The 53,563-nt window shown below is 62.5% G+C and carries 61 protein-coding genes and 1 pseudogene (2 of these 62 cut by a window edge); 24 read left to right on the top strand and 38 right to left on the bottom strand.

Going from position 1 to position 53,563, the window contains the following annotated elements; translation table 11 throughout:
- The 11 genes from Q9451_RS19720 to purU form a co-directional block, all read right to left on the bottom strand.
- Positions 1–395: the 5' portion of a cyclopropane-fatty-acyl-phospholipid synthase family protein gene (locus Q9451_RS19720; protein ID WP_012271748.1), read on the bottom strand. The gene continues 868 nt to the left of window position 1, outside the view; 395 of the gene's 1,263 nt are visible here — the first part of the coding sequence; it begins with the start codon at positions 393–395; its stop codon lies beyond the left edge, outside the window.
- A complete protein-coding gene (locus Q9451_RS19715; protein ID WP_012271749.1) occupies positions 370–1,182 on the bottom strand; it encodes a DUF1365 domain-containing protein in 813 nt (270 codons plus the stop codon). The genes Q9451_RS19720 and Q9451_RS19715 overlap by 26 nt, the downstream gene beginning before the upstream one ends.
- A complete protein-coding gene (locus tag Q9451_RS19710) occupies positions 1,179–2,426 on the bottom strand; it encodes an FAD-dependent oxidoreductase (RefSeq protein WP_012271750.1) in 1,248 nt (415 codons plus the stop codon). Before Q9451_RS19710 ends, Q9451_RS19715 begins: the two co-directional genes overlap by 4 nt.
- A 3-nt stretch (positions 2,427–2,429) precedes the next feature.
- Entirely contained in the window at positions 2,430–3,215 is a 786-nt protein-coding gene (locus Q9451_RS19705) for an SDR family NAD(P)-dependent oxidoreductase (protein WP_345960713.1), read from the bottom strand.
- Positions 3,212–3,634, bottom strand: a complete 423-nt coding sequence (locus Q9451_RS19700; RefSeq protein WP_012271752.1) for a nuclear transport factor 2 family protein — start codon at positions 3,632–3,634, stop codon at positions 3,212–3,214. Before Q9451_RS19700 ends, Q9451_RS19705 begins: the two co-directional genes overlap by 4 nt.
- A 143-nt stretch (positions 3,635–3,777) precedes the next feature.
- Positions 3,778–4,362 (bottom strand): sarcosine oxidase, encoded by a 585-nt coding sequence (locus Q9451_RS19695; protein WP_012271753.1) that lies wholly within the window; start codon positions 4,360–4,362, stop codon positions 3,778–3,780.
- Positions 4,363–4,365: 3 nt separating this feature from the next.
- A complete protein-coding gene (locus Q9451_RS19690; protein ID WP_012271754.1) occupies positions 4,366–7,269 on the bottom strand; it encodes a 2Fe-2S iron-sulfur cluster-binding protein in 2,904 nt (967 codons plus the stop codon).
- Complete coding sequence (locus tag Q9451_RS19685) at positions 7,266–7,571, bottom strand: sarcosine oxidase subunit delta (protein WP_012271755.1); 306 nt, start codon at positions 7,569–7,571, stop codon at positions 7,266–7,268. Before Q9451_RS19685 ends, Q9451_RS19690 begins: the two co-directional genes overlap by 4 nt.
- 12 nt (positions 7,572–7,583) lie before the next feature.
- Positions 7,584–8,825 (bottom strand): FAD-dependent oxidoreductase, encoded by a 1,242-nt coding sequence (locus Q9451_RS19680; RefSeq protein ID WP_012271756.1) that lies wholly within the window; start codon positions 8,823–8,825, stop codon positions 7,584–7,586.
- Positions 8,807–9,718 carry a bifunctional methylenetetrahydrofolate dehydrogenase/methenyltetrahydrofolate cyclohydrolase FolD gene (gene folD / locus Q9451_RS19675; RefSeq protein ID WP_012271757.1) on the bottom strand — a complete coding sequence of 304 codons (912 nt, stop codon included), beginning with the start codon at positions 9,716–9,718 and terminating at the stop codon, positions 8,807–8,809. The genes Q9451_RS19680 and folD overlap by 19 nt, the downstream gene beginning before the upstream one ends.
- Entirely contained in the window at positions 9,715–10,581 is an 867-nt protein-coding gene (purU, locus tag Q9451_RS19670; protein WP_012271758.1) for a formyltetrahydrofolate deformylase, read from the bottom strand. The genes folD and purU overlap by 4 nt, the downstream gene beginning before the upstream one ends.
- Positions 10,582–10,791: 210 nt before the next feature.
- Here purU and Q9451_RS19665 point away from each other — a divergent pair, with 210 nt between their 5' ends.
- From Q9451_RS19665 to Q9451_RS19645, 5 genes are all read left to right on the top strand, one after another.
- Positions 10,792–11,193 (top strand): hypothetical protein, encoded by a 402-nt coding sequence (locus Q9451_RS19665; RefSeq protein ID WP_012271759.1) that lies wholly within the window; start codon positions 10,792–10,794, stop codon positions 11,191–11,193.
- 133 nt (positions 11,194–11,326) lie between these two features.
- Positions 11,327–11,548 (top strand): MbtH family protein, encoded by a 222-nt coding sequence (locus Q9451_RS19660; protein WP_003256222.1) that lies wholly within the window; start codon positions 11,327–11,329, stop codon positions 11,546–11,548.
- Positions 11,545–12,264 (top strand): alpha/beta fold hydrolase, encoded by a 720-nt coding sequence (locus Q9451_RS19655; RefSeq protein ID WP_012271760.1) that lies wholly within the window; start codon positions 11,545–11,547, stop codon positions 12,262–12,264. Before Q9451_RS19660 ends, Q9451_RS19655 begins: the two co-directional genes overlap by 4 nt.
- 57 nt (positions 12,265–12,321) lie before the next feature.
- Positions 12,322–12,873, top strand: a complete 552-nt coding sequence (locus tag Q9451_RS19650) for a hydrolase (protein ID WP_012271761.1) — start codon at positions 12,322–12,324, stop codon at positions 12,871–12,873.
- 26 nt (positions 12,874–12,899) lie between these two features.
- Positions 12,900–13,952 (top strand): DUF1615 domain-containing protein, encoded by a 1,053-nt coding sequence (locus tag Q9451_RS19645; protein ID WP_012271762.1) that lies wholly within the window; start codon positions 12,900–12,902, stop codon positions 13,950–13,952.
- Between the two features lie 29 nt (positions 13,953–13,981).
- Here the strand turns inward: Q9451_RS19645 and Q9451_RS19640 are convergent, their stop codons facing one another.
- The 9 genes from Q9451_RS19640 to Q9451_RS19600 form a co-directional block, all read right to left on the bottom strand.
- Positions 13,982–14,845 carry a zinc ABC transporter substrate-binding protein gene (locus tag Q9451_RS19640; protein WP_012271763.1) on the bottom strand — a complete coding sequence of 288 codons (864 nt, stop codon included), beginning with the start codon at positions 14,843–14,845 and terminating at the stop codon, positions 13,982–13,984.
- Positions 14,842–15,741: a metal ABC transporter permease gene (locus Q9451_RS19635; protein WP_012271764.1), complete on the bottom strand. Its 900-nt coding sequence runs from the start codon at positions 15,739–15,741 to the stop codon at positions 14,842–14,844. The genes Q9451_RS19640 and Q9451_RS19635 overlap by 4 nt, the downstream gene beginning before the upstream one ends.
- Positions 15,741–16,487, bottom strand: a complete 747-nt coding sequence (locus tag Q9451_RS19630; protein ID WP_012271765.1) for a metal ABC transporter ATP-binding protein — start codon at positions 16,485–16,487, stop codon at positions 15,741–15,743. Before Q9451_RS19630 ends, Q9451_RS19635 begins: the two co-directional genes overlap by 1 nt.
- Entirely contained in the window at positions 16,484–17,386 is a 903-nt protein-coding gene (locus tag Q9451_RS19625; protein ID WP_012271766.1) for a metal ABC transporter substrate-binding protein, read from the bottom strand. The genes Q9451_RS19630 and Q9451_RS19625 overlap by 4 nt, the downstream gene beginning before the upstream one ends.
- Before the next feature lie 16 nt (positions 17,387–17,402).
- Entirely contained in the window at positions 17,403–17,972 is a 570-nt protein-coding gene (locus Q9451_RS19620) for a DUF6162 family protein (RefSeq protein WP_012271767.1), read from the bottom strand.
- Positions 17,969–18,289, bottom strand: a complete 321-nt coding sequence (locus tag Q9451_RS19615) for a hypothetical protein (protein WP_012271768.1) — start codon at positions 18,287–18,289, stop codon at positions 17,969–17,971. The genes Q9451_RS19620 and Q9451_RS19615 overlap by 4 nt, the downstream gene beginning before the upstream one ends.
- Positions 18,286–18,825: a hypothetical protein gene (locus Q9451_RS19610; RefSeq protein WP_012271769.1), complete on the bottom strand. Its 540-nt coding sequence runs from the start codon at positions 18,823–18,825 to the stop codon at positions 18,286–18,288. The genes Q9451_RS19615 and Q9451_RS19610 overlap by 4 nt, the downstream gene beginning before the upstream one ends.
- Positions 18,822–20,015 carry a PepSY domain-containing protein gene (locus Q9451_RS19605; RefSeq protein ID WP_012271770.1) on the bottom strand — a complete coding sequence of 398 codons (1,194 nt, stop codon included), beginning with the start codon at positions 20,013–20,015 and terminating at the stop codon, positions 18,822–18,824. Before Q9451_RS19605 ends, Q9451_RS19610 begins: the two co-directional genes overlap by 4 nt.
- A gap of 176 nt (positions 20,016–20,191) precedes the next feature.
- On the bottom strand, positions 20,192–21,526 hold the full coding sequence (locus Q9451_RS19600; RefSeq protein ID WP_012271771.1) for a SidA/IucD/PvdA family monooxygenase: 1,335 nt from the start codon (positions 21,524–21,526) through the stop codon (positions 20,192–20,194).
- A 174-nt stretch (positions 21,527–21,700) separates the two neighbouring features.
- On the opposite strand from Q9451_RS19600, the gene Q9451_RS19595 reads away from it, so the two are divergent.
- Positions 21,701–22,147: a hypothetical protein gene (locus Q9451_RS19595; RefSeq protein WP_012271772.1), complete on the top strand. Its 447-nt coding sequence runs from the start codon at positions 21,701–21,703 to the stop codon at positions 22,145–22,147.
- 90 nt (positions 22,148–22,237) lie between these two features.
- Here Q9451_RS19595 and pbpG read toward each other — a convergent pair whose 3' ends face one another.
- Positions 22,238–23,164: a D-alanyl-D-alanine endopeptidase gene (gene pbpG / locus Q9451_RS19590; RefSeq protein WP_012271773.1), complete on the bottom strand. Its 927-nt coding sequence runs from the start codon at positions 23,162–23,164 to the stop codon at positions 22,238–22,240.
- A 524-nt stretch (positions 23,165–23,688) separates the two neighbouring features.
- On the opposite strand from pbpG, the pseudogene Q9451_RS19585 reads away from it, so the two are divergent.
- The 5 genes and pseudogenes from Q9451_RS19585 to Q9451_RS19565 form a co-directional block, all read left to right on the top strand.
- Positions 23,689–23,904, top strand: a pseudogene (locus Q9451_RS19585) (transcriptional regulator CynR); the annotation flags it as partial.
- 242 nt (positions 23,905–24,146) lie between these two features.
- A complete protein-coding gene (locus tag Q9451_RS19580; RefSeq protein ID WP_012271775.1) occupies positions 24,147–24,851 on the top strand; it encodes an SDR family oxidoreductase in 705 nt (234 codons plus the stop codon).
- Positions 24,852–24,904: 53 nt separating this feature from the next.
- On the top strand, positions 24,905–25,459 hold the full coding sequence (locus Q9451_RS19575) for a pyridoxamine 5'-phosphate oxidase family protein (protein WP_012271776.1): 555 nt from the start codon (positions 24,905–24,907) through the stop codon (positions 25,457–25,459).
- Positions 25,460–25,475: 16 nt separating this feature from the next.
- Entirely contained in the window at positions 25,476–25,868 is a 393-nt protein-coding gene (locus tag Q9451_RS19570; protein ID WP_012271777.1) for a Rid family detoxifying hydrolase, read from the top strand.
- A 99-nt stretch (positions 25,869–25,967) separates the two neighbouring features.
- Positions 25,968–27,611 (top strand): acetolactate synthase large subunit, encoded by a 1,644-nt coding sequence (locus Q9451_RS19565; protein WP_012271778.1) that lies wholly within the window; start codon positions 25,968–25,970, stop codon positions 27,609–27,611.
- A gap of 389 nt (positions 27,612–28,000) precedes the next feature.
- Here the strand turns inward: Q9451_RS19565 and Q9451_RS19560 are convergent, their stop codons facing one another.
- Positions 28,001–28,237 carry a hypothetical protein gene (locus tag Q9451_RS19560; protein WP_012271779.1) on the bottom strand — a complete coding sequence of 79 codons (237 nt, stop codon included), beginning with the start codon at positions 28,235–28,237 and terminating at the stop codon, positions 28,001–28,003.
- Between the two features lie 190 nt (positions 28,238–28,427).
- Complete coding sequence (locus Q9451_RS19555; RefSeq protein ID WP_012271780.1) at positions 28,428–29,102, bottom strand: polysaccharide lyase family 7 protein; 675 nt, start codon at positions 29,100–29,102, stop codon at positions 28,428–28,430.
- 245 nt (positions 29,103–29,347) lie between these two features.
- On the opposite strand from Q9451_RS19555, the gene Q9451_RS19550 reads away from it, so the two are divergent.
- On the top strand, positions 29,348–29,671 hold the full coding sequence (locus Q9451_RS19550; RefSeq protein ID WP_012271781.1) for a DUF1654 domain-containing protein: 324 nt from the start codon (positions 29,348–29,350) through the stop codon (positions 29,669–29,671).
- A 38-nt stretch (positions 29,672–29,709) separates the two neighbouring features.
- On the opposite strand, the gene Q9451_RS19545 is transcribed toward Q9451_RS19550, so the two are convergent.
- Positions 29,710–30,534, bottom strand: a complete 825-nt coding sequence (locus tag Q9451_RS19545) for a S24 family peptidase (protein ID WP_041166465.1) — start codon at positions 30,532–30,534, stop codon at positions 29,710–29,712.
- A gap of 164 nt (positions 30,535–30,698) precedes the next feature.
- On the opposite strand from Q9451_RS19545, the gene Q9451_RS19540 reads away from it, so the two are divergent.
- Positions 30,699–31,013, top strand: coding sequence for a hypothetical protein (locus Q9451_RS19540; protein ID WP_012271783.1), 315 nt, complete (start codon positions 30,699–30,701; stop codon positions 31,011–31,013).
- 76 nt (positions 31,014–31,089) lie between these two features.
- On the opposite strand, the gene Q9451_RS19535 is transcribed toward Q9451_RS19540, so the two are convergent.
- Positions 31,090–31,272 (bottom strand): hypothetical protein, encoded by a 183-nt coding sequence (locus Q9451_RS19535; protein WP_012271784.1) that lies wholly within the window; start codon positions 31,270–31,272, stop codon positions 31,090–31,092.
- A 94-nt stretch (positions 31,273–31,366) separates the two neighbouring features.
- Entirely contained in the window at positions 31,367–31,717 is a 351-nt protein-coding gene (locus Q9451_RS19530; RefSeq protein WP_012271785.1) for a hypothetical protein, read from the bottom strand.
- A 161-nt stretch (positions 31,718–31,878) separates the two neighbouring features.
- Here Q9451_RS19530 and Q9451_RS19525 point away from each other — a divergent pair, with 161 nt between their 5' ends.
- A complete protein-coding gene (locus Q9451_RS19525; protein WP_012271786.1) occupies positions 31,879–32,700 on the top strand; it encodes a shikimate 5-dehydrogenase in 822 nt (273 codons plus the stop codon).
- Positions 32,701–32,764: 64 nt separating this feature from the next.
- Here the strand turns inward: Q9451_RS19525 and Q9451_RS19520 are convergent, their stop codons facing one another.
- The 3 genes from Q9451_RS19520 to Q9451_RS19510 all read right to left on the bottom strand — a co-directional run bounded on the left by Q9451_RS19520 (position 32,765) and on the right by Q9451_RS19510 (position 34,217).
- Positions 32,765–33,007 carry a hypothetical protein gene (locus tag Q9451_RS19520; protein ID WP_012271787.1) on the bottom strand — a complete coding sequence of 81 codons (243 nt, stop codon included), beginning with the start codon at positions 33,005–33,007 and terminating at the stop codon, positions 32,765–32,767.
- Positions 33,008–33,104: 97 nt separating this feature from the next.
- Positions 33,105–33,632 (bottom strand): lactoylglutathione lyase, encoded by a 528-nt coding sequence (gloA, locus tag Q9451_RS19515; protein ID WP_012271788.1) that lies wholly within the window; start codon positions 33,630–33,632, stop codon positions 33,105–33,107.
- Positions 33,633–33,857: 225 nt separating this feature from the next.
- Positions 33,858–34,217: a histone-like nucleoid-structuring protein, MvaT/MvaU family gene (locus Q9451_RS19510; RefSeq protein WP_012271789.1), complete on the bottom strand. Its 360-nt coding sequence runs from the start codon at positions 34,215–34,217 to the stop codon at positions 33,858–33,860.
- Positions 34,218–34,575: 358 nt separating this feature from the next.
- On the opposite strand from Q9451_RS19510, the gene Q9451_RS19505 reads away from it, so the two are divergent.
- On the top strand, positions 34,576–35,865 hold the full coding sequence (locus Q9451_RS19505) for an OprD family porin (RefSeq protein ID WP_041166466.1): 1,290 nt from the start codon (positions 34,576–34,578) through the stop codon (positions 35,863–35,865).
- A 67-nt stretch (positions 35,866–35,932) separates the two neighbouring features.
- Positions 35,933–36,682: a precorrin-6A synthase (deacetylating) gene (cobF, locus tag Q9451_RS19500; protein WP_345960712.1), complete on the top strand. Its 750-nt coding sequence runs from the start codon at positions 35,933–35,935 to the stop codon at positions 36,680–36,682.
- 15 nt (positions 36,683–36,697) lie between these two features.
- Here the strand turns inward: cobF and Q9451_RS19495 are convergent, their stop codons facing one another.
- Entirely contained in the window at positions 36,698–37,048 is a 351-nt protein-coding gene (locus tag Q9451_RS19495) for a response regulator (RefSeq protein WP_012271792.1), read from the bottom strand.
- Positions 37,049–37,296: 248 nt separating this feature from the next.
- Here Q9451_RS19495 and Q9451_RS19490 point away from each other — a divergent pair, with 248 nt between their 5' ends.
- Genes Q9451_RS19490 through Q9451_RS19470 form a run of 5 tightly spaced genes read left to right on the top strand, consistent with a single transcriptional unit; the run spans position 37,297 to position 43,796 of the window.
- Positions 37,297–40,764: a response regulator gene (locus tag Q9451_RS19490; protein WP_041166467.1), complete on the top strand. Its 3,468-nt coding sequence runs from the start codon at positions 37,297–37,299 to the stop codon at positions 40,762–40,764.
- Positions 40,761–41,582 (top strand): protein-glutamate O-methyltransferase CheR, encoded by an 822-nt coding sequence (locus Q9451_RS19485; protein ID WP_012271794.1) that lies wholly within the window; start codon positions 40,761–40,763, stop codon positions 41,580–41,582. Before Q9451_RS19490 ends, Q9451_RS19485 begins: the two co-directional genes overlap by 4 nt.
- Entirely contained in the window at positions 41,579–42,154 is a 576-nt protein-coding gene (locus Q9451_RS19480; protein ID WP_012271795.1) for a chemotaxis protein CheB, read from the top strand. Before Q9451_RS19485 ends, Q9451_RS19480 begins: the two co-directional genes overlap by 4 nt.
- Positions 42,148–43,374 (top strand): hybrid sensor histidine kinase/response regulator, encoded by a 1,227-nt coding sequence (locus tag Q9451_RS19475; RefSeq protein WP_012271796.1) that lies wholly within the window; start codon positions 42,148–42,150, stop codon positions 43,372–43,374. The genes Q9451_RS19480 and Q9451_RS19475 overlap by 7 nt, the downstream gene beginning before the upstream one ends.
- Positions 43,375–43,418: 44 nt before the next feature.
- On the top strand, positions 43,419–43,796 hold the full coding sequence (locus tag Q9451_RS19470; RefSeq protein WP_009686481.1) for a response regulator: 378 nt from the start codon (positions 43,419–43,421) through the stop codon (positions 43,794–43,796).
- A gap of 150 nt (positions 43,797–43,946) precedes the next feature.
- On the opposite strand, the gene Q9451_RS19465 is transcribed toward Q9451_RS19470, so the two are convergent.
- From Q9451_RS19465 to Q9451_RS19455, 3 genes are read right to left on the bottom strand one after another with little or no spacing between them, the layout of a single operon-like run.
- Entirely contained in the window at positions 43,947–44,528 is a 582-nt protein-coding gene (locus Q9451_RS19465; protein ID WP_012271797.1) for a TetR/AcrR family transcriptional regulator, read from the bottom strand.
- 12 nt (positions 44,529–44,540) lie between these two features.
- Positions 44,541–45,389 (bottom strand): 3-hydroxybutyryl-CoA dehydrogenase, encoded by an 849-nt coding sequence (locus tag Q9451_RS19460; protein WP_012271798.1) that lies wholly within the window; start codon positions 45,387–45,389, stop codon positions 44,541–44,543.
- A gap of 13 nt (positions 45,390–45,402) precedes the next feature.
- Positions 45,403–46,587: an acetyl-CoA C-acyltransferase family protein gene (locus tag Q9451_RS19455; protein WP_012271799.1), complete on the bottom strand. Its 1,185-nt coding sequence runs from the start codon at positions 46,585–46,587 to the stop codon at positions 45,403–45,405.
- A gap of 170 nt (positions 46,588–46,757) precedes the next feature.
- Here Q9451_RS19455 and Q9451_RS19450 point away from each other — a divergent pair, with 170 nt between their 5' ends.
- Positions 46,758–47,777, top strand: a complete 1,020-nt coding sequence (locus Q9451_RS19450) for an AraC family transcriptional regulator (RefSeq protein ID WP_012271800.1) — start codon at positions 46,758–46,760, stop codon at positions 47,775–47,777.
- 4 nt (positions 47,778–47,781) lie between these two features.
- On the opposite strand, the gene Q9451_RS19445 is transcribed toward Q9451_RS19450, so the two are convergent.
- Positions 47,782–48,219, bottom strand: coding sequence for a carboxymuconolactone decarboxylase family protein (locus Q9451_RS19445; RefSeq protein WP_012271801.1), 438 nt, complete (start codon positions 48,217–48,219; stop codon positions 47,782–47,784).
- Between the two features lie 200 nt (positions 48,220–48,419).
- Between Q9451_RS19445 and Q9451_RS19440 the strand changes: the two genes are divergently transcribed.
- Complete coding sequence (locus tag Q9451_RS19440) at positions 48,420–49,616, top strand: CynX/NimT family MFS transporter (protein WP_012271802.1); 1,197 nt, start codon at positions 48,420–48,422, stop codon at positions 49,614–49,616.
- On the opposite strand, the gene Q9451_RS19435 is transcribed toward Q9451_RS19440, so the two are convergent.
- Together Q9451_RS19435 and Q9451_RS19430 are read right to left on the bottom strand one after the other, a co-directional pair.
- Complete coding sequence (locus Q9451_RS19435) at positions 49,609–51,042, bottom strand: PLP-dependent aminotransferase family protein (protein WP_041166468.1); 1,434 nt, start codon at positions 51,040–51,042, stop codon at positions 49,609–49,611. The two genes, Q9451_RS19440 and Q9451_RS19435, sit on opposite strands and share 8 nt — an antisense overlap.
- An 83-nt stretch (positions 51,043–51,125) precedes the next feature.
- Entirely contained in the window at positions 51,126–51,464 is a 339-nt protein-coding gene (locus tag Q9451_RS19430) for a hypothetical protein (protein WP_012271804.1), read from the bottom strand.
- A 196-nt stretch (positions 51,465–51,660) separates the two neighbouring features.
- Between Q9451_RS19430 and Q9451_RS19425 the strand changes: the two genes are divergently transcribed.
- On the top strand, positions 51,661–52,239 hold the full coding sequence (locus Q9451_RS19425) for a flavin reductase family protein (protein WP_012271805.1): 579 nt from the start codon (positions 51,661–51,663) through the stop codon (positions 52,237–52,239).
- An 85-nt stretch (positions 52,240–52,324) separates the two neighbouring features.
- On the opposite strand, the gene Q9451_RS19420 is transcribed toward Q9451_RS19425, so the two are convergent.
- Positions 52,325–52,723 carry a heme-binding protein gene (locus tag Q9451_RS19420; RefSeq protein ID WP_012271806.1) on the bottom strand — a complete coding sequence of 133 codons (399 nt, stop codon included), beginning with the start codon at positions 52,721–52,723 and terminating at the stop codon, positions 52,325–52,327.
- Positions 52,716–53,563 carry the 3' portion of a glycolate oxidase subunit GlcF gene (gene glcF, locus Q9451_RS19415; protein ID WP_012271807.1) on the bottom strand. It continues 388 nt past the right edge of the window, so the window shows 848 of its 1,236 coding nt (coding positions 389–1,236); its start codon lies beyond the right edge, outside the window; its stop codon occupies positions 52,716–52,718. Before glcF ends, Q9451_RS19420 begins: the two co-directional genes overlap by 8 nt.

Here is a 53,563-nt window from a genome sequence, read left to right as displayed (position 1 = left end):
CTGTTGCGGTTGAGGCGGTGCAGCAGGCGCAGGGCCGGGCGCGCCAGGCGTGCCAGGCCGCCCTCCATGGCATCGAGAACATCCAGGTTGGCAACGAACAACCGGGTGACAGCTGCCAGGTCCGAGCTGCGCCAGTAGCCGTGAATATAGCCTTCTCCGGCACCAATCGAACCATTGCCGGCGACCAGGCCCCAGGCGGCGTCATCAATCACTTCCACTTCCGCGTAAAGCGGGCTGGCAACGTCGCCGAACGTCCATTGCTGGCCTTGGCAGATCAGGCGCAGGTTGCCGTGGCGCAGTTGGCGCAACTGCGCGAGCACTGCGCGCCTGGCCAGGCCGCCGAGCAGCGGGGCAATGCTTGCCGATTTGCTAACGCTCAGGGTCGGTTCGGGCATGGTCGGGCTCCTCGCGGGCAGGTTGGCCGAATGCCAGGTCGTGCTGGCTGGCGATATGGTCATGTAGAGGGGTACGTTTCAGCAGCAGGCGCAGGGCCTGCCAGTAAATGCCGGAGAGGGTGCGCAGGCTCATCCACGGAAAGCTCAGGATGTGCCGCTGCAAGGCCGCGCGGTCCAGCGGCTGACGTTGCAGCGCCAGGTCGGCTTCGAACACCTTGTGCCCGGCGCGCCAGTTCTGCATGTGGATGCGCACCCGCTGTGCATCGAGGGCGAACTGCAGGTGGTAGTCCATGTCCAGTGGCATGAACGGCGAGACATGGAAGGCTTTGGCCAGGGTAAATGTCTGGCTCAGGCCATCGTTCACGGGCAGTACATAGTGGAAACGTTCACGCCAGGGGGTGTTGCGCACTTCCAGCAAAATAGCCGCGAGCTGGCCTTGCCGGTCATGGCAGAAATAGACACTCACTGGGTTGAACGACAGCCCCCAGCAGCGCGGTTGGGTCAGCAGGTGCACGGCGCCTTCGGGTGCTTGGCCGATAGCCTGACCGACCATCAGCCGTGCGGCCTCGGCCAGTGGTCTGCCCTGGCGGGTCAGCGCCGGCAGATAGTCGGTTTCACGCCAGCACAGGGGGGCCAGCCGGGAGCTCCCAAGCCAGCGGGACAGGCGCAGGAGCTGGGGTTGTTCGTTGAGATCCAGGTAAAACATGCCAACCCGGTAACGAAACGCATGGTAGTGTGGGCTCAGCCGCCGGTGGCTCAGCCAGCCCTGGCACAGGTTGCTGTTCACAACTGTTCTCCAAAGTGCTGGGCGACGTTCAGCGCGCTTAGCACCCCGTCTTCGTGAAAACCATTGCCCCAGTAGGCGCCGCAGTAATAACTGTGCAAACGCCCCTGCAGTTCGCCCTGCCGAGCCTGTGCCGTCAGGGCGTCAAGGCTGTACTGCGGGTGGGCATACTCGAAGCGGGCAAGTATCTGTGCAGGGTCCACCTGCGCGGTCTGGTTGAGGCTTACGCAGAACGTGGCCGGCGCCTTGATGCCCTGAAGGATGTTCATGTTGTAGGTGAGTGCGGCAGGCGCCTGCGCGTTGCCGCCCAGGCGGTAGTTCCAGCTGGCCCAGGCCCTGCGCCGTTGTGGCAGCAGGCGCGTGTCGGTGTGCAGCACCACGTCGTTGCTGGCGTAGTGGATGGCACCCAGGATGGCGCGCTCATGTTCGCTTGGCGGTGCCAGCAGGGCCAGTGCCTGGTCGCTGTGACAGGCAAATACCACCTTGTCGAATCGCTCATTACCGCTGGCCCAGGTAACCGTCACGCCGAGGTCGTCACGTTTTACCTGATGCACCGGGCAGCTCAGCCGGATGCGATCGGCAAAGGGCTGGCACAGAGGCCTGAGGTACGCGCGTGAGCCTGCGTCGACAACCTGCCATTGCGGGCGATGGTTGACCGACAGCAAGCCGTGGTTGTTACAGAACCGCACGAAAAACTGCAACGGGAAGCCCAGCATATCGGCCGGCGACATCGACCAGATCGCTGAGCCCATCGGCACGATGTAATGGTCGATGAAGCGCCGCCCATAGCCTTGGGCATGCAGATAACTGCCCAGCGTGGTGGCGCTCTCGATCCGTTGCTGGTTCAGGTCGGCGGTGGCCTCGCGGTTGAAGCGCAGCACATCGCGCAGCATTCCCCAGAATGGCGGGGACAGCAGGTTGCGCCGCTGGGCAAACAGCGTGACCAGGTCGTGGCCGTTGTACTCGAACCCCGTGCGCGGGTCATGCACCGAAAAGCTCATCTCGGTGGGGCGCGAGGCGACACCCAGATGCTTGAGCAGGCGGATGAAGTGCGGGTAGGTCCAGTCGTTGAAGACGATGAAACCGGTGTCTATCGAGTAGCCTTGGCCCTGCCACTGCACATCGACGGTATGGGTATGCCCGCCGACCCGGTTCGCGGCCTCGAACACCGTGACCTCGTTACGACGTGACAGCAGGTGGGCACAGGAGAGGCCGGCGATACCGCTACCGATGATGGCGATACGCATGGGTCAGCCCTGTGGTTGGCGCGCCAGGCGGCGGCCCAGCTTCAGGCGCCAGCGCGCCAGGCGGCGGCCCAGCTTCAGGCGCCAGCGCGCCGGCAGTGCGCCTAGCAGGCGCAGCACCAGGGTGAAGGTGGCGGGGAAGGCTATTTCCAGCGGGCGGTGTGGCAGGCGCGCGATGATATGGGCGGCGGCGCGCTCGGCGCTCCACAGCTGGGGCATGGGGAAGTCGTTGCGGCGGGTCAGTGGCGTGTCGACGAAGCCGGGGCAGACCAAGGTGACATCGATGCCTTCGCCGACCAGGTCGATGCGCAGGGACTCGACCAGGTACCGCAATGCCGCTTTGGAGGCACCATAGGCACCCGCACGCGGCAATGCCAGCCAGCTCACCGAGCTGCCCATGACCACCAGGTGTGGCCGCTGGCCGTGGCGCAGCAAGGGTAGGGCGGCGGCAAGGCATAAGCTGGTGCCGGTCAGGTTGGTGCGTATCACTCGGTCGATCAGGGCAGGGTCGAAGTGCCCAGGCTCCAGGTACTCGCAAGTGCCCGCATTGAGAATCACTTGGTCCAGTGCGCCCCAGGCGTGCTCGATCTGCTCGGCGATTCGCGCCACTTGCCCAGGTTGATCGATATCGCCGACTGCCAGCAGTACCTGGTCCGGAAACCGTTCGGCCAGTGCTGTCAGCTTGTCTGCCCGGCGTGCGCCCAACGCTACCTGGTGGCCTTGTTCCAGCAGGTGCAACGCCAGCGCGGCACCCATGCCACTGCTGGCACCGGTCAGCCAGCAACGGCTCATGCCAGCCTGCCTTTGAGCCAGCGAATCGCGCTGCCCATGATCGGCAGATGTTCGTACAGCAGGGCACCGGCGTCGAAGTAGTCCTGGTGAAAATACACCCGCTCATGCCAGCGCAGGTGGCTGCAGCCTTGCAGGCTGATCAGTTGCCCGCTGGCCAGTTGCGGGTGGCGATAGTGCAACGTCCAGCGAATGTAGCCATGGCCCGGCTGTAGTTCGTCGGTGCCCTCGAAGCGGTAGTGGCAGTCGGAAACCTTGGCGTACAGCTGGGCGAAATAAGCCCGCAGCGCGGGAAGGCCGGTGAACTGGTGCAAGGGGTCGCGGAAGGCGACGTCCTCGCTGTACAGGTCACCCAACAGGTCGAGGTTGTGCGTATCCAGCGTGGCAAAGCGTTCGGCGAAGGATTGCAGGTAGGTGGACATGCACAATACCTGTACAAAATTAATTTGTTGTACAAGGTATAGTGCAGGTCTCTGGATAAATCTATACAGAAGAAAATTTTTGTACAGTTTTCGCGCGGCGCTCGATCTCCCAGGCGCCAAAAATCATGCGGCGAGCACCCCCGCTAGACCATCCCCCCACCAAACTCACCCATGGCATCCAGCACCGCCTCGCACACATACGCCAGCGAAGCCCGATCAAACAGCAGCTGCAACGCCGGCCGCTCATCACTGCCTACATTCAGCACAATCATATTGATCCGCGCCACCGAGGTCTGCGCCACCGTCCCAACCGGAAACGCCCCGGCACGCAGATCCACCCCGCACAACTTGGCCATCACCGCGCTGCCATGCACCCCCGACAGTTGTAGCCAGGCATGGCTGTCCTGGCGCGGCAGCAGGTAATTGCGCTGGGCATCCTGCACCCACTCGGCCTCTACATCCGCCACCCGTGCGCCATCGTCGGCCAGGCTGCCCAGCAGCAGGTACTCGGCCTGCGACAATCGCGCCACCCAGCTTCCATCATGCTGACGCACGGCCTGGTTCGGCTGCGTGGGCAAACGGTATCCACGTTGCTGAAGGTAGGCGGCGCTGTCTGCGCCGCGAAATCCAACCCGCGCCAACGCAGTCAAGTCAGTCAACGCACAGGTGTGCAGCAGTTCGGCTCGCGGGTTGCGAGGGATAAACGCTTCGGCTTGCAAACGGGTCATGGCTCAGAGCTCCTGGCGCAGGTTGTCGGGGTCGTGGAACGGCAGCGCTACCACCTTGGCATTGACCATCACGCCACCGTCGGTGCGAATCGGGATGAGCATGCCGGGGCTGGCCTGGTGGGCGCCGGCATAGGCCAGGCCGATGATCTGCCCCAGGGTTTGCGAGTACTCGCAGGAGGTGACGTTACCGCTGATGTCCCGGCCGTCCAGCACCAGGTGCCCCTCCAGTGGTCGCGGGCTGCCTTTGGGCAGCGTGAAACCGACCAGCTTGCGCTTGAGCGGCTGTGCTTCGAGGATTTCGATCGAGCGCTTGCCAACGAAGAACGGCTTCTTGCGACCGATGGCCCACTGCATGTCGATTTCCGCCGGGTGCGTCATGCCGTCGGTGTCCTGGCCGATGATCACGTGGCCTTTTTCCAGGCGCAGCAGGCGTTGGGTCTCGACGCCGAAGGGGCGAATGCCCAACCCGGCACCCGCCTGCATCAAGGTATCCCACAGCCGCTCGGCATGGCGCGCTGGTACGTGCACTTCATAGCCCAGCTCACCGACAAAGCCGACTCGCAGGATACGTGCAGCAATGCCTGCCACCTTGCCCTGGCGTACGCCCAGGTAAGGGAAGGCTCCGGCGGCCAGGTCTACGTCATCGCACACCTTGGCCAGCACCTGGCGTGACAGTGGCCCGGCCAGGTTGACGGCGGCCAGGGCAGCGGTGACGTTGGTGATGTCCACGTCCAGGCGCCACTGCGCGTTCCACTTCAGCATCTGTTGGTAGATGCGGTCGACGCCGCTGGTGGTGGCGGTTACGTAGAAGTGCTGCTCGCCCAAGCGTGCGCAGACACCATCGTCGATGACCACGCCGTGCTCGTTGGTCATCAACGCATAGCGAGTGCGGCCAACAGGCAGTTTGGCGAAGCCGAAGGTGTAGAGGCGTTCCAGCAGTTCGGCCGCATCCGGGCCACGCACGTCCAGGCCGCCGAGCGTGGAGACGTCGATCAGGCCGACTTTTTCACGTACATGCCGGGCTTCTTCCTGCATGCAGCGATCGCGTTCCTCCGGCTTGCCATAGTAGGCCGGGCGCTGCCAGATGCCGGCGGGCATCATGTTCGCCCCGGCTTGCAGGTGGCGGCGGTGCATTGGCGTTTGCCGGTACGGGTCGAAGGCGCGGCCGGCAATGTGTGCCAGCTTTTCTGCCTGGAACGGTGGGCGGGCAGTGGTCACGCCGGTCTCGCTGATGCTGCGGCCGGTGGCATGGGCCACCAGGCGCGCGGTGGGCAGTGCCGAGTGGCGGCCCTGGGATGGGCCCATGCCGACCGTGGAGAAGCGTTTGACCAGTTGCACATCGCGGTAGCCGCTGCGGGTGGCGTTGACGATGTCGCGCACCTGCAGGTCTTCGTCGAAATCGACGAAATCCTTGCCCTTGGGGTGCGGGAAGATCGGCCAGGGGAAGTTGACCTTGGCCTCGGCGTTGAACAGCGGCTGCACCGGCGCTTGCAGGCCCAGCGCGGCCACGGCTTCGGCCGCCCCACGGGTGGCGTCGGCCAGCACGTTGCCTAGCGCATGGCGGCCGTTCACCGAACCGGCGATATCCAGCCCGGCTGGCAGGTGGCTGATGGCGAACTCGTCGCGGTCGATGTCATAGGCCAGCTTGCCACCGGCCTGGCACAGCAACTGGTACACCGGCATGTAGCCCGCCGACATGCACAACAGGTCGCAGGCCAGGCGCAGGCCATGCGGGCCAACCTTGCCCTGGCCGGTGATTGGGCGAATGTCCACGCCATTGACATGGCGCATGCCCGCTTCGTGCAGCGCTTCGTACACGGTGCTGCCCAGGTGCACAGGGATATCGCGGCGCTTGAGCTCGGCGGCCAGCGTGGCATCGGCCGGTGCGGCGCGCATGTCGATCACAGCAGCCACAGCCACGCCTTGTTCCTGCAGGTCGAGCGCGGCAAGGTAGCCGTCATCATGGCCGGTCAGGATCACTGCGCGCTGGCCCGGTTTGACCGCGTACAGCTTCATCAGCCGCTGTGCGGCGCTGGTCAGCATCACACCGGGCAGGTCGTTGTTGCGGAACACCACCGGCTGGTCGAACGAACCGGCCGCCACCAGGCAACGGCCGGCACGCACCTTGTACAGGCGCTTGTGCTGGATCACTGGCAGGTAGTGGTCGGTGAACCAGCCGTTGCAGGTGGCGTCCAGCAGCACCTGGATATTCGGGTGACCCTCTACGGCTGCCAGCAATTCCTGACGCAGGCTGGCGGCACGCGTGCCGGCGATGTCAAAGCGGGCGTAGGTGAGCGAGCCGCCAAGCACGGGCTGTTGCTCGATCAGCAACACCTTGGCCCCGGCATTGGCTGCGTCCAGCGCCGCGCGCAGGCCGGCAGGGCCTGCGCCGATGACGGCGACATCGACAAACAGGTAGGCCTTGTCGTAGTACTGTGGCTTGAAGCCTTGGTCGAGCACGCCCAGGCCGGCCTTTTTGCGAATCAGCGGCTCCCACACCTTCCACATGCCTTTGGGCTTGTAGAACGAGCGGTAATAGAAACCCACCGGCATGAAGCGCGAGCACTTGCCCAGGTAGGCGTCGCGGTCGTGCTCCAGGCTGCCGTTGAAGTTCTGCCCTTCGACCACCTGCCCGTCGCGGGCGGCTTCCAGGTCGGCCAGCACGTTGGGTTCCTCAGGCAGTTGCACCAGGGTGTTGGCATCTTGCCCGGCCATGCTCAGCGGGCCGCGTGGGCGGTGGTATTTGAATGAACGCGACAGCAACCAGCGGCCGCTGCCAAGCAGGGCGCTGGCAATGCTGTCACCGGCAAAGCCCGAACAGGCCTGGCCGTCGAACTGGAAACGCAAGGGGCGTTCGCGGTCGATCAGCAGGCCCATGGGCGCGGGGAGGCGAGTGTGGCTGTTCATCCGGCGATCTCCGGGGTGGCGGCGGGGGTGAAGTCGACGCGGCGGTCGAACAGTGCTTTCGGGTCGAAGGTGCGCAGCACCTGGTCGCTTACCGTGTGGCGCTCGGCCAGAAACCAGTAGCTGGAAGCGTTGTGCAGCCACCACTCGAGCACCACCCCGGCCAGGTTGTCGCTATTGAACACATAGTCGGCCCACTCGGTATCGCTGCAGTTGGCCGGGTCGGGCATGTGCTTGCACTCGCCGCCGTAGGTGAATTCGCTGATGTTGCGCGGGCCGTTCAAGGGGCAGGTCAGGATTTTCATCGTCATGTGCTCCTAGTGGCTGGCCGCAGTGGCGCCCATTTCGTTGACTTGCTGGAAGCGGCTGAAGCGCTCGAGGGCGAAGGGGGCAATCAGCTCGGGCACCTTGCCGCCGCTGGCGACCAGCTCGGCCATGGCCTTGCCGCAGATCGGCGTGGCTTTGAACCCCCAGGTGCCCCAGCCAGCATCCAGGTAGTAGTTCTGCACCGGTGACAGGCCCATGATCGGGCTGTAGTCCGGGGTCATATCGGTCATCCCGGCCCACTGGCGCATCAGCTTGGCGTTGGCCATGAACGGGAACATTTCGATGGCGTGGGCCAGCAGGCTTTCCTTGAGGTCGAGGGTGGAGCGGGTGTTGTACAGCGGGTAAGGGTCGGAGCCGCCGCCAAAGACGATTTCGCCTCGGCTGGTCTGCTGCACGTAGCAGTGCAGCGCCGACGAACTTACCAGCGGGTCGAGAAACGGCTTGAAGGGCTGGGTGACCATGGCTTGCAGCGGGTAGGTGTGGATCGGCGCGCGGATGCCGGCCTTTGCCATCAACAGCGAACTGGCACCCGCCACGGCCTGGACCACGCAGCCGCATTGCACCGTGCCGCGGTTGGTCTTCACCGCCTCGATGCGGCCATTGCGGATCAGCAAGTCCTGCACTTCGGTCAGTTGGTGGATTTGCACGCCGCGCCTGGCTGCCTGTTTGGCGTAGCCCCAGGCCACCGCGTCGTGGCGCGCGGTGGCGCCGTCGATGTGCCACAGGCCCGCCAGCACCGGCAGGTGGCCGGGGTCCAGGTTCAGGCTGGGCACCAGCTCGCGGATCTGTTGGCGATCGATCATTTCGCTACGCCCGCCGAAGTGCTTGTTCACTTCGGCGCGCTGGCGGAAGGCGCGCACGGTGGCGTCGGTGTGCGCCAGGGTAAGCTGGCCGCGCTCGGAATACATGATGTTGAAGTCGAACTCGTTCGACAGGTTCTGGAACATGCGCACCGATTCTGCGTAGAAGCGCACACCTTCGCTGGTGAGGTAGTTGGAGCGGATCACGGCGGTGTTGCGCGCGGTGTTGCCGCCCCCCAGGTAGGCTTTTTCCAGCACGGCGACGTTGGTCACACCGTGGTACTTGGCCAGGTAGTAGGCGATGGCCAGGCCGTGGCCGCCGCCGCCGATGATCACCACGTCATAGCGTGGCTTGAGTTCGCACGGTGGCGGCAGGTCGACCTCCACCGGGTAGTCGGCGCTCAGGCCGTATTTCAGCAGGGCGAAAGGCATGCGGTGCGCTCCTGGTGGGCGGCCTGTTGTTGCAGGTCGAGGGCGAGCAGGGTGTTTTTCATCAAGTAGGCGATGGTCATCGGGCCGACGCCGCCGGGGACCGGGGTAATGCCGGCGACCTGGGGCAGGGCAGCGGCGAAATCGACATCACCGACCAGGTGGTTTTGGCCGTCTTCATTGATGCGGTTGATGCCGACGTCGATCACCACCGCACCGGGTTTGAGGCAATCGGCACCGATCAGCCGTGGCTTGCCCACTGCGGCAACCAGGATGTCGGCCTGGCGGCACAACGCGGGCAGGTCGCGGCTGCGTGAATGCACCACAGTCACCGTGCAGTCGGCCTGCAACAGCAGGGCAGCCATGGGCTTGCCGACGATGTTCGAGCGGCCGACCACTACCGCATGTTTGCCACGCAGCTCGCCACAGGCGTCGCGCAGCAGGCGCATGCAGCCGCTGGGGGTGCACGGGGTCAGCACATCGCGGCCCTGGGCCAGGCCACCGACGTTCTCGCTGTGGAAGCCGTCCACGTCCTTGAGCGGGTTGATGGCCTGCAATACGCAATGCTCGTCGATGTGCGCGGGCAACGGCAGTTGCACGAGGATGCCGTTCACCTCGGGGTCGCGGTTCAGGCGGTCGATCAAGGTCAGCAGGTGGGCCTGGGTGGTGTCGGCGGGCAGGCGATGTTCCTGCGAGCGGATGCCCACCTCTTCGGCGCGCAGCACTTTATTGCGCACGTACACCTGGCTGGCGGCATCGGCACCCACCAGCACCACGACCAGGCCCGGTTGCACGCCGCCCTGGCGCAGTTCCTGCACCTGCTCGCGTACCTCGGCCAGCACACGCGCGGCGGTGGCCTTGCCGTCGATCAGCTTGAGGCTGGTAAGTGCGTTCATTTGAAGATCACCGTGCGGTCGTGGTTAAGGAATACCCGGTGTTCAAGGTGGTATTTCACCGCGCGGGACAGGGCGATGGTCTCGGTGTCGCGGCCGATGGCCACCAGAGCGTCCGGGGCATAGGCGTGGTCCACGCGTTGCACTTCCTGCTCGATGATCGGCCCTTCGTCCAGGTCGCGGGTCACGTAGTGGGCGGTGGCGCCGATCAGTTTTACCCCGCGCTGATAGGCCTGGTGGTAGGGCTTGGCGCCTTTGAAACCGGGCAGGAACGAGTGATGGATGTTGATCGCCCGGCCCGACAGCTGGCGGCACAGGTCATCGGAGAGGATTTGCATGTAGCGCGCCAGCACCACCAGTTCGGTGCCGGTGTCCTCGACGATACGCAGCAGTGCGGCTTCCTGTTCGGCCTTGGTGTCCTTGGTGACCGGCAGGTAAACGAAGCGAATGCCCTGGCGCTCGGCCATGGGGCGCAGGTCCAGGTGATTGGAGACCACGGCGGTGATCTGCATGTCCAGTTCGCCCTTGGCATGCCGGTACAACAGGTCGGACAGGCAGTGGTCGAACTTGCTCACCATCAGCAGCACACGCATCGGCCGGGCGCTGCTGTGCAGGCTCCATTGCATGTCGAAGCGCTGGGCCACGTCGGTAAAGCCAGCCTCCAGCTGTGGTGTGTCGCCGCTGACACCGGTGTTGAAGCGGAACACCGCGCGCATGAAGAAGCGCCCATTGTCCTCGTCGTCGAACTGCGCCATCTCGCTGATGTAGCAACCGTGCTCGGCCAGGTAAGTGGTCACCGCAGCGACGATGCCGGACACGGCCGGGCAACTGACGCGCAGGATGAAGTGATCGGGAGCGGGATGCATGTCGGATAGGCCTCGTGATGGAGTGGGGCAGGTCGGGCACAAGGGCAAAAGAAGATTCGCGACGGTGCGAAGGGTGTTTCTTGGTAGGAATATAAATTTCCTTTTGGGGATTTATAGGCGATATGAGGGGTGATGGTCTAGATGTTTGTGAAATTTTTTATCCTGGCAGGAAAGTTTTTTTAGAGGTCTTTGCCGGGCTATGCTTGCTCCATGACCACACCACCGCCTCTACGCCAACCTTGCCCCCCTGGCGCCTGCGACTGCGGCCGGGAACACTTGGTCGAACACCCGCAGGCCGCCCAACGCATCCTCCTGCTGACCCGCCAGGAAGAAAAGCGCCTGCTCGAACGCCTGGAAAACCTCAAGGACCTCGAAGACCTGCAGCGCCTGCAGCAGCGTCTGTACGACAACCTCGGCATCCGCGTACACATCGCCCCCGGCTTCAACGAAGTGCGCACCATGCGCGGCATCGTCATCGAACTGGATGATCAGCCGGGGCTATGCCGCAAAACCAGGCAGTCGATCCCGGCGGCCATTCGGCGTGGGCTGGAGCGCAACCCGCAGGTCGCCTACCGCCTGCTCGATACCTACGACCTGCTGCGTGACGGTTGAGAGAGGAGTGAGTCATGCACATGGCGGCGCAAACAAACCATAGCGCCTTAATTTTTCCGAAGCCTCCCACGTCTACTTGAAAGCCCCCCTGCGCGAAGCCCGCAGCGGTACTCATCATTCAAGGAGACAGGCAATGACTTCCGTTTTCGACCGCGACGATATCCAGTTCCAGGTAGTGGTCAACCACGAAGAGCAATACTCGATCTGGCCCGACTACAAGGCCATCCCCAACGGCTGGCGTGCGGTGGGCAAGAGCGGCTTGAAGAAGGACTGCCTGGCCTACATCGATGAGGTCTGGACCGATATGCGCCCGCTGAGCTTGCGCCAGAAAATGGCCGAAGCCGCCGCCCAGTGACCACGCTGAACCTGCTGTGCCTGCCGTACTCCGGCGCCAGCGCCATGGTCTACAGCCGCTGGCGGCGCAAGCTGCCAGCGTGGTTGCAAGTGCGCCCGGTAGAGCTGCCTGGGCGAGGCGCGCGCATGGCCGAGGCGCTGCACACCGACATGCAAGCCCTGGCCCGGCAACTGGCCCGCGAACAGCGCCTGGCGGCCAGCGCCCCCTATGCGCTGCTTGGGCACAGCCTGGGCGCGCTGCTGGCCTTCGAGCTGGCCCATGAACTGCAAGCGTTGGGCTGCCCGCCACCCTTGGCGCTGTTCGCTTGCGGCACGGCGGCACCCACGCGGCGTGAGGACTACGACGGCAAGAACTGGCGCGAGCCCAAGAGTGACGCCGAGCTTATCAGCGAGTTGCGCGAGCTTCAGGGTACGCCCGAGGAAGTGCTGGCGAACGCCGAGTTGATGAGCCTGACCTTGCCGACCTTGCGTGCCGACTTTCTGTTGTGCGGCACCTACGCCTACCGCCAGCGGCCGGCGTTGCAGTGCCCACTGCATGTGCTGGGTGGCGTGGATGACCGGGCCAGCGACGAGCAACTGCAGGCCTGGCGCAAGGAAACCCACGGCAAGTTCTCGCTGCAGATGTTCCCAGGTGGGCACTTCTTCATCCATGAGCATGAAGACCGCGTGCTCGACGCGCTGACCGCGTCGTTGCAGCCGCTTCGGCTGTCCGCCTGATTGACGTCACCGCTTGCCTGGGGGAGGCTAGGGCTTTTCCCAGGCAAGGGGCAGACAATGCTGATCGATCCACTCAAGGCCACGCTGCTGGTCGTCGACATCCAGGAAAAACTCATCGGCGCCATGAGCGACCCCGAAGGCACTCGGGCGCGGGCCCGCTGGTTGCTGGCCGCGACTGCCGAGCTGGAACTGCCGACGGTGATTTCCGAGCAGTACCCCAAGGGCCTGGGCCATACCCTGGCGCAATTGCTGGCCGCAGCACCGGCCGCCGAGGTGGTGGAGAAAAGCCACTTTTCCTGCGTGGCCGCGCAGTGTCTGCCAGCCAGCCTGATGGCGCGTGAGCAGGTGATCGTCTGTGGCATGGAAACTCACGTCTGCGTGCTGCAGACCGTGCTCGGCCTGCTGGGGCTGGGCAAGCAGGTGTTCGTGGTCGAAGATGCCTGCGACAGCCGAACCTCGGCCAGCAAGGCGGCAGGCCTGGCGCGCATGCGTGCCGCCGGGGCGCAAGTGGTGACCCGTGAGATGGTGCTGTTCGAACTGCTGGGCAGCGCCAGCCATCCGCTGTTCCGCCACATCAGCAAAACCTACCTGGTCGGTGAACAGCCCTGAACGGTCGGGCACTGGCTGTGGGGGTGATGGCCCTGGCGCTGCTGCAAGGCTGCGCCGGGCGTCGTGAAGAAGCGCCAGAAGCGGACCCGGCCAAGGTCCGCGCACAGCTGCTGCGATTGCTGCCTGCCCAGGCCAAGGATCGCGAGGGTTGGGCCCAGGATATTCAAGTGGCCTTTGCAGCGCAGCGCATAGCCCCCAGCAAAAGCAACCTGTGCGCAGTGCTGGCGGTAACCGAGCAGGAATCGACCTTCACGGCCGATCCGCAGGTGCCCAACCTGGGGCGTATCGCCCGCGAGGAAATCGACCGCCGCGCTGCACGCCTGCACATTCCCAAACTGTTGGTCGACGGTGCGCTGAAGGCGCCTTCGGGTAACGGCCAGAGCTACCAGCAGCGTTTGCAGGCAGTGCGCAGCGAGAAGCAGTTGAGCGAACTGTACGACGAGGTCATTGCCCGCGTGCCGTTGGGCAAAAACTTGTTGGGCGGGCTGAACCCGGTGCACACCGGCGGGCCGATGCAGGTCAGCATCGACTTTGCCGAAAAGCATGCAACGGATTATCCCTACAGCCATGGCGGTACGATTCGCCAGGAGGTGTTCACTCGGCGCGGCGGCATGTACTTCGGTATTGCCCACCTGTTGGGCTACCCGGCCAACTACGAGCGCCAGCTTTATCGCTTTGCCGATTTCAACGCGGGCTGGTACGCCAGCCGCAATGCGGCGTTCCAGGCGGCGTTGAGCAGGGTGACGAGTGCGCCGCTGGCGCTGGACGGTGACTTGATCGCGCCGGGTTCGATCATGCCAGGCACCACTGAGCTCGCGGCGCGCAAGCTCGGGGTGAAGTTGGGCTTGCGCAACCCGCAGATTCGCAGCCAGCTGGAAGAGGGCGACAGCCAGGCATTTGAGGACAGCAAGCTATACAGCGGGGTATTTGCCCTGGCGGATGCCAAAGCCGGCAAACCGGTGCCGCGGGCGGTGCTGCCTGGCATCGAACTGAAGAGCCCTAAGATCACCCGCAAGCTGACCACGGCGTGGTTTGCCGGGCGGGTGGATGAGCGCTATCAGCGGTGCATGAAGCATTGAACTATCCATTATGGGAGCGGCCTGAGCGATCAGCTTTCGCTCAATGCCCCAACCACCTTGTCGACGGTGGCCTTCAACCCTGCAAACGCATCGTCAGGGTCACTCTCCACCACCACCAGCTTCGCCCCCGTCGCCTTGATCACTTCGGCTACTGCCGCATCCGGCTGGCGATGGTCCAGCACCAACGCCACATCCTGCGCCTTCAGGTTCTCGCCCAGCGCCTTGAGCGCGGCAGCATCCCACTCGGCCGGCAACGGCTGCTCCACCACATCCAGGTTAAGCCCGCTGGCCAGGTAACCCAACCGCTCCGACAGACTTATCACCGTCAGGTTGTCGACCTTGGCCAGCTGTGTCTGGCTACTGGCTGAAAGCTCCAGCAACTGGCGTTTGAGCCCGGCCAGGTTGCCCTGGATCTTTGCCTTGTCGTCCGGCACCAGGCGTTCCAGGTCATTGGCCACCACGTCGGCCATGCGCCCGAGATTAGTCGGGTTGAGCCAGGGGTAAGCGCCATAGGCATCGTCACCGGTCACTGCAATACCCGGTAGCGCACCATCCACCGGGCGCGCCGCATCGATCTCGACAATGCGGATGTTGCTGCGCCGCGCCATTGGGTACAGCGGGTCGTCTCGCCAGATCGAGCGTACGCCAATTACTGCGTCGGCCTTCTGCGCGGCCTTGTCCAGGCTGGCGCCACCGCGGCCGCTGAAATACGACGGTTGGCGGCTGGCCGGCAGGTTGGCCGGGGCTGCACGCGTGAGCTGCACTGCAGTGCCGTCAAGCAGGGCGCTGGCCAGGCTGTGGGTAACAGGCAGGGTGGTCAGTACTTGTGTGGCGAACGACAGCGACGGCAGGCCGGCCAGGGCGAGTGCCAGGGTCAGGTGTTTGAAGTTCATGCCGGGTTTCCTTGCAGGCGGGGAACGAGGGCGCGGGCCAGGGCGGCCAGGGCGAAACAGAGACCGGCGACCAGAATGATCGCGGCACCTGACGGCACCGGCAGGTCGAACACGATCGGCAACAGGATGCCGAACAGGGTGCTGATGGTGGCAATCAGCACCGACAGGAAGAAAAAGCCCTTGAGCGACTGGCTGACCAGGCGAGCGGCGGCGGCAGGAATCACCAACAGCGCACCGACCAGGATGGCACCGATCACTTTCACTGCGGCCACGGTTACCAAGGTCACCAGCACCACGAACAGATAGTCCAGGGTTTTCACCGCCACCCCACGCACCGCTGCCAGTTGTGGGTTGAAACTGGCCAGCATGATGCGGTTGTAGAGTGGCAAGGCCAAGGCCAGTACCAGCACTGCGACGATGCCCAGTACCACCAGGTCCTGGCCGCTGACGGTCAGCACCGAGCCGAACAGCACGTTTTCGAGGATATGCACGTTGATCTTGCCTGCCAGCATCAACAGCAGGCTGGCGCCCAGCGCCAGCGACACCGAGAGAAACACGCCAATCAACGTGTCTGGCGACAGCCCGGTGCGGTTGCGCAGGAAGTTGAGCAGGATGCCGAACAGCAGGCAGTAGCCGAACAGGCTTCCGTAAGGGCCGGTGTAGGGCTCGCCCAGCAGGATACCGATGGCCACGCCGGTCAGCGCGGCATGGCCGACCGCTTCGGAGAAGAAGGCAAAGCGCTTGACCACCACCAGGGTGCCCAGGCCGCCCAGCACCGGGCCTATCATCAGGCCGGCCAGCAGGGCGTTGACCACGAAACCGTAGGCCAGCGCCTCGGGCAGGTAGCCGGCAGTGGCCCAGTCCTGGACCGTTTGGCGAAAGAATTCAAAACTCATCAGGCAAGGCTCTCGCTACGCGGGTGAACGGAGAACAGGCCGAGCAGGCGCTCCGGGGTCAGGGCCTGGGCGGGTGGGGCGTCGAACAGTACCTGGCGGTTCAGGCCCGTCACTCGGTCGGCCAGGCGCAGCACAGCTTCCAGGTCATGCTCGATCCACAGCACGGTTGTGCCAACCTGGCGCCAGCCAAGCAGCAATTGTTCGAACACCTGGATACCCGCTTCATCGAGCGCTGACATGGGTTCGTCCAGCACCAGCAACTGCGGCTCGGGGATCAGGCCCTGGGCCAGCAGCACGCGCTGGCGCTCGCCGCCTGACAACGCCCCCATACGCCGCTTGCGTTTGTCGAGCATGCCGACCCGCGCCAGGGCCGCGTCGATAGCCGGCTGCACGCGCCGCGACAGGCCGAGGAAGGCCGGGCGACGCTGACACATGGCGGCCATGAAGTCGTCGACGGTCATTGGCAGGCCACGGTCGAACTCCAGTGCCTGCGGCACATAGCCAATCACTTCGCGCTCGTTCGGCCAATGCAGGGTCAGCTGCCCCTGATGCGGCATCTGCCCCAGCAGGGTCTTGATCAGCGAGCTCTTGCCGCCGCCATTAGGGCCGACGATGGCGTGCACGCTGCCAGCGGCAACGCTGAAACTGACCTGTTCGAGGATGCGGGTGCGGCCTAGCGTCAGGTCGATACCGGCGAACTCGATGCGTGGCCCGCAGGCTGCCAGCAGGTTGGCGGCTACGGTCATGCGCGGTTCTCCTGAATGGCACGGACCACGGTGTCGAGGTTGCGCTTCATTTCCACCTCGTATTTGTCCTTGGTGTATTCGCCATAGGAGATATGGGTCAACGGATACAGGCGCACGCCGGACTCACGCTGAATGGTTTCGACATAGGCCGACGGGAAGTCCATTTCCGAGAAGATCACCCGCACGTCCAGTGCCTTGAGCTGGTCGATGGTCTTTTTCAGCTGCGCCGGGCTGGGCTCGATGCCATGGGCCGGTTCGACCACTGCGGTCACTTCCAGGCCGAAATCACGCACGAGGTAGTCGTAGGCAGCATGGATGGTCGCCACGCGGAACGTGGCGCTGGGGGCTTCGGTGACCTTGGCCAGGGCCTCGGCCCGCAGGGCGCGCAGGCGCTTGGCATAGGCGCGGGCGTTTTGCGTGTACAGCTTGGCGTTGTCCGGGTCGAGCTTGCCCAGTTCGCGGGCGATGTTGTTGACTTGGGCGATGGTGGTGCTGATGGACAGGAAGGTGTGCGGGTTGACCACCTTGCCGGCGCCGCGTGCGGCAATGCCGGTGGCCGCCAGCAACGGTACGTTCTGGTTGGCTTCGATGGTCGTGATGCCGGGCTTTTCACTGGCGGCGATCATGCGGTCGGCGAAGTCGTCGTGGCCCACGCCATTGAGCACCACCACGTCCAGCGTACCGATGCGTTTGATGTCCTCGGCCCGTGGCTCGTAGGCGTGGGGGTTGAAGCCTGCTGGAATCAACGGCACCACTTCGGCTTTGTCGCCGACGATGTTGCTCACGTAGCTGTAGTAGGGGTGCAGGGTGATGCCGATGCGCAGCGGCTTGCCGTTATCGGCCAGGGCCAGTGACGGCAGGGCAAAGGCCAGGAGCAGGGCGAGGGCGGAGCGGAGCATGGGGGAGTCCTTGGGTTCAGTGACGGTGTTCGCGGGTAACCCCGGCGTCGTAATGGCTGACGACCTGCTGCCAACCGGCGGCGATCAGGGTGGCCTGGCCGAGGTCGTCCGGGATCACGGCGGCGCTGTCGCGGCGCAGCCAGACATCGGCCTGGCCGGTGCTGTCGGCGGGCAGGATCAGCAGCAGGCTGCCGGCGACCTCGGGGGCCTGGCTGCGGCCCAGGTAGGCGCCGGGCTCCAGCCACGACCATTGGTGGCCGCCGCGGCTCTGGCTGCCGGCATCGACCACGAACGGTGGCAGGCCTTCCTCGGCCAGGGCCTGCACGCTGGGTACGACGCCATTTTCTTCACGCAGCAGCTGGATTTCGTCGAAGGCCACGCGCAAGTCGGTGTACAGGCCTTGCTCGGCGGCGGTGAGGTCGCGGCGGGCATCGATTTGGTGGCTGGCGATGGTCTGTTCGTCCTCGCGCTCACCGCGTAGCAGCACCACGCTGGCGGCGAGCACCACGATCAACAGGCTGGCCAGCAGCACGTACAGGGTTTCGTGCCCGGCGCCGGCCGGGCGAATCACTTGGGCGCGGCTCATGGCTGGGCGATGTCGGCGTAGTCGACTTCCACCACGTGCCCGGGGCCTGCGTCGAATAGCACATAGAACTCACCGTCCGGGCGCTTGAAGGTCAGCGTCGAATCGTCACCAAGCTTGCCGCCGACCAGCACCTGTTCGTCATAGCCGATCACATCCAGGGTCACCCCAGGGGCACCGCTGCCGTCCGAGAAGCCGCCGGTGCACTTGACCTGGCCGCTGGCCAGGGCTTCGCATTCGCACATCGGGTTGTGCGCCAGGGCGGGGCCGGCGGCCAGTACCATGAAGGGCAGTGCGAGGGTGCGCATCAGGTTTTTCATTTCTTGCCTCCTTGTTTCTCGAGCCAGGCCACGGTGGCTGGCGATGCCTTGGCCAGGGGGACTGACGCCTGGTGCATGCTGCCGTCCCAGCCTTCGAGGGTGATCCAGATCTGCGCGTCGGGTTTGGTGCGTGGTGGAATCGGCAGCGAGGTGCCCATGTTGTACGGTGCACCGAAGAAGATGGTGCCGGCGGCGCGCAGGCTGCGAGGCTTGCCGATACGCAGGTAGGCCGCTTTGACGTCCTTGATGCAGGCCTTGCACAGCGATGCGTTGAACGACTTGAAGAAGCCGGCCGGGCCATCGGCGCGAGGCGCTTCGTCACGCAGTTCGGCCAGGTCGAGGCTGTAGGGGCCGACCTGGATGTTGCTGATCACATTGGCGCCCAGGCCGGCGTCACCGCGAAACAGCTTGGCGTCGGCGAAGTACTTGGGCATGAAACCCAGCGGAATCAGGATCAGCAGAATATTCAGGTGAAAACGCCACTTCAGCCAAAGCTGCTTCAGCGGGCTGGCGGGCAGGGCTTGGGCCTGGCTCATGAATGGATCTCCACGGTGGTTTCACTGCGCGCCGCACGGGGTGCTCGCTCGCTGCGTTTGAGGGCGGCGGCGGTGGCCTGGGCGGTACGTTTGGTCCAGATCAGCAGGCCGCTGAATACCATCAAGGTGAGGACCAGGCCGAAGAAGAACCAGATCAGCTTGATTGGCAGGCCGCCGAAATCGCCGGTGTGCAGCGGGCGCATGGATTCGGTGACGAACTCCAGGGCCGAGCGGTCGCTGATTTCGAACTGGCTGTCGACATTGCTTGTATACGGGTTCACCGACGCACTCTGGAACATCAACGGGTACCAGCCTGGCCCAGACAGGGTGACGTGGCTGTAGGCGGTGGCGGGCAGCGAGACGGAGTTGATCTCCAGCCCTGGGATCGCCAGGCCGGCAATGCGCGCAGCTTCATCCAGGTTGATGCGCGGGGCAGGGCTGCCATCCGGCGTTTGCGGCACGTCCTCACGGGCGATCACCGGCACGATGGGCCGGCTGGAAATGGTGATGTGGTTGTCGAACAGTATCGCCTGGATCAGGAACCAGGTGCCGGTGATGGAAATCACCGCAATGAACCAGATCGACCACACCCCGGCCAGGCGGTGCAAGTCACCCCAAAAAATCCGCGAGCCATGGCCGGTGCGCACGGGTTTGAAAAAGCCCTTCCAAAACTTTTTGTACACAACCAGGCCAGTGACCAGCGAGGCCAGCATCGGCAGGCCGAGCAGCGACACCAGGTACCAGCCCCAGCTGAAACCATTGGTGAACGGCACCAGCCACCAGCCGTGCAGGGCCCGGGTGAAGGCTTCGAAGTTGAAGTCAGGGGTCTTGCCCTGGATGGCGCCGGTGTAGGGGTTTACGTACAGCGTCGGGCTGGTGCCGTCTGGCAGGGTGACATTGGCCTTTACCGCGAAGTGCGAGCCATCGGGTTGGCTGAGCCGGTCCACGACCATATCCGGCTCGGCCTTGTGCAAGGCTTCCAGCACCTGCTGGAAGCTCATGCGTTGCACGTCCGCGTCTGGCTTGTTGGCGCGCACGGCCGAGTCGGCCAGCCAGACGATTTCCTGGCTGACCACGGCAAGCATGCCGGTGAAGCAGACGATCAGGACAAAGAACCAGATCGGCAAGGCAAGCCAGCTGTGGACCAGGAACCACAGCCTGGATTTGGATTTTTTCGGTGATTTGGCCATCAGACGGTCTTCTGCAATGGGTGGTCGAGCGTGTGCCCAACCAAAGAGGGCTGTACTGATAAGGACGAATGAGAATTGAAAACCTGCCTTTTAAAATGAAAGCAAATGTTTCAAAAGACGAAGGCCGGACGGCGCACGCGGCGTCAGTCCGGCCTTGAAGGCTTGTTGCAGAGGGTTCAGGCGCGGGTCAGGGCTACCGCCGCTTGCGGCTTGCCGTGCAGCTGCGCCAGGTCCTGGTACAGCGCCCGGCCAATTTCCGCAGCGCGGGCCGGCAGCACTGAAAGCAGCGTGTCACTCAGGCCGTGGCTGTTTTCGCAGAAGCCCTGCAAGTAAACAGAGGCCTGCAGGTCGGGGCTGGCCAGTACACGGTAGTTGCGGTCGACGCTGAAGTCCTCCAGATATCCGGCCAGTGGCGCCAGCAGGTCACGGTGCGAGCGGCGCTCGTAACCGGTGGCGAGGATCACGGCATCGTAGCGGTGGGTTTGCTGCTGGCCGGTGGCAAGGTCGCGCAAGGTCAGCTCCAGGCCTTCGCGTGTGGCTACCACTGCTTCTACCTGACGTCGGCACAGTACATTGTGGCGGTACTGGTGGGCGACCTTCTGACGGTAGAGGATGCCGTAGATGCGCTCGATCAGGTTGAGGTCGACCACCGAGTAGTTGGTGTTGTGGTATTCGCCCAGCAATTTGCTGCGCTGGTCGGCCGGTTCGTTGTAGACCAGGTCGGTGTAGTCCGGTGAGAAGATCTCGTTGACGAACGGGCTGTCGTCGGCGGGTTTGAGGGCCGACCCGCGCAGGATCATGTCGACCTTGACCGACGGGTAGCTGTCATTGAGATCGATGAACGCCTCAGCGGCGCTCTGGCCTGAGCCGATCACGGCGATGCGCATGGGTTTACCGTCGGTGCACGGCAGCTTGTTCAGGCTGCTCAGGTACTGGGAGTGGTGGAACACCCGTGGGTCGTCCTTGAAGGCGCCGAACTTTTCCGGGATTTTCGGCGTGCCGCCGCTGCCGACCACCACCGAGCGGGTGCGGCGGCTGTATTCGCGGCCTTGCGCGTCACGTGAAACCAGGCGCAGGTGCTCGACCCGGCCGGCATTCAATTCCGGTTCGATGCGCAACACTTCCTGGCCATACACCGCCTGGGTAGCGAAATGCTCGGCGGCCCAGCGCAGGTAGTCGTTGTACTCCAGGCGGCAGGGGTAGAAGGTGCCGAGGTTGATGAAGTCGGCCAGGCGCTGCTTCTGGTGCAGGTAGTTGACGAAGCTGTAGGGGCTGGTGGGGTTGCGCAGTGACACCAGGTCTTTCAGGAACGAGATCTGCAGCTCGCTCTGGGTGGCCAGGGTTTCGCCGTGCCAGCGGTAGTCTTGTTGCTTGTCGATGAACAGTGCGTCGAGGGCATGGCCCTGAGACTCGGCGAGTTCTTCCAGGGCGATGGCCAAGGCCAGGTTGGAAGGGCCGAAGCCCACGCCGATCAGATCTTTGATGGTTTCCTGCTGTGAGGGCTGGCTCATGGCTGCGATTCCCTGAATGGTCGAATATGGACGCCCGCCGGGGCTCCGGCTCCTGCGCAAGTACATGAGTTGGAACGAGCCAGGCGGGGGGGAATTTAAGCGGGCTCAAGAACTGCATGAGGCGGCCGATAGGGTGGTTACGGCAAGGACCGATCTTTTTGGCAAGGAATCGACATGAGCGGAATTACGGCAAGCAACCTGATGATCAACGGCGTTTCAGCGCAGACGCTGAGCGCCAACGCAGCGACTGAACGCGAACAGGCAAAACAGGCCGGTGAGGCACTGGGGCCACTGAGCATCAGCAGTGACAGCATGAAAGTTTCAGCGGGTAGCCAGGCGCAATCCACCGACACTGAAGACAGTGGCGAGTCGCAGGCCGTGACCGAGCTGCGTCAGCTGATCAAGGATCTGCAGAAACAACTGGCTGAAGAGCAGAAGCAATTGGCTGCGCTGCAGAACAGCAAGATGGACGAGGCCGCCAAGGCGGCTGCGGTGGGCGCCAAGCAGGCGAGCATTGCCACCATCAATGGGCAGATCATGGCAGCCACGGCGCAATTGCTGGAGCTGTTGCAGCAAGAGGGTGGCAGCAGTGCCGGCGGGATGGTCAGCGCCACGGCCTGATCATCCCGCCGGCATGCGCAGTCCCAGTAGGAGCGGCCATGTGTCGCGATGGGCCGCGCCGTCAGACACGCGCGTAGTAGCAGGTAGTGGTTATTCGGTCACCAAGCGGCCCTTGCTCTGCCGGTCCGCCTTGTACTGCATGGCCACTGCTGGCGCCGGCTTGGCGGCACCGGTTTCCAGCCACTGACGCATGCGGCTGGCATCGGCGAAGTGGGTGTACTTGCCGAAGGCATCGAGAATGACCATGGCCACCGGGCGATTGTCCATGCGGGTCAGCAACACCAGGCAATGCCCGGCCTCGTTGGTGAAGCCGGTCTTGGTCAGCTTGATGTCCCAGTTGCTCTTGTTCACCAGGTGGTCGGTGTTACGGAAGCCCAGGGTGTAGTTGGGCTTGCGGAAGGCCACGGTCTTTTCGCGGGTGGTCGACAGCTCGCTCAGCATCGGGTACTTGCGCGAGGCCATCAGCAGCTTGGCCAGGTCGCGTGCGGTGGATACGTTCTGCGTCGACAGGCCAGTCGGCTCAACATAGCGGGTGTGTGCCATACCCAGGCTGCGGGCCTTGGCATTCATGGCCTTGATGAACGCCGGGTAGCCGCCGGGGTAGGCGTTGGCCAGGCTGTTGGCCGCACGGTTTTCCGACGACATCAGGGTAATCAGCAAGGTTTCGCGGCGGTCGAGCTGGCTGCCCAGGCGCACGCGCGAATACACGCCTTTCATTTCCGGGTTGTTGGCGATGGTCATGGTGAGCATTTCATCCATGGGCAGCTTGGCATCCAGCACCACCATCGCTGTCATCAGCTTGGTTACCGAGGCGATCGGCACCACGCGGTCGGCGTGGCTCGAATACAATTCCTGGTTGCTGTTCAGGTCGATCAGCAGGGCACTGCCTGAAGCCAGGTGCAGCTTGGACGGGTCTCGTTGAGCCTGGACCGGGGGTTGTGCAGCAGCAGTCGACGGAAGGGTCGCGGTACCTGTGAGCAACAGCAGCAGGCTGAGGATGGACAGGGATGTTTTCACGTTGAGGCTCACTAAAAGTTGGTATGTCGTTGGCTGTGCAAGGGTTTTCCCCCTAAAACCGATGCATTCTGGAGTATGGCTGAATTGCTGTCGAATGCCTTATGACTAAAGGGCGCAAAGTGAACGATATTTAATCCAGTACCAATTTTTAACCAATCACGTACTTTTCTAGATTCGCAATTCGGCCCAGTCGTCAGCGGAATTGTTTCGTGGTGGTATGCTCGCCGCTTACCAAACAGGGAGAGTGGTAATGAGGTTGCGGGAGAGACATAAGGCTTTGCAAGAGTGGCTCACGCCAAGGCGCCGTCGGCGCACCGGGATAGCGCTGATCGTAGCCTGGATCGCTGCGACGGTAGTGTGGCCAAGCAGCAACTGGGCTTGGGTAGGTGGCCCAGGTATGTACCTGCTTTTCAGTGCTTGGCCGGCTGATTTGCACGACAAGCGTTGATGCGCTGGCGGCGCGGATCCAAGTAGCGGCGCTGTAGTGCTACGGTCGCTATCACGCCGCCCTCGATCCAAACGGCCGGACCACGCTCTCGACCTTGTTGCCGGCTACCATCGCCCTGGCTCACGAGCAGTTGGTCGCTATCGAGCCGGACCAGCAGCGCTTGCAACGCACTGCTGTTCTGATGCAACGAAAAGGGGCTTACCAAACGGCTGCAGCGAGGGCCTTTGTCGAACTGGCGATAAAAGTGGCCAAGCACCTTGAGGCGCCAGGCTGCTCCACTCAGATGGCGTAGCAGCCCGTCATTTGAATTTTCGGGTAGCCGCCGACGAGCTAGGACAATGCCTATTGTCTGGCCTGGCCACGAAACGCTCACCCGCAGGCGGCCCTCGATATCGTTCGAATCTGGCTGCTTGAACAAACAAGACTATAGATTATCTACTGGCATGAAGAAGGGTTGCTGTCTCTCTGAGCGGTGCTGAGCGGTGCTAGTCTCATTTCACCAACAACCCGTCCACGCCTCACTCAGGAGGATGTATGTCAGTAGAAAAAGTAGCAATAGTCACTGCCGGTGGTAGCGGCATGGGAGCGGCGGCAGCACGTAGATTGGCTGCCGATGGCTTCAAGGTCGGTATTCTCTCTTCATCTGGCAAGGGCGAGGCCCTGGCGCAGGAATTAGGCGGCATTGGCGTAACCGGCAGTAACCAGTCAAATGAAGATCTGCAGCGCCTCGTCGACGCAGTCATTCATAAATGGGGCCGTATCGATGTGTTGGTCAACAGCGCCGGCCATGGTCCGCGGGCACCGATCCTTGAGATCAGCGACGAAGACTGGCACCAGGGTATGGAGACATACCTGCTCAACGTAATTCGTCCTGTGAGGCTGGTGACCCCGTACATGCAGCGCCAGAACGGTGGTGCAATCATCAACATTTCCACTGCATGGGTGTTCGAGCCAAGCGAACTCTTCCCTACCTCGGCAGTTTTCCGTGCCGGTTTGGCGTCGTTCAGCAAAATCTATGCTGACAAGTACGCCGCTGACAACATTCGCATTAATAACGTGCTGCCTGGTTGGATCGACAGCCTCCCAGCTACCGAACAGCGTCGAGAAGGTGTGCCGCTCAAGCGCTATGGCACCAGTGAGGAAATTGCCGCCACTATCGCCTTCCTCGCAAGCGAAGGGGCAGCCTACATTACCGGCCAGAACATCAAGGTCGACGGCGGCGTTACCCGCAGCGTCTGAATGCCTCCGGGCCGCACGCAGTACGCGGCCCTTTTTCATTTTGGGCGATTGTCATGCTTGATCTGATATTGGCTAAGGTATGGTCAGATTTATCCATACCTGTTGGCGGTATTCCAAATCCATTTCGTTTGATGCAACTGGCTACCGTCAACACTGAAGGGCAACCTAAGGTAAGCACTGTTGTCTTGCGACATGCAGATGCGTCTACAAAGTCGATCATCTTTTATGTGGACAAGCGCTCGGCGAAACTTGCAGAGATACTGGCCGAACCTAGAGTCGGCATTACCTCCGTCGACCCGTCTGGCAAGCGTCAACTTCGGGTTGAAGGCCTAGGTGAACTGTTGTCGGATGTGTCGCTCCTTGCCAGGCACTGGGAGCAGGCACGAGGACGAACTCAAGCGCTCTTTCGCCATGGACGCATACCCGGTGAGGCTATTTCTTCACCTTCAACAGCTTATGAAACGCACATGGATGGTTTCAAGAATTTCGCTTTACTGGCTGTCCACCTACGACAAATAGAGTGGCTCGATCTTACCCAGGATATCCACCAACGGGCACGCTTCATTTTGCAAGGCGACCATTGGCAGGCGGGTTGGATCGCTCCCTAAGGCAGGATCATTTTTAATGAGCAGAATCGCTATCCACAGTGACCAGGCGCCGAAAGCTATTGGCCCGTATTCGCAAGCAGTCCACATGGGTGAGTTGGTGTTCTTGACAGGGCAAATCGCGCTTCACCCTGAAAAGATGGAATTGGCCCAAGGCATTGAAGCCCAAACCATTCAGGTATTCGAGAACCTCCAGTCAGTAGCACAAGCCGCAGGCGGTAGTTTTTCTGACGTAGGAAAGCTCACTATTTACCTCACGGAACTCTCGCACTTTGGTGTCGTGAACGAAATAATGGGCCGTTACTTTGAAGCGCCTTACCCAGCACGAGCTACCGTGGGTGTATCGGCGCTCGCGTTGAATGCTTTGGTTGCTATTGACGCCACCTTAGTGCTTCCTCGAAAAACAGCATAATCCGCAAGTTTCCTCTTTATCATAAAACTCATTCAGCACCGGGCAGATGTTTCGTCATCTGCTCGCGTGGCTCACTCTCGATAGTGGCAGGGCAAATAGATGGCCAAGGCAGCTGATCTCGTTGTGCAATGTTTGGAAAGTGAAGGTGTTGAGTACGTGTTCGGCATTCCCGGCGAGGAAAACCTCGACCTGCTCGAATCCCTGCGCAAGTCGAAGATCAAGCTGGTACTGACCCGTCACGAGCAGTCTGCAGGTTTCATGGCTGCCACCTACGGCCGCCTGACCGGCAAGACCGGCGTCAGCCTGTCGACCCTCGGCCCTGGCGCCACCAACCTGGTCACCGCCAGCGCCTATGCCTACCTGGGCGGCATGCCGATGATGATGATCACCGGGCAGAAGCCGATCAAGAAGTCCAAGCAGGGCCGCTTCCAGATCATTGACGTGTGCGGCATGATGGACCCCATCACCAAGTACACCCACCAGTTCGCCTCGGCCGACAACATCCCGTCGCGCATGCGCGAGGCCTTCCGCCTGGCCGAAGAAGAAAAGCCGGGGGCGGTACACCTGGAACTGCCGGAAGACATCGCCGCCGAGCAGACTGATGCGTTACCGATCCCTCAGAGCCTCCACCGTCGACCGTTAGCCGAGCACAAGGCAATCGAAGCGGCGGTTGAGAAGCTGCACAGAGCCCGCAACCCTATCTTGGTGATCGGTGCCGGTGCGAACCGCAAGATGACTGCCAAAGTCCTCAAGCAACTGATCGACGAGACTCGAATCCCGTTCATCACAACCCAATTGGGCAAAGGTGTGGTCGACGAGCGCCATCCCTGCTTCCTCGGTAATGCTGCGCTTTCGGCCGGTGATTTTGTACACCGTGCAATCGAAGCCGCCGACCTGATCATCAACATCGGCCACGACGTGATCGAGAAGCCGCCGTTCTTCATGGTTCGCGGCGGCACCGAGGTCATCCACATCAACTTCCGTGCCGCCGAAGTCGATGCCGTGTACTTCCCGCAGGTTGAAGTGATCGGCGACATTGCCAACGCCGTGTGGCAGATCAGCGAAGCGCTGAACGACACGTCGCACTGGGACTTCACCCGCCTGATGGCCATTCGTGAAGCCAACGAAGCACAGATCGCCGAAGGCGCCGACGATAACCGCTTCCCGGTCTACCCGCAGCGCCTGGTGGCCGACATCCGTCGTGTACTGCCGTCCGAAGGCATCGTTGCCCTGGACAACGGCATCTACAAGATCTGGTTCGCCCGTAACTACAAGGCGCACAAGCCCAACACCGTGCTGCTGGACAACGCCCTGGCGACCATGGGCGCCGGCTTGCCATCGGCGATGGCCGCGCACCTGGTGCACCCGGACCGCCCGGTGATTTCGGTGTGCGGTGACGGTGGCTTCATGATGAACAGCCAGGAGCTGGAAACTGCGGTACGTCTGGGCATGCACATCACCGTGGTGATCCTGCGTGACGACGGCTATGGCATGATCCGCTGGAAGCAGGCCAACATGGGCTTCACCGATTTCGGCCTGGACTACGGCAACCCGGACTTCGTCAAATACGCCGAAGCTTATGGCGCCAATGGGTATCGCGTAGAAAGTGCCGACTCGTTGATTCCGCTGCTTGACCACTGTGTCTCCAACTCAGGGGTGCACGTGATTGATTGTCCGGTCGACTACAGCGATAACGACCGTATATTGAACATTGATCTGCGCGAGCGCAGCGCGGCGGTGTGAAGCCGTCTTGTTCTGGCTGATCGCCGATTCAGTGTGGTGGCGAAGCGTCTGGCTGACAAACAAAGGCAAGGTTATGCTTCGCCACCCACAGATAAGGAGAGCGAGAATGGGCAGAGGGCTGGAAAGGATTCGAGCGTGGCTTACACCACGGAGGCGGTTCTGGTCAGGCATGGCCCTGTTCACAGTGACTGTTATCGTGCCGGTTGTCAGCCCAGGAACGAGCGTCAGTTGGCTCATCGGACCTGCTGCCGTACTCATCGTTGGTAGCTTGATGACGGTGCCGAACGGCAAACAATGAAGTACTGGGCCCGCAGAGGCGCGTGGGGCTGTTTTGCGAGCCCCTGACTGAATGGCCGACCGGCGCGGCCATGTTCCAGGCTGCAGGCGTATCAATCTGTACGCAGTATCGGGAACAGTTCTAGCGGATTGCGTGATTCGCTGTTCATCAGGTCGCACGCAGCCGCAGCTTGTGACTTGTTTATAAAGCCGTGCTTGAGCCGTTGTTTTTCCTGGTTGTCGTAGAGGTCGAAGCCGCCCGAAGTGGTCGCGGCGTAGAACCGGTTGCCGATGCGGAAGGACTCGCCTTCCACTGGCACAGCAGGAACGATAACGAATCTTGGTTGCATGTCACGCGCCTCCCCAGGCAGATATCTAATTATTAGTCTGAGAGCGGGAAGGCAACAATATGACTCATCGAGACTAATCAATGGCGTGGCGTGTCACGGCTATCCGCCATGAACTGAGGGATGGCTGGCATCCCGATGCAACCCGTGTGATGGGGGAGGCGCATCGGAATGTCTTGCCGGCGCTCGGCGCTCAGCGATGGATGAGCGAGAGCTCGCTGATGATGCAGATCGAGCCTTCGTCGGCGGGCGTTGCAGCGGTGTAGTCGACCTGGTTGTAGACCCCACCGTGGAACTCGAACAGGCGTGAAGCCCAGGTACTGTCGAGCTGCAAATCGCCCGATGTGCCGGATACCCCATTGCATTTGGCTGTCACATTGACCACGCCGTCAGCCGTGGTGTGGATGCTGATGTTGAACTTCTCCCCTAGCGGCACCCCCTTCAAAACCGTTGAGTTCACAGGGTCTGTCTGGTTGTAGGTGCGTCGAAAGCCCAGGGTGATGTTGCCCTTGTTCCAGAACACTTTCACCGGCGGGCTGTCATCCCCACGCACGTGCATCTGGGCGATGACCACCTTCTGCGCCGCGTTTACCTTGGTCAGCGTCATTGTCTGGCGATTCCAGTGATCCTGGGCGCTGGCCAGCGTCCAGTCTTCCGTTTCTGTCCACTCGCAGCGGGTCCTGTGAGTGCTTTTGCTCGAAGCCCCTTTGGTGGGGGCTGAAAACTGGATCGAACCATCGCTGAGCACCTTCACGATGCTCGGGAAGCGGGCAATTGCTTCGGCGCCGTTGACTTCCAGGGCAACCGGATTGGTTGAGGAAACCGCTATCGGGGTGGCAATGGTGAGCTTGCTGATGTCTACGGCCATGGGGCTGCTCCTTAGAAAAAGCTGGGGTTGAATGGTGGAGTGATCTGGCGACCGGGAAGTGGTTGCCGACGCCAAAGTTAGCCATAAGCTAAATATCAGTCAATAGCTTTTGGCTAAATAAATTTCGCTTGAAGAATAATTACCCGCGGGCGAAATTTTTCCGCAATGGGGCTTTACGCTGGATTTGGCATTGAGATAAGCTTTCCTTTAATACTGTACAAACATACAGCCTTCAGGATGGGAATATGTCCAAGCACATGAAGTCAGAGCCCCAGCTGCGCCAGGAGATGACCGGAATAGAGCGGCTTAGCCTGCGGGTGTCGTCAATGATCAACCACCCGCTTGCGCAGACTCAGCGCTGGGTTGTGGTGCATCGCCTGGATACTGACGGTGACAGGGAGTGGGAGGAGGTAATGGGCCTGCTGTCGGAAACACCCGAACTGGACCTGACCTTCAACGATGACGAGAGTGTGACAGTGCGCTGGGAGCGCAGCAGCGTGGAAGAGCGTGACGATTTCTTGGTTGAGCAGGACAGCGAGCAGCAGGTCGAGGAGGCGGCACCTTTCTGAGCATCAGAAAAAGCCCGCCGTGGAGGGCGGGCTTCGCTTTACACAAGGTGGGCATTCCACACCAGTAGCACCCTGGCCTGTATGTAAGTCTCTTCCTGGCGAATCATGCGGTCTTTGTGTCGCGAGTTGTCGGAGATCATCTCGAAATGCTCCTCATCCGCGATTTGCAGCCGCTTGATGTAGATGTGGTCGCCCCAGGAGAAGAAATAGATGCCATCGCCAACGAACTCGCGGATGCTGACATCGACGATCAGCGGGTCGCGGTGCTTGATGGTTGGCTCCATCGACTGGCCCCAGCCCGTTACCATTTTCAGATGGTGGTGCTCACTGAACGCTACGCCCAGTTCGCGCAGGTGGCTGGGGCTAACGCGAATGTCCTTGAACATCTCGGGGTAATCGTGGGGGATCTGGCCGCCACCCATGGCTGCCCGCACGTCGTAATGGGCAATCCACACTTCATCACCGACCAGGCCAGGGCGAACCCGCTCAGCCTTCACCAGTGGGGTATCTGCTGGCTCTTGCGCAGCGGCCAGCAACCGTTGCCGGGTTTCTTCGGGGATACCTTTACCGCTTCTTGCCAGCATCTGCTTGACCAGGTCGGCTGCAGAAAGCTTGCTGTCAGCCACCTCGACGCCAACTTGCGTGTGCTCGCCTGGCGTCACCGCATCGAACCAACCCCGTGGCAAACCTTCGATGCCCTCGATGCGACGGGCCACGTCATCACCCAGGTTCTTCGCGGTCTTGTCGGAAAGGATCTGGCTCAGGTGGGCAGGCGCCATCCCCCAGCGCTCTGCGCAGGATCCTTTCCTCTGGCTACCGATCAGCTTGATCAGGTTGAGCTTGCGAATTTCGTAAATATCCATGGGGTGAAGCATGCCAGTGTTTAGCTGACTGCTAAATATGCGCATGGCTAAATTGGCTCTTGTGGCGATGTTAGCTGTAGGCTAAATTAAATGGGCAAACAAGGAAAGCCACCGAGGCAATTTTCTCCAAGGCTTATCACATCATCATCTGTAATGAGGTGCACATGGATCCGACCGACCTCGGCCCGGGCACAGTCACTTGGCTGAGCGGTACGGGTACTGTTTTGCTGGGTGCATTTCTGTGGCTGCGCAAGTGGTTGTCCAGGGATGCGGTCGACCGCGCGATGGACAGTGCGGATATTGCGGTCATCCACCGCCTGACAGAACTGCTGGACATCGAACGGGACGCCCGAAGAGAGGCAGAGGCTAAAGCTGATCAGCTCGCCAAGGAGCGAAACGAACTGGTGATGACCGTGGGGCGGCTGCAAGGCAAGGTCATGGCCCTGACCAACCAGTCTGGTCGCAGCCCTCATCCCTGAGGGTGGCCCAAGCAAAAAAAAGCCCGCCAGATTGGCGGGCACAAGGGCGTAGGGAGCAACGCACAACAAATTCGGGTCAGGCGACCAGGGTGCCGGGTTGCAACTGCTCAACCAGGGCCTGGGCCGAGGCAAGCGTCGGCATCGGGCCGCTCACGGCCTCACCGTTACGCACCAGGTACCAGCACGCCAGCAGGCCCTGTTCACGCAGTGAAACGGGGACGGCGCTACCGACAACGGACATGATCTGAATAGTGGCCATGAGGACCTCCTGTGAAACATGGCTCTACCATACGCAGCAGCCGGAACGCTTTGAAATCAACTTCCTCGATAGTGGTCATTAGTTCTATCAACCGTTACCAGCGTGGCGGGCCGTAGTACACCGGTGGCGGGCCGTAATAAGGGCGGTAGCCTGGGGGCGGTGGCGCGGGTGCGTAGTACGGCTGGTAGTACACCGGCTGTGGTGGCGGTTGCACGTACACCGGGGGAGGCGCGTAATAGACTGGCTGGCGTTCGACGTACACGGTGCGGTCACGCCCGCCATAAACCGTCGCCCCAACCACGGCACCGACCACGGCAGCACCTAGCAGGGGGCCTGGCCCATACCAACCACCGCCGCCATGGCCATAACCGCCGTGGGCTGCAGCAGGCCCGCTGATGGCCAAGGCACCGACCAGCAGGGCGATTCCGGGAATGTGACGGTTCATAAAACAACCTCGCAGGAAAACCCCACGCTTGGGGCCTTATTACTATGACTCCAGTCTCCGTCAGCTGAGCACAGGGGAACGGTAAAGGTTGTGTAAGGGACGACCAGTGGTTGCCTCTGTTACGCTGAACAAACGTTTCAGTTATGACTAAGGAGCAGGTTATGTCGACAACTCCCAGCAGAGATACCGTGCTGTGCATTTCCTTGGCCGGCCGCCCTGGTACCTTCGGCGTGCGCTTTCACAACCACCTCTACCAGCAGTTGGGTTTGCACTTTTACTACAAGGCCATGCGCACCGATGACCTGCCGGCGGCGGTGGCGGGTATCCGCGCGCTGGGTATTCGCGGCTGTGGGGTGTCGATGCCATACAAGGAGGCCTGCATGGCCTTGGTCGATGAAATCGACCCGTCAGCGCAAGCCATTGAATCGGTCAATACCCTGGTCAACAGCAATGGCCACTTGAAGGCTTACAACACCGATTACCTGGCTGTGCGTCAGTTGCTGGCGCAGCACCAGGTCGACCCAGGCACCGCGTTTGCCCTGCGTGGCAGTGGGGGGATGGCCAAGGCCGTGGCCAGTGCCCTGCGCGATGCCGGGTTTGCCGAAGGCATCATCGTTGCGCGCAACGAGCAGGCCGGGCGGCAGCTGGCGGATGTGTGCGGTTACCGCTGGTTGCCACAGCTGGGCGACATCTGCCCGCCAATGCTGGTGAACGTGACACCGATCGGTATGGCGGGCGGGTCAGAGGCAGATGTGCTGGCGTTTTCCGAGCAGGCCATTGCGGCAGCGGAGCGGGTATTCGATGTGGTAGCGATGCCGGCGCAAACGCCGCTGATCCGCCAGGCCCAAGCGTTGGGCAAGCCGGTGATCACTGGGCTGGAGGTCATTGCGCTGCAGGCGCTGGAGCAGTTTGTGCTGTACACCGGGGTAAGGCCGACGCGGGCGCAGGTAGACGCTGCAGTGGCGTACGCCCGGGATATCTGATTATTGCTGTACTGGCCCTTTCGCGGCTTTTGCCGCGAAAGGGCCAGTACAGGATAAGACAGGGTCAGAACACCTTGTGCCCGTCATCCAGCTGATGGTCGACCAACGCCCGGCCATGGGCCAGCGACACATGCTGCGCATTCTCAAGGTCGGAGAAAAACTGCATCGGCATCGACAGACGCTTGCTGGTGTGCCCGTCGGGTGTGGTGATCAGGCAGCCGGCGGCATAGGGCAGGGGGGAGTCAGGATGGGGCATCACGCTGGCGGTGATGGTGTGCTCGCGGTATTCACAGTGAAGAGATTGCATCGTCCTTACCTCGCTGTGGCATGTGAAGCGGTTACCTTCATATACCACAGCAAGGGGCCGGGAGTTCCCGGCCCGACGAGCGAGCCGCGACGAACGCTTACCCTTTGAGTTCGGTTGGCTGGATCACTTCGACCCAGTAACCGTCCGGGTCCTTGACGAACGCCAGGTGGTTCATACGCCCATCCTGCAGGCGTTTCTGGAACGGTACATCCAGTGCTTCGAAGCGCGCGCAAGCGGCGCGTACGTCGGGCACCGAAATGCAGATGTGGCCAAAACCGCGCGGGTCGGTGTTGCCGTTGTGGTAGGCAAACTCGGCATCGTTTTCGGTGCCGTGGTTGTGGGTCAGCTCCAGCACGCCAGGGATCGACTTCATCCATTGGTGGCGTGCGGTGTCATCGGCGGGAATCTGCGCCGGATCGACCAAGGCCAGGAAGTAAAGGCTGAACGCGGCTTCTGGGAAATCACGCTTGTCGACCAGGCGGAAGCCCAGGACGCGGGTGTAGAAGTCCAGCGACTTCTCGATGTCCTTGACCCGCAGCATGGTGTGGTTGAAGACGAACTGGGCGGTGGCGGCGTCAGGTTGCGCGGTGACGCCAGGCAGGGTTTGCAGATCGTGCAGGCTCATGGGAACTCCTGAGACGGGGCCGGGCGCAGGGCGCCGGCAAAACAGACAGGCTGGCCATGATACGGCAGTGCGTCGATTGCGCAAATGAAAGCGCCCTGCACAAGGCAGGGCGCTGGAATTAGAGGCCCGCATGTGCGGGCGCGTGATGGGGTCGCTAGTCCTTTAGCTGTCTCGATACTGAGCCAGCCTTTGTGAAAAAAGTGTGAAGCAGGTGTGGACGTTTCATCAGCGTACCCAGCTTTCCACGGTGGCGGCCCCGTACTGTTCTTTCCAGGCCTTGAGGCCGCGGTGGTTGCCGCCTTTGGTCTCGATTCGCTCGCCGGTGTGTGGGTTCTGGTACACCTTTACCACGCGCGGGCGGCGTTGTTGCTTGGGCGCTGCGCTGGAAGCGCGGGCTACTGCCTTGGGGTCGAGGATGGCGATGATATCGCGCAGGCTCTTGTCATAGCTTTTCATCAGGCCGACTAGTTTCTGCTCGAATTCGATTTCGCGTTTGAGGCCGGCATCCTTTTTCAACGCTTCCAGTTGCGCCATCTGTTCCTGGAGCGCTTTTTCGGCAGCACGAAACTCTGCAAGTCTGGACACTGTAATCACTCCTGTACGTCAGTCGTGGCAGGGCGTGACGAACATTGAATAAGCGTAAAACGCCGGCCACGCGGGTGGGATTTGCTGTTCGCTGATATCGAGTGTAGTCATTCATGGGTACTGGGTAAACCGCTAACTTTTTATAAGTAATACGGGAACTTTCCTAGTTTTGCGTGCGCTATTTCACGGCTTTTTTCCGGCTGCCCCTCAAGGTGCTTAGACCATGGTCCAATGGCCCGTTCCAGAGCCTTTGCGCGATCATTTCAGATGATGGTCGGCTATTGTTCGGCTCCCGCAGTACCGTGGCCAACGCGCGCCACAGGTTGTTAACTTGTCTTCATTCTGGATGTTCTCTCGCATGTTTGCCCCTTTCCCTCACGCCCCTGGGCGTCGTGTTGCCGGCCTGTTCCTGTTGTGTGCCGGCGTCAACGCCCAGGCCGCCGGTTTTCTTGAAGACAGTAGTGCCAAGGTCGAAGCACGCAATGTCTATTTCAACCGGGATTTCCGGGACGGCCACAGCAGTTCCAGCCAGGGCGCGTCCAAGCGCGAAGAATGGGCACAAGGCTTCATCCTCAATGTGCAGTCGGGTTATACGCAAGGGCCGGTAGGCTTTGGTGTTGATGCGCTGGGCATGTTCGGCTTCAAACTGGATTCCAGCCCTGCCGACAGTAACAGTGGTTTGCTGCCGTCTTCCGGGCATGATCCGCGCGGCTCTGCCGACCAGTACGCGAAGATGGGCCTGGCGGCCAAGGTCAAGGTTTCCAACACCGTGCTCAAGTACGGTTCGATGATGCCGGATGTGCCGTTGCTCAAGTACAACGATGGCCGCCTGCTGCCGACCATGTTCCACGGCGCCATGCTCACCTCCGAAGAATTGCGCAACCTGAAGTTCACCGTGGCGCGGCTGGACAAATATACCGCTCGGGACTCTACCGACCGCCAGGACATTCGCGTGCACTGCAAGAACAAGCGCTATGCCTGCGATACCGAAGCCGACCACTTCGACCTGGCCGGTGTCGATTACCGTTTCAACGAGCGGATCAGCGCCCAGTACCAGGTCGCCAAGCTGGAAAACATCTATCGCCAGCACTTCCTCGGCCTGGTGGCCAGCCAGCCGCTGGCAGTGGGTAGCCTGTCTGCCGACCTGCGCCTGATCAAGAGCGATGACATCGGCAATGCCCGTGCCGGCGCAATCGACCACCGCGCGTTCAGCGGCATGCTTGGCTACAGCCTGGGTGGCCACAAGGTGAGTGCCGGCTGGCAGCGCATGTATGGCGACAGCGCCATGCCGTATCTGGATGGCAGCAACCCATACCTGGTCAACTATGCCCAGGTCAACGACTTCGCCGCCGCCCAGGAGCGTTCCTGGCAAGTGCGCTATGACTACGACTTCAAGGCACTGGGGGTGCCTGGCCTGACCTTCTTCACCCGTTATATCAATGGCGACTCCATCAAGGTGCCGGGCAGCAGTGCCGAAGGTAAGGAATGGGAACGCGACACTGAGTTCAAGTACCAAGTGCAAAGTGGCACTTTCAAGGATGTCAGCGTGCGCCTGCGTAATTCCACTTACCGCAGCAACTATGAAAAGTGGGCACGTGACATGGATGAAACACGGGTCATTGTCAGCTACAACTTCTCGATCTTCTAAGCCGTCGCTTTGCCAAATACCGGTGGCCGCCTGACAATGGCTGCTGGTTCCCGCAAAGGGCAGGGCAATGAAAGACCTGTTGTTGATCGGCATCGGCGCGGGTGACCCGCGCCAGGTCACTTATGAGGCAGTCGACGCGCTGCGTAGCGCTTGCATGTTCTTCGTGCTCGACAAGGGCCGCGACAAGGATGACCTGGTGCAACTGCGCAAGGCAATTCTGCAACGCTACCGTCCCGAGGGCGGTTACCGCCTGGTGCAGGTGGCCGACCCTGTGCGCGATGGTCAGGCGGATGACTACCAGGGCGCGGTGCACGACTGGCACCGGCAGCGCGCTGTGCTGTATGCCCAACTGATCGAGCAGGAAATTGGCGACGGGGAGACTGGCGCCTTTTTGCTGTGGGGCGAGCCGACCCTGTATGACAGCACCCTGCGTATTCTCGACCTGGTCCGCGAGCGCGGCGTGGCGCTGCGCCTGCAGGTAGTCCCTGGCATCAGCAGCGTTCAGGCTCTGGCAGCGCGCCACCAAGTGCCGCTCAACCGCATTGGTGAGCCGCTGACCGTGCTGCCGGGGCGGCGACTGGGCGGGCATGGGCCTATCGACAATGTTGTGGTGATGCTCGACGGGCAAAGCGCGTTCGCCCTGCTCGATGACCCGGCGTTGATGATCTATTGGGGCGCGTACCTGGGGACGGAGGACGAGGTACTGATTGCCGGGCCATTGCAGGCAGTGAAGGCGCAAATACTGCAAGTGCGTGAGCGGGAGCGGCTGCGCAAGGGGTGGATCATGGACACCTACCTCTTGCGCAGGGCGCTGTAGTTGGCGATACCCCTATCAAGGGTTACCCAGAATAGCCACCACCTTGTCCCGCAACTGGTCGATGCTGAACGGCTTGCCGATCAGGTGCATGCCTTCGGGCACATTGAAGCTGTCGGCATAGCCACTGGCGAACAGCACGGGCAACAGCGGCCGCAGTTCGCGTGCTTTCCCCGCCAGTAACTCGCCTCGCATGTCCGGCAAGCCCACATCGGTCATCATCAGTGCCAGCGCCTGGTTCGGGTCTTCGAGTACCCGCAGGGCGGCCGCGGCGTCTTCTGCCTCGATGACGTTGTAGCCCAGTTCGTCGAGCACTTCGACCATCAGCATACGGACGATGTCGTCGTCTTCGACTACCAGAAGGTGCATGGTTCGGATCCTGTACAAATGAGTGTCTTTAATCTGTGCACCGCGCGGCATCAGAAGTTCCCGAGGATACCGATCCATGCAAATAGATGGAACGATTCCCGAACGCAACCTTCAAATACTGGCTAAATGCCCTGCCAGACCCGTCAAAGCTGGTTAGACTCGCTTATCAGGACGGCGCAGTGGCAGATAACAACAATGACTGATCGGCCACTCTTTTCAATGGACTTTTCTTGCTCGGGCGTTTTCTCATGATTCAATCAGCCTCGATGGACCAGCGCAGCTTTCGCAAGCTGTTGAGCCGCAACATCGGCCTCCCTCTGGGGGTGGGCCTGCTGGGGGCCGTGGCCTTCGTCGCGGTGATCAACTACCTGCTCTCAGCCATGCAGTGGGTCGAGCACACCGACCGGGTGATCGGCAATGCCAACGAAACGGTCAAGCTGTCGATCGACATGGAAACCGGCATGCGCGGTTTCCTGATCACGGGTGACGAGCGTTTCCTTGACCCCTACGAGGTGGCCAAGCCGCGCATTCTCGGCAGCCTGCAAAGCCTGCGCGGCATGGTCGAAGACAACCCGCAGCAGGTCGACCGTATCGACCGGCTGATCGCCTTGCAGCAAGCCTGGAACACCTTCGGCAGCGAGATGATTGCCCTGCGCCGCACCCAAGGCGACTATCAGGCATCGATCGGCAATGGCCGCGGCAAGCGCCTGACCGACGAGATCCGCAAGGAGTTCGACGGCCTGATCGGCACTGAACAGCAATTGCGCATGGCCCGTAACGAAAAGGTCAGCAGCGTTACCGTCACGGCCATTTCGGTGTTCGTGCTGTTCATCGTCGGCCTGAGTGCCTTGCTCGCCTACCTGGGCCGGCGCGACCTGCTGGCGCTGTCTGGCAGCTACGAAGAAAACGCCAAGGCCCAGCAGCGTGCGGCCGAGCGCCTGGAGCACCAGGCCTGGCTGCGCAACGGGCAGACCCAGCTGGCCGAACAGGTACTGGGCCAACTGACCCTGCCGATGCTGGGTGACAACATCCTGCGCTTTTTTGCCGCTTACATGGGCAGTGTGGTGGGGGCGGTGTATGTGCGTGATGAGCATGGCCGCCTGGTACGGGTGGCTACCTATGGCCTGGATGCTGAAGAGCAGGCTCGGGAGCAGGTAAAGGGCGATCATGATGGCCTGTTGGCACAAGCGGTGCGCGAAGGTCGCCTGCTGTGCCTTGAAGACCTGCCCGAAGACTACTATCGCCTGAGTTCCGGCCTCGGCAGCGGCCTGCCACGTAATGCCTTGCTGATGCCTGCGATCGACGATGGTGGGATCAACGGCGTGGTCGAACTGGGCTTCCTGCGGCCTTTGCAGGCGCGCGACAACGAGCTGATGGAGCGACTGGGCGGCAACCTGGGCATTTCCATCGAAAGCGCCCGCTACCGTCAGCGTTTGCAGGAAGTGCTGGCCGAGACCCAGCAGTTGAACGAAGAGCTGCAAGTGCAGCAGGAAGAACTGAAAACCGCTAACGAAGAGCTGGAAGAGCAATCGCGCGTGCTCAAGGAGTCCCAGGCCCACCTGGAAACCCAGCAGGCGGAACTGGAGCAGACCAACGAGCAGTTGTCCGAGCGTACCGAGGCGCTGGACCGCAAGAATGACGAACTGGTCCAGGCCCAGGAAGAACTGCAGGCACGTGCCGACGAGTTGCAGCGCTCTAGCAAGTACAAGTCCGAATTCCTCGCCAACATGTCCCACGAACTGCGCACGCCGCTGAACAGCTCGCTGATCCTGGCCAAGCTGCTGGCGGAGAACGCCGAAGGCAACCTCAGCGACGAGCAGGTGAAGTTTGCCGAGTCGATCTACTCGGCTGGTAACGACCTGCTCAACTTGATCAACGATATTCTCGATATCGCCAAGGTCGAGGCCGGCAAGCTCGAAGTGCGGCCAGAAAGCACCCAGGTGGAGCGCCTGGTCGAGGGCCTGCGCGGGATGTTCGAACCGCTGGCCGGGCACAAGGGCCTGGCCTTCGAGGTAACGGCCGAGGCACAGGTGCCGGCCACCCTGTTCACCGACCGCCAGCGCCTTGAACAGATCCTCAAGAACCTGCTGTCCAATGCCATCAAGTTCACTGAGCGTGGCAAGGTCAGCCTGAACATTGGCTACCAGCCTGGCACGGGCATCGTGTTTGCCGTGCGCGATACTGGTATCGGCATTGCGGCCGACCAGCAGCAGGCGATTTTCGGTGCCTTCCATCAGGTCGATGGCACCAGCAACCGCCGTTATGGCGGCACCGGCCTGGGCCTGTCGATTTCCCGAGACCTGGCGCATTTGCTCGGCGGGCAGATCAACGTCGACAGCAGCCCCGGCCAGGGCAGCGTGTTCAGTCTGATTCTGCCGGAGCACTATGAGCGCCTGGCGCAGGACGTCGAGCCGCTCAGCCTGCGTCCGGCGGTCGATACGTTGCCACCCGCGCCGCAGGTGCCGGTGGTGTCAGCGCCAAAACGCCCGGCATTGGCATTTGTCGACGACCGCGAGCGCGCACCGTTCAGCAACCGCTGCATCCTGGTGATCGAAGACGAACCGAACTTTGCCCGCATCCTCTTCGACCTGGCCCACGAGCTGGGTTACAGCTGCCTGGTGGCGCAGGGCGCCGACGAAGGCTTCGAGCTGGCCGCCCAGTACATCCCCGATGCGATCCTGCTGGACATGCGCCTGCCCGACCATTCCGGCCTGACCGTGCTGCAACGTCTGAAGGAGCAAGCCGGCACCCGGCATATTCCGGTGCATATCATTTCTGTGGAAGACCGGGTCGAGGCCGCCATGCACATGGGCGCTGTCGGTTATGCGGTCAAGCCCACCAGCCGCGAAGAGCTCAAGGAAGTGTTCGCCCGCCTGGAAGCCAAGCTGACCCAGAAGCTCAAGCACATCCTGCTGGTGGAAGACGACGACCTGCAGCGCGAGAGCATTGCCCGGCTGATCGGCGACGACGATGTCGAGATCACCGCCGTGGCGTTTGCCCAGGACGCGCTTGCGCTGCTGCGCGAGAACATCTACGACTGCATGATCATCGACCTGAAGCTGCCGGACATGCTTGGCAACGAGCTGCTCAAGCGCATGACCGCCGAGGATATCCGTTCCTTCCCGCCGGTGATCGTGTACACCGGGCGCAACCTGACCCGCGAAGAAGAAGCCGACCTGCTCAAGTACTCGCGCTCGATCATCATCAAGGGCGCGCGCTCGCCGGAGCGCCTGCTTGACGAAGTGACGCTGTTCCTGCACAAGGTCGAGTCGCAGCTGTCCAACGAGCGCCAGCGCATGCTCAAGACCGCCCGCAGCCGCGACAAGGTGTTCGAGGGGCGCAAGGTGCTGCTGGTAGACGATGATGTGCGTAACATCTTCGCCCTCACCAGCGCCCTGGAGCACAAGGGCGCAATCGTCGAGATCGGCCGTAACGGCCGTGAGGCCATCGAACGCCTGGAGCAGCATGACGACATCGACCTGGTGCTGATGGACGTGATGATGCCGGAAATGGACGGTTTCGAGGCCACCCGCCTGATCCGCCAGCAACCGCGCTGGCGCAAGCTGCCGATCATCGCCGTGACCGCCAAGGCCATGAAGGATGACCAGCAGCGTTGCCTGCAGGCCGGGGCCAATGATTACCTGGCCAAGCCGATCGACCTGGACCGTCTGTTCTCGTTGATCCGTGTATGGTTGCCGCAACTGGAGCGAATTTGACTAGCGAACGTAATACCGACATCGAAATCCGCTTGCTGATCGAGGCCATCTACCTCAAGTACAGCTACGATTTTCGCAACTATTCCGGCGCTTCGATCAAGCGCCGGATCCTGCACGCGCTGCGCCAGTTCGACTGCCTGACGGTGTCGGCGCTGCAAGAGCGCGTGCTGCATGACCCCGGCATGTTCATGCAGTTGCTGCAGTACCTGACGATCCCGGTCAGCGAGATGTTTCGCGACCCAGGGCACTTCCTGGCGTTGCGTAACGAAGTGGTGCCGCTGCTGCGCACCTGGCCGTCGATCAAGGTGTGGATTGCCGGCTGCAGCACGGGCGAGGAGGTGTATTCGATGGCCATCCTGCTGCGTGAAGAGGGCCTGCTGGAGCGCACCATCATCTATGCCACCGACATCAATCCGCATTCGCTGGACAAGGCCAAGCAGGGCATCTACTCGATGCAGAGCATGCGCGAGTACGCTGAGAACTACCGCATGGCCGGTGGTCGCCGGGACTTTTCCGAGTACTACACGGCGGCCTACGGCAACGCCATCATGGACAGCACCCTGCGCGACAACGTGACCTTTGCCGACCACAGCCTGGCCACCGACAGCGTGTTTTCCGAAACCCAGTTGGTGTCGTGCCGCAACGTGCTCATCTACTTCAACAAGGAGCTGCAGGATCGCGCCCTCGGGCTGTTCCACGAGTCGTTGTGCCACCGCGGCTTCCTGGTGCTGGGCAGCAAGGAGTCGGTGGACTTCTCGGCCTACAGCGAGCGTTTCGAGCCGCTGGTCAAACCCGAGCGGATCTACCGTAAATCATGAACGGCGTGCGTGCGGTGGTCATCGGTGCCTCGGCAGGCGGCGTGACAGCGTTGTTCACGGTGCTGGGAGGGTTGCCGGCCAGCTTCGCCATCCCTGTGCTGTGCGTGCTGCATTTGCCGGATAACCGCCACAGTCAGTTGGCTGCAGTGCTGCAGCGCCGTCTGCACCGGCCGGTGCACGAGGCACAGGACAAGGAGCCATTGCGCCCCGGCCTGATCTACGTGGCCGGGCCCGGCTACCACCTGTCGGTGGAGCGTGATTTCACCCTGTCGTTGAGCCAGGAGCCGCCGGTGCATTTTTCCAGGCCGGCAATCGACTACCTGTTCATGTCCGCTGCCGACGCCTATGGCGACGGCCTGCTTGGTGTGCTGCTCACCGGTGCCAATGAAGACGGCGCCCAAGGGCTTGCCTATATCAAGAACAATGGGGGCAGGACCCTCGTCCAGGACCCTCGTGACGCACAGGTTGCGCTGATGCCGGAGGCCGCCCTGGCCCTGCACCAGCCCGACCATATTCTTTCTCTGAGTGGCATCGAGCAATTGCTCGCCGCCCTGGAACCCAGCGCATGCTAAGCCACACCATCGCCAAACTGCTGATCGTCGACGATCTGCCGGAGAACCTGCTGGCCCTCGCCGCCCTGATCCAGGGAGAAGACCGCGAGGTGCACCAGGCTCAGTCTGCCGAAGCGGCGTTGTCGCTGTTGCTTGAACACGAGTTCGCCCTGGCCATCCTCGATGTGCAGATGCCGGGCATGAACGGCTTCGAGCTGGCCGAACTGATGCGCGGCACGGAAAAAACCCGCAATATCCCCATCGTCTTCGTCACTGCTGCCGGGCGCGAGATGAACTATGCCTTCAAAGGCTACGAGAGCGGTGCGGTGGACTTCCTGTACAAGCCGCTCGACACCCTGGCGGTGAAGAGCAAGGTGTCGGTGTTCGTCGACCTGTACCGCCAGCGTAAAGTGCTGGACCGCCAATTGCAGGCATTGGAGCGCAGCCGTCAGGAGCAGGAGCTGCTGCTGACCCAACTGCAGACGGCGCGAGTTGAGCTGGAACATGCCGTGCGCATGCGTGATGACTTCATGTCGATCGTCTCCCACGAGGTGCGCACCCCACTCAATGGGCTGATCCTGGAAACCCAACTGCGCAAGATGCACCTGGCGCGCGGCAACCTCGCTGCCTTCAGTGGCGATAAGCTGCAGGCCATGGTCGAGCGCGACGAACGGCAGATCAACAGCCTGATACGCCTGATCGAAGACATGCTCGATGTATCGCGCATCCGAACCGGCAAACTGTCCCTGCGGCCCAAGGTGTTCGACCTGGGGCAACTGGTGCGGGGGCTGGTAGAGAACTTCACCGCCCAGGCCACGGCGCTGGAAACCTACGTGGAGCTGCAACGCTGCGAACCGCTGCAAGGCGAGTGGGACGAATTTCGCATTGAGCAAGTGGTGGCCAACCTGTTGTCCAATGCGTTGCGTTACGGTGAACGCAAGCCGGTGCAGGTGCGCGTATTCAAACAGGACGGCCTGGCGTGTGTGCAGGTGCAAGACCAGGGGATCGGCATTGATGCAGCCAACCAGCAGCGCATTTTCCAGCAGTTCGAGCGGGTCGCCGCCCAGCAGGCCAGTGGCGGGTTGGGGTTAGGGCTGTATATTTCGGAACAGATCGTCCAGGCCCACGGCGGGCGTATACAGGTCGAAAGTGAAGAGGGCAAAGGCGCCACCTTCACCTTGCAATTACCGCTGGCAAAACACGAACAACAAAACGACCAGGCGCGGGCAACCTCTGCGTAAGCCTGGGGTCTGATGGCCAACTGTAAGCATTTCAAGGCGTTAACATGAGTGAAGATGCACAAGATGTGGTTCTGGTCGTCGAGGATGAACCGGCGATTCGCATGATTTTGCGCGACTACCTGGCGGGCGAGGGGTACCACGTACTGGTGGCCGAAGATGGCGAGCAGGCGTTCGCTATCCTGGCCAGCAAACCGCACCTGGACCTGATGGTGACGGACTTCCGCTTGCCGGGAGGTATCTCCGGGGTGGAGATTGCCGAGCCCGCCGTGAAGTTACGACCGGACTTGAAGGTCATCTTCATCAGCGGCTACCCGGCGGAGATTCTCGAGTCTGGCAGCCCGATCACCCGCAAGGCTCCGATCCTGGCCAAGCCATTCGACCTGGATACCTTGCACGAGCAGATCCAGGCACTGCTGCGCTGAAGCCTGCAGGTAAAACGCTATTCCTGTAGGCGCGGCCTTGTGTCGCGAAAGGGCTGCGCAGCAGCCCCAGCAACATCGGCTGCAGGCTGAAATCCTGGGGCCGCTTCGCGACCCTTTCGCGACACAAGGCCGCTCCTACAGTGGCCGTGTCTAACGCAGGGTCCGCTCCAATCCACCCATCAACATGCTCTCCATCAACCCCAGCCCCTGTTCCTCGGGGAGTGCCTTCAACATCCCCGGCAACTGGTTCAGCAGCGTCGCCACAACATGCGCGGTGGCCACCAAAGCCTCCCCCTGCAACGCCGCCTGCGGCGCGATCAACCTCAGCAACCCCGCCTCGTAACGCTTGCGCAACAAGGCCAGGCGTGCCCGCTGGTCATCGCTCAGGCAGCACAGGTCGCGCTCGGCCAGGCGAAACTGCAGCGGGCGCTCGGCATGCAACTGCCAGTGCGCGGCAATCAGGCAGCTCAATGCCGACGAACCACGTGCCATGGCCCGTCGTCCTTGGTCCAGGGTGGCCTGCAGCTCCTCGTACAACTCCTCGATCAAGTCGTACAACAGGTCCTGCTTACTGGGGAAGTGATGGTACAGCGAGCCGGCGGTCAGCCCCACATGGGCCGCCAGCTCGCGCATGCTGACCTGGCCAAAGCCCTTTTCGGCAAACAGCGCCATGGCCCGGTCACGTCGCTCTTCAAAGTTGGCACAGCGCATTGCGGCATTGACCGGGGGCATGGCGCCTTGTCCTCAGTAAGTGAAGAAACCGCGACCGCTCTTGCGCCCCAGCCAACCGGCCGCGACCATTTCCTTGAGCAGCGGGGCAGGACGATACTTGCTGTCGTTGAAGCCTTCATGGAAGGCCTCCATGATCGCCAGCAGGGTATCCAGGCCAATCAGGTCGGCCAGGGCCAGAGGGCCGATCGGCTGGTTGCAGCCCAGGCGCATGCCGGTGTCGATGTCCTCGGCACTGGCCAGGCCTTCCTGGCGCACGAAGATCGCCTCGTTGATCATCGGCACCAGGATGCGGTTGACCACGAAGCCTGGGCGGTTGCCAGCGGTGATCGGCGTCTTGCCGACTTTTTCGGTCACCACCAGCGCCTGTGCGTAGGTGCTGTCGCTGGTCTGCAGGCCGCGAATGATCTCGACCAGCGCCATCATTGGCACCGGGTTGAAGAAGTGCACGCCAATGAAGCGCTCGGGGTGTTCGATGCTGGCGGCCAGCTGGGTGACCGACAGCGACGAGGTATTGGTGGCGATCAGGCAGTCGGCGGCGACGTTGGCGGCCACTTGTTGCAGGATGCGCTGCTTGAGCTGCAGGTTCTCGGTGGCGGCCTCGATCACCAGCTGCGCACTGCTGAGCTGGGTGTAGTCGGTGCTGGTGCGGATGCGTGCTTTCGCCGCCACCGCCTTGTCCGCTTCCAGGGTGCCCTTGCTGACCTGGCGTTCCAGGTTTTTGCTCAAGGTGGCCACACCGCGCTCCAGCGCAGCGTCGGAAACATCCACCAACAGCACCTGGTAGCCGGCGACCGCGCACACCTGGGCAATGCCGTTGCCCATGGTGCCGGCGCCGATCACGGCGATCTGTTCAATGCTCATGTACCAGGCTCCCTCAAACGCGCTCGAAGACAACGGCGATGCCTTGGCCGCCACCGATGCACATGGTGGCCAGGGCGTAGCGGCCCTGGATGCGCTGCAGCTCATGGATGGCCTTGGTGGCGATGATCGCGCCAGTGGCGCCTACCGGGTGGCCCAGGGAAATGCCCGAGCCGTTGGGGTTGACCTTTTCCGGGTCGAAGCCCAACTCGCGGGCCACGGCGCAGGCCTGGGCGGCGAAAGCTTCGTTGGACTCGATCACGTCCAGGTCCTGCAGCTTCAGGCCGGTCTTTTCCAGCACCTTGCGGGTGGCCGGGATCGGCCCAAGGCCCATCAATTCGGGTTCGACACCGGCGTGGGCATAACCCACCAGGCGTGCCAGCGGCTTCAGGCCCAGGCGGCGCACCGCGTCACCAGTGGCCAGCACCAGGCTGGCGGCGCCATCGTTGATACCGCTGGCGTTGCCGGCGGTAACGGTGCCGTCTTTCTTGAACACCGGCTTCATGCCGGCCAGTTGTTCGGCGGTGACATCGCCACGTACGTGTTCGTCGACACTGAACTGCACACTGCCTTTGCGGGTTTTCAGCTCCAGAGGCACGATCTGGCTGTCGAAGCGGCCTTCGGCAATGGCACGGGCGGCGCGGCGCTGGCTGGTCAGGGCCAGTTCGTCCTGCATTTCGCGGGTGATGCCGTGCTTGGCCGAGACGTTTTCGGCGGTGATGCCCATGTGGAAGTGCTGGAACGGGTCATGCAGTACGCCGACGGTGTAGTCGATGCCTTGCAAGTCACCCATGCGCGCCCCCCAGCGGGCCTGTGGCAACAGGTACGGGCCACGGCTCATGGATTCGGCGCCGGCCGCCACGGCCACCTCGGTGTCGCCCAACAGCAAGCCTTGCGCTGCCGAGACGATGGCCTGCAGGCCAGAGCCGCACAGGCGATTGACGTTGAATGCCGGGGTTTCCTTGGGGATGCCGGCGTTCATTGCCGCTACCCGCGCAAGGTACGCGTCACGTGGTTCGGTAGGGATCACCGTGCCCATCACCAGGTGGCCGACTTGCTCGGCGGCAAGGCCCGAACGCTCGATGGCGGCGCGGGTCACGGCACTGGCCAGGTCGGCCAGCGGCAGGTCCTTGAGGGAACCGCCGAAGCCACCAATGGCTGAACGGACGGCACTGACGACGTAGATTTCTGCGCTGCTCATAGGGGCTCCGATTGCGAAGGCATGGCGGGACTGGGCCAGGCTCTGCGAGAATGGCCGACGATATCCCGGAGTGGGTCCGAGTCTAGGCAAAGGCTCTGTGGCAGCCTATGCCGGATCTGTTCAAACAACCTGGCACTTTTTGCCACTCAGCATAGACAGCGAAAACCACCATGCGCGATAGCGATTCGGTCGCCGTGTACTTCCTCAACGCCATGCTCCATGCCCTGCGCGACAGCCCCGCCGAGCGCGACGCTCAGCTGCTGGCGGTGGGCATCGCCCCGCAATTGCTCGACCAGCCCCAGGCACGGGTGCCGGCCAAGGCGTTCGCCCAGCTATGGCTGGCGTTGATCCAGCGCCTGGACGATGAGTTTTTCCGCCTCGACAGCCATGGCATGCCGCTGGGCAGTTTTGCCCTGATCTGCCGGGGCTTGATCCTCGAACCGAACCTGGAAAAGGCCTTGCGCCAGTGCATGGGCGGTTTCGGCCTGTTCCTGCGTGATTTGCAGGGCAGCCTGACCGTACGTGGCGGGCGGGCGCTGATCAGTGTGCAGTCGAACATTGCCGACCCGCTGACTCGGGTGTATGCCGAGGAAACCTACCTGGTGCTGATGATCGGCATGCTGTGCTGGCTGGCCGGGCGGCGGATCGCCATCGATCGCACCGAGCTGGCCGAGTTACGTCCGGCCCAGGAGGACGACCTGCTGCTGTGGGGGCCAGACCTGCGCCTGGGCAGCGGGCGCACCGAGGTGGAGTTCGACAGCGCCTATCTGCGCCTGCCAGTGGTGCAGGACCTGGCGGCCTTGAAGACCTTTCTGCGCAGTGCGCCGCAGGGGCTGGTGATTCGTTTTCGCAACCAGAACGGCCTGGTGGCCGAGGTGTATCGGCACCTGCGGGCCCTGCGCTATGGGCAGTGGCCGACGTTGACGGCCCTGGCGCAACAGCAGGGGATCAGTGCCAGTACGTTCCGCCGGCAGTTGGAGCGTGAGGGGCGGTCCTATCAGCAGATCAAGGATGAGGTGCGCCGGGCGATGGCCTTCGAGCGGTTGCGCGAAGGCGAGCTGAGCATTGCCGAAATTGCCGAGCAAGCGGGGTTTCAAGAGCCCAGCGCGTTTCACCGGGCATTCAAGAAGTGGACCGGCCACAGCCCCGGCAGCTATCGGGCGCGGTTGGCCGGTACAGGCAATCAATGAATGATCAGGCCGGCACCATGGCAAAGCCGACCCCGAAGCGGTTCCAGGCATTGATGGTGGCAATCGCCAAGGTCAGGTTCGCCACTTCGGCCGGCTCGAAGTGCTCCTGCAAGGCTTCATATTGCCCCTGCGGTGCGCCGTGCTCTGGCAGGCGGGTCAGGCTTTCGACCCAGGCCAGCGCCGCACGTTCACGCGGTGTGAAGTAAGCGGTTTCGCGCCACACGCACAAGGTCTGCAAACGTGCCTCGGTTTCACCCGCCTTGCGCGCATCGTTGGCATGCAGGTTGACGCAGTAGGCGCAGCCGTTGATCTGCGAAGCGCGCAGGCGTACCAGCTCCAGCAACGAACTCTCAAGGCCACTCTTGGCCAGGGCTTGCTCCAGGCCGACCATGGCTTTGTAGGCCTCGGGTGCGTGTTTGGCCCATTCGATACGGTTGTGCATGGCAATCTCCAAAGGTGCGGGGTGGTAATGGCGTTACTGTAGCGCCGACCATTGGCCACCCCGATAGCCAATCGTTCGCATGATCAGGAGGCCAATCGCCCATTCAGCTGGCCACTGACACGCATCCAATCTCTTTATTTCTGCCGGGCCAGCCAAGCCGGGATAATGGCCAGGTCTTGCTACAAGAGAAAAGATCCACCATGAGAGCTGCCTTGAACCTGTTGCTGGTGATTTTGCTGGCGCTGAACTTGCGGCCGATCCTGACCAGTATCGGCCCGTTACTCGAACCCATGCGCGCCAGCACCGGCCTGGGCTACCAGCAGGCCGCCTTGCTGACGGCATTACCGGTGCTGTGCATGGGCCTGGTGCCGTTGCTGCAACCGTGGCTGCGACGCTGGGTCAGCGAACATGGCGGTATGCTCGGGGGCCTGGCCGCGATTGCCCTGGCCTGCCTGTGGCGCCTGCAGCTGGACAGTGCCTGGGCGCTGATCGCCAGTGCGGTGGTCGCCGGCCTGGGCGTGGCAGTGGTGCAGGGCATGATGCCGGGCCTGGTCAACCGCTGGTTCCCCGGGCGTTTGGCTGGGGCGATGGGCTTGTATTCGGCCGCGCTGATGAGCGGCGGCGGCCTGGCTGCAGTGCTCGGGCCACACATCAGCGGCCATTTCGGTCACTGGCAAGCCGGCCTGGGCCTGTGGGCGATCCCGGCAGTGCTGGCGGTGCTGGCCTGGGCCGTGCTGCGGCCGCGCCAGGAAGCGCCGAAGTTGGCGGGGGCTACTGGCGGGCATTGGTTCGGCACCCGCCGGGCGTGGTTGCTGGCCCTGTACTTCGGCCTGATCAACGGCGGCTACACCAGCATGGTGGCCTGGTTGCCGGCTTACCACACCGAGCACGGCGGCAGCGCCCAGGGCGGTGCCGATCTGGTGGGCCTGATGACCGTGTTCCAGGTGGCAGGTGCGCTCGGCCTGCCGCTGCTGTTGCGGCGTTGGGCCGACCGGCGCCCAGGCCTGTGGCTGGCGCTGGCAATCCAGCTGGCGGGATTCCTCGGCCTGCTGCTGGTACCTACGCAGGCTTCGGGGCTGTGGGTAGCCATGATCGGTTTTGGACTGGGCGCCTGCTTCAGCCAAAGCCTGACGCTGACCCTGGAGCACCTGAAAACGCCTGCCGAGGCGGGCAGCCTGGCGGCGTTCGTGCAGGGCATCGGCTTTATCATCACCGGTATCGTGCCGTACATCACCGGCTGGCTGCGTGATGTCAGTGGCGACTTCCAGGCTTCTTGGACGCTGCTGACCGTGACTGTTCTGGCAATGTTGCTGGTGACCGTGTGCTTCAACCCGCGTGGCTATGCGGCGGCCATCGCCCGCCCGGCGGTAATGGGCAAGGCCGCGCCGGTCAACTGAGGCGTTGCAGGGTATCGCGCACTCTGTCCAGTGCTGGGTCGATGTCCAGCAATTCGATGGCGCCGAAGCCCAGCAATAGCCCAGGGCGCAACGGCGCTTCGCTGAAGAACGGCGCCAGCGAATACAGGCCGACCTCCACCTTGCGTGCGAGGTTGGCCAGCAACTCCACATCCACCCCGGGTGAGGCCAGGGCACTGAGGTGGAAGCCGGCGCTGGCGGGGATGGCGCTGAACCAGGGTGCCAGGTCGCCGCCCAGGCGTGCCAGGATACGCTCACGGCGGGCACTGTAGACTTCGTGGCAGCGGCGGATGTGCTTGTTCAGGTGGCCTTCGCCCAGAAAGCGCGCCAGCGCCCACTGCAGCAAGGTCGGGCTGTGCCAATCGCTGAGGTGCTTGGCCACGCAAGCGGCCTGCAACACGGCGGGTGGCAACACGGCATAGCCCAGCCTCAGCTCGGGCAGCAAGGTCTTGGAAAAAGTCCCCACATAAGCCACCAGGCCATGGCGGTCGAGGCGCTTGAGTGCATCCGAGGCCGGCCCGTGGTAACGGAATTCGCAGTCGTAATCGTCTTCGATGATCAGTGCCCCCAGCTCGGCAGCCCGTGCCAGCAGGGCGTGCCGGCGTGGCTCGCTCATCGGCATGCCGAGTGGGAACTGGTGCGAGGGCGTCACGTAGATCAGCCGGGTGCCGTCGGCGATCTGCTCCACGCACAGGCCTTCTCCATCCACCGGAACCGACTGCAGCCGTGCACCCAGGGCCAGAAACAGTTGCCGGGCCGGCGGGTATCCGGGGTCTTCCATCGCCACCTGGCAGCCTGGCTCGACCAGCACCCGGGCGATCAGGTCCAGTGCCTGCTGGGCGCCGTTGCACACCAGCAGGTCGGCTGCGCTGCAGTGCACACCGCGCGCGTAGGCGATGTGGTGGGCAATGGCTTCGCGCAGCTCCGGCAGGCCCTGGGCCGGAAATTGTCGCTCGGGGTGGCGCTGGCTACGGCGCAGCGCGTAGTTTAGGCAACTGCGCCACTGGTCAAACGGGAACTGCGCCTTGCTCGAAGCACCGCCGACGAAGTCATAGCGCGAGGGTGCGTGCAGCTGGCGTTGGCCGAGCACGGTGGCGCGTTGCTGCCAGCGCTCGAGGGAGGCGGCGCCGGCCAGGGGGATGGTGTCTGCTTCGTTATTGCGCAGCGGATGGCGCGGGGTGACGAAGGTGCCACGGCCGACCACGCCGCTGAGCAGGTTGTCGTAGGTTAGCCGTGAATAGGCTTCGGCCACGGTCTTGCGCGAGACGCCCAGTTGTTCTGCCAGCAGGCGGGTAGGTGGCAGTTGGGTGCCGGCGGCCAAGTGGCCGCTGTCGATACCGTCGCGCAATTGCTGGTAAAGCTGATCGGCCAGGCCTTTGCGGCCCTCCAGACGAATGTGCAGTTCCATGGGGCGGTCCAGAGCAGGGGAGTGCTCAGGATAGCGGATCAGGGGTGTGCGCAATATCTGCAGGCACGGCTGCATGCCGATACTCAGAGCCGAGCGGTGCTTACGGTGATAAAGCCTTTGTCCGCCAGTGAAATGCGTATGACTGTCTCGTCCGCCGGTGCCTTGCGGCTGCGCTTGATACGCACGCCATCCACCGCGGCAGCTTTCAGATGCTCTGTGATGGCTCGCCCGTTCGGGTCGAAGAACACTTCGCTGGCCAGCAACTCGATACGTTCGACCAGTTGCCGGGAGTGTTCGTCGGTGGCGCAGAAGAACATCACCCCCGACAGGTGAGGGTCTTCATCGGGGTTGCTGATGTCGTGGGCCAGCATTTCACGCAGGCTGCTGCGCAGTGCGGCAATGGAGCGGGCGTACAGGTGCATACGGAGCCTCCTCTGGATCGCGACCTTGCGTTGTCCAGTGCCGATCTTGTTTTCTGCGCGCAGTGGCAGCAAGTAAGACGCGTCCTATAACTTTGTGGGAAATTTCTGAGGATGCTAGAAGGCCACCGCTGACTGGCGGGAGGCAGGTGTCTGCGGCACAATTCGGCGTCTGATACCCGCCTTGCCGAGGATTGCCATGAACAGCCATTTCCAGCCCGTCGACCTGAAAAAGGCCTATCGCCTGTTGAACCACGGCCCGACAGTGCTGGTGTCAGCCAGCCACGAGGGGGTAGACAACGTCATGGCAGCTGCCTGGGCTTGTGCCCTGGACTTCGACCCGCCCAAGGTAACCGTGGTGCTCGACAAGATCGCCCGCACCCGGCAGTTGGTGGAGGGCAGTGGCTGGTTCGTGATCCAGGTGCCGACCGCTGCGCAGGCGCAACTGACCCACCAGGTGGGGACCCGCAGCCTGTTCGACCAGCCCGACAAACTGGCCAGCATCGGTGTGCAGCTGGCGAGGGTCGAAGGGCATGCGGCGCCATTGGTGCAAGGCTGCTCGGCGTGGTTGATGTGCCGAGTGATCGACGAACCGCATAACCAGAACACCTATGACTTGTTCATAGGCGAAGTGGTGGCCGCCTGGGCGGATGACCGGGTGTTCCGGGATGGGCACTGGGCCTATGAAAGTGCCGACCCGCAGTGGCGCAGCCTGCACTACGTCGCGGGTGGGCATTTTTATGCGATTGGCGAGGCGGTGGTGGTTGAACCGCAGTAACACCTGTGTTGGCTTCTTCGCGGGCATGCCCGCTCCAACCGCATAGCAACAGGCTGTAAGGCCCCAGAAGAGGTTGGCACGGGACTCAGAGCGCGGCGGCCCCAGCCTTGGCCACCTGGGCATCCTGCTCGGACTTGACCCCGGACACGCCAATCGCGCCTACCACCTGGCCTTCCACCCGCAGCGGCACGCCGCCTTCCAGGCTGGTCAGCAGCGGCGCGGTCACGAAAGCAGTACGGCCGCTATTGACCATCTCTTCATAATCCCGCGTCTCCTTGCGCCCCAATGCGGCAGTGCGCGCCTTTTCCATTGCGATGTAAGCACTGGCGGGCGCGCAGCCGTCCAGGCGCTCCAGGGCCAGCGGATGGCCGCCGTCGTCGACCACGGCGATGGTCACGTTCCATTGCTGCGCCTGGGCTTCCTGGCGCGCGGCGCTCAGTACGCGGGCAATTTCGGCCTGGCCGATCACGAACTTGCTATGCATGGGGGTTCTCCGGGTTCAAGGCTGCTTCGACGATTTCGATCCAGTGCCGCACAGGCGTGCGCCCAGCCCCGTCGAGGTGGGCCTGGCAGCCGATGTTGGCCGTGGCGATGACTTGCGGTTTGCCGCTTTCCAGCGCATTCAGGCGATTGTCGCGCAGTTGCAGCGACAATTCAGGCTGGGTCAGCGAATAAGTGCCCGCCGAGCCGCAGCACAGGTGGCCGTCGGGCACCGAGGTCAGGGTAAAGCCCAGCCGCGTCAGCAATGCTTCTACCGCACCGCCCAGTTTCAGGGCGTGCTGCAGTGTACATGGGCAGTGGAAGGCCAGACGCTGTTCGGCGCAAAGGCTCAGTTGCTCGACGGGTTCATCGCGCAAAACTTCTACCAGGTCGCGGGACAGTGCGCTGACCCGCGCGGCCTTGGCAGCGTAGTGAGGGTCTTTTTCCAGCAGGTGGCCGTAGTCGCGGACAAATGCGCCGCAGCCACTGGCAGTTTGTACGATCGCCTCGGCACCTGCTTCGATGGCGGGCCACCAGGCGTCGATATTGCGCCGTGCCCGCTGCAGGCCCTGCTCCTGAGCATTCAGGTGATAGTCCACCGCGCCACAGCAACCGGCCTGCTGGATCGGTTGCACGCTGATGCCCAGGCGGTCGAGCAGCCGCGCAGCCGCGGCGTTGGTATTGGGTGACAGGGTTGGTTGCACGCAACCTTCCAGCATCAGCACCCGGCGTGCATGGCGTGGCGCGGGGCGGTCGCCGGGTGGCGTGATGCGGGCCGGCAGCTTGCGTTTGAGCGTGGCCGGCAGCAGCGGGCGCAGCGCCTGGCCGCTGCGGGTCAGGGCTT

The organism is Pseudomonas sp. NY8896 (genome assembly GCF_039634505.1).
The sequence above is the reverse complement of the archived record's forward strand: the minus strand, read 5'-3'. Positions and strand labels throughout refer to the sequence as shown.

Excerpts from the sequence above, each read along its gene's own strand:
- Q9451_RS19635 (WP_012271764.1), bottom strand. The coding sequence starts at position 15,741 with ATGAGTTTTGAATTCTTTCGCCAAACGGTCCAGGACTGGGCCACTGCC.
- Q9451_RS19580 (WP_012271775.1), top strand. The coding sequence starts at position 24,147 with ATGTCAGTAGAAAAAGTAGCAATAGTCACTGCCGGTGGTAGCGGCATG.
- Q9451_RS19660 (WP_003256222.1), top strand. The coding sequence starts at position 11,327 with ATGACTTCCGTTTTCGACCGCGACGATATCCAGTTCCAGGTAGTGGTC.
- Q9451_RS19550 (WP_012271781.1), top strand. The coding sequence starts at position 29,348 with ATGTCCAAGCACATGAAGTCAGAGCCCCAGCTGCGCCAGGAGATGACC.
- Q9451_RS19710 (WP_012271750.1), bottom strand. The coding sequence starts at position 2,426 with ATGCGTATCGCCATCATCGGTAGCGGTATCGCCGGCCTCTCCTGTGCC.
- Q9451_RS19705 (WP_345960713.1), bottom strand. The coding sequence starts at position 3,215 with ATGAGCCGTTGCTGGCTGACCGGTGCCAGCAGTGGCATGGGTGCCGCG.
- Q9451_RS19625 (WP_012271766.1), bottom strand. The coding sequence starts at position 17,386 with ATGCTCCGCTCCGCCCTCGCCCTGCTCCTGGCCTTTGCCCTGCCGTCA.
- Q9451_RS19555 (WP_012271780.1), bottom strand. The coding sequence starts at position 29,102 with ATGGCCGTAGACATCAGCAAGCTCACCATTGCCACCCCGATAGCGGTT.
- Q9451_RS19665 (WP_012271759.1), top strand. The coding sequence starts at position 10,792 with ATGACCACACCACCGCCTCTACGCCAACCTTGCCCCCCTGGCGCCTGC.
- gloA (WP_012271788.1), bottom strand. The coding sequence starts at position 33,632 with ATGAGCCTGCACGATCTGCAAACCCTGCCTGGCGTCACCGCGCAACCT.
- Q9451_RS19680 (WP_012271756.1), bottom strand. The coding sequence starts at position 8,825 with ATGCCTTTCGCCCTGCTGAAATACGGCCTGAGCGCCGACTACCCGGTG.
- Q9451_RS19520 (WP_012271787.1), bottom strand. The coding sequence starts at position 33,007 with ATGCAATCTCTTCACTGTGAATACCGCGAGCACACCATCACCGCCAGC.
- Q9451_RS19535 (WP_012271784.1), bottom strand. The coding sequence starts at position 31,272 with ATGGCCACTATTCAGATCATGTCCGTTGTCGGTAGCGCCGTCCCCGTT.
- Q9451_RS19700 (WP_012271752.1), bottom strand. The coding sequence starts at position 3,634 with ATGTCCACCTACCTGCAATCCTTCGCCGAACGCTTTGCCACGCTGGAT.
- Q9451_RS19450 (WP_012271800.1), top strand. The coding sequence starts at position 46,758 with ATGCGCGATAGCGATTCGGTCGCCGTGTACTTCCTCAACGCCATGCTC.
- Q9451_RS19440 (WP_012271802.1), top strand. The coding sequence starts at position 48,420 with ATGAGAGCTGCCTTGAACCTGTTGCTGGTGATTTTGCTGGCGCTGAAC.
- Q9451_RS19530 (WP_012271785.1), bottom strand. The coding sequence starts at position 31,717 with ATGAACCGTCACATTCCCGGAATCGCCCTGCTGGTCGGTGCCTTGGCC.
- Q9451_RS19490 (WP_041166467.1), top strand. The coding sequence starts at position 37,297 with ATGATTCAATCAGCCTCGATGGACCAGCGCAGCTTTCGCAAGCTGTTG.
- Q9451_RS19475 (WP_012271796.1), top strand. The coding sequence starts at position 42,148 with ATGCTAAGCCACACCATCGCCAAACTGCTGATCGTCGACGATCTGCCG.
- Q9451_RS19605 (WP_012271770.1), bottom strand. The coding sequence starts at position 20,015 with ATGGCCAAATCACCGAAAAAATCCAAATCCAGGCTGTGGTTCCTGGTC.
- Q9451_RS19545 (WP_041166465.1), bottom strand. The coding sequence starts at position 30,534 with ATGGATATTTACGAAATTCGCAAGCTCAACCTGATCAAGCTGATCGGT.
- Q9451_RS19690 (WP_012271754.1), bottom strand. The coding sequence starts at position 7,269 with ATGAACAGCCACACTCGCCTCCCCGCGCCCATGGGCCTGCTGATCGAC.
- Q9451_RS19435 (WP_041166468.1), bottom strand. The coding sequence starts at position 51,042 with ATGGAACTGCACATTCGTCTGGAGGGCCGCAAAGGCCTGGCCGATCAG.
- cobF (WP_345960712.1), top strand. The coding sequence starts at position 35,933 with ATGAAAGACCTGTTGTTGATCGGCATCGGCGCGGGTGACCCGCGCCAG.
- Q9451_RS19455 (WP_012271799.1), bottom strand. The coding sequence starts at position 46,587 with ATGAGCAGCGCAGAAATCTACGTCGTCAGTGCCGTCCGTTCAGCCATT.
- purU (WP_012271758.1), bottom strand. The coding sequence starts at position 10,581 with ATGCATCCCGCTCCCGATCACTTCATCCTGCGCGTCAGTTGCCCGGCC.
- Q9451_RS19600 (WP_012271771.1), bottom strand. The coding sequence starts at position 21,526 with ATGAGCCAGCCCTCACAGCAGGAAACCATCAAAGATCTGATCGGCGTG.
- Q9451_RS19560 (WP_012271779.1), bottom strand. The coding sequence starts at position 28,237 with ATGCAACCAAGATTCGTTATCGTTCCTGCTGTGCCAGTGGAAGGCGAG.
- Q9451_RS19465 (WP_012271797.1), bottom strand. The coding sequence starts at position 44,528 with ATGCCCCCGGTCAATGCCGCAATGCGCTGTGCCAACTTTGAAGAGCGA.
- Q9451_RS19615 (WP_012271768.1), bottom strand. The coding sequence starts at position 18,289 with ATGAAAAACCTGATGCGCACCCTCGCACTGCCCTTCATGGTACTGGCC.
- Q9451_RS19695 (WP_012271753.1), bottom strand. The coding sequence starts at position 4,362 with ATGACCCGTTTGCAAGCCGAAGCGTTTATCCCTCGCAACCCGCGAGCC.
- Q9451_RS19620 (WP_012271767.1), bottom strand. The coding sequence starts at position 17,972 with ATGAGCCGCGCCCAAGTGATTCGCCCGGCCGGCGCCGGGCACGAAACC.
- Q9451_RS19460 (WP_012271798.1), bottom strand. The coding sequence starts at position 45,389 with ATGAGCATTGAACAGATCGCCGTGATCGGCGCCGGCACCATGGGCAAC.
- Q9451_RS19650 (WP_012271761.1), top strand. The coding sequence starts at position 12,322 with ATGCTGATCGATCCACTCAAGGCCACGCTGCTGGTCGTCGACATCCAG.
- Q9451_RS19645 (WP_012271762.1), top strand. The coding sequence starts at position 12,900 with ATGGCCCTGGCGCTGCTGCAAGGCTGCGCCGGGCGTCGTGAAGAAGCG.
- Q9451_RS19470 (WP_009686481.1), top strand. The coding sequence starts at position 43,419 with ATGAGTGAAGATGCACAAGATGTGGTTCTGGTCGTCGAGGATGAACCG.
- Q9451_RS19575 (WP_012271776.1), top strand. The coding sequence starts at position 24,905 with ATGCTTGATCTGATATTGGCTAAGGTATGGTCAGATTTATCCATACCT.
- Q9451_RS19480 (WP_012271795.1), top strand. The coding sequence starts at position 41,579 with ATGAACGGCGTGCGTGCGGTGGTCATCGGTGCCTCGGCAGGCGGCGTG.
- Q9451_RS19595 (WP_012271772.1), top strand. The coding sequence starts at position 21,701 with ATGAGCGGAATTACGGCAAGCAACCTGATGATCAACGGCGTTTCAGCG.
- Q9451_RS19430 (WP_012271804.1), bottom strand. The coding sequence starts at position 51,464 with ATGCACCTGTACGCCCGCTCCATTGCCGCACTGCGCAGCAGCCTGCGT.
- folD (WP_012271757.1), bottom strand. The coding sequence starts at position 9,718 with ATGAACGCACTTACCAGCCTCAAGCTGATCGACGGCAAGGCCACCGCC.
- Q9451_RS19445 (WP_012271801.1), bottom strand. The coding sequence starts at position 48,219 with ATGCACAACCGTATCGAATGGGCCAAACACGCACCCGAGGCCTACAAA.
- Q9451_RS19495 (WP_012271792.1), bottom strand. The coding sequence starts at position 37,048 with ATGCACCTTCTGGTAGTCGAAGACGACGACATCGTCCGTATGCTGATG.
- Q9451_RS19630 (WP_012271765.1), bottom strand. The coding sequence starts at position 16,487 with ATGACCGTAGCCGCCAACCTGCTGGCAGCCTGCGGGCCACGCATCGAG.
- Q9451_RS19540 (WP_012271783.1), top strand. The coding sequence starts at position 30,699 with ATGGATCCGACCGACCTCGGCCCGGGCACAGTCACTTGGCTGAGCGGT.
- Q9451_RS19525 (WP_012271786.1), top strand. The coding sequence starts at position 31,879 with ATGTCGACAACTCCCAGCAGAGATACCGTGCTGTGCATTTCCTTGGCC.
- Q9451_RS19610 (WP_012271769.1), bottom strand. The coding sequence starts at position 18,825 with ATGAGCCAGGCCCAAGCCCTGCCCGCCAGCCCGCTGAAGCAGCTTTGG.
- Q9451_RS19570 (WP_012271777.1), top strand. The coding sequence starts at position 25,476 with ATGAGCAGAATCGCTATCCACAGTGACCAGGCGCCGAAAGCTATTGGC.
- Q9451_RS19565 (WP_012271778.1), top strand. The coding sequence starts at position 25,968 with ATGGCCAAGGCAGCTGATCTCGTTGTGCAATGTTTGGAAAGTGAAGGT.
- Q9451_RS19640 (WP_012271763.1), bottom strand. The coding sequence starts at position 14,845 with ATGAACTTCAAACACCTGACCCTGGCACTCGCCCTGGCCGGCCTGCCG.
- Q9451_RS19425 (WP_012271805.1), top strand. The coding sequence starts at position 51,661 with ATGAACAGCCATTTCCAGCCCGTCGACCTGAAAAAGGCCTATCGCCTG.
- Q9451_RS19420 (WP_012271806.1), bottom strand. The coding sequence starts at position 52,723 with ATGCATAGCAAGTTCGTGATCGGCCAGGCCGAAATTGCCCGCGTACTG.
- Q9451_RS19685 (WP_012271755.1), bottom strand. The coding sequence starts at position 7,571 with ATGAAAATCCTGACCTGCCCCTTGAACGGCCCGCGCAACATCAGCGAA.
- Q9451_RS19505 (WP_041166466.1), top strand. The coding sequence starts at position 34,576 with ATGTTTGCCCCTTTCCCTCACGCCCCTGGGCGTCGTGTTGCCGGCCTG.